The organism is Nocardioides agri (genome assembly GCF_013778305.1).
GTDB classification, from domain to species: domain Bacteria; phylum Actinomycetota; class Actinomycetes; order Propionibacteriales; family Nocardioidaceae; genus Nocardioides; species Nocardioides agri.
Map to the genome: position 1 here is coordinate 835954 of NZ_JACEIC010000001.1, position 57671 is coordinate 893624.

Annotated in this window: 41 protein-coding genes and 1 riboswitch (1 of these 42 running past the window's edge); of the genes, 15 read left to right on the forward strand and 26 right to left on the reverse strand. The window is 73.2% G+C overall.

The window, feature by feature from the left end; all coding sequences use genetic code 11:
* From HZF07_RS04200 to HZF07_RS04210, 3 genes are all read right to left on the reverse strand, one after another.
* Positions 1-283, reverse strand: the 5' portion of a protein-coding gene (locus HZF07_RS04200) for a DUF6069 family protein (protein ID WP_198346529.1). The gene continues 95 nt to the left of window position 1, outside the view; the window shows 283 of its 378 coding nt (coding positions 1-283); it begins with the start codon at positions 281-283; the stop codon falls past the left edge of the window.
* Between the two features lie 40 nt (positions 284-323).
* Complete coding sequence (locus HZF07_RS04205) at positions 324-1322, reverse strand: RNA polymerase subunit sigma-70 (RefSeq protein ID WP_157347174.1); 999 nt, start codon at positions 1320-1322, stop codon at positions 324-326.
* A gap of 65 nt (positions 1323-1387) precedes the next feature.
* On the reverse strand, positions 1388-2188 hold the full coding sequence (locus HZF07_RS04210; RefSeq protein WP_309504431.1) for a spermidine synthase: 801 nt from the start codon (positions 2186-2188) through the stop codon (positions 1388-1390).
* Between the two features lie 74 nt (positions 2189-2262).
* Between HZF07_RS04210 and HZF07_RS04215 the strand changes: the two genes are divergently transcribed.
* The 5 genes from HZF07_RS04215 to HZF07_RS04235 are packed head-to-tail and all read left to right on the forward strand — an operon-like array spanning position 2263 to position 8920.
* A complete protein-coding gene (locus HZF07_RS04215) occupies positions 2263-4296 on the forward strand; it encodes a phage holin family protein (protein WP_157347176.1) in 2034 nt (677 codons plus the stop codon).
* On the forward strand, positions 4289-6649 hold the full coding sequence (locus tag HZF07_RS04220; protein WP_157347177.1) for a lysylphosphatidylglycerol synthase domain-containing protein: 2361 nt from the start codon (positions 4289-4291) through the stop codon (positions 6647-6649). Before HZF07_RS04215 ends, HZF07_RS04220 begins: the two co-directional genes overlap by 8 nt.
* Before the next feature lie 24 nt (positions 6650-6673).
* Entirely contained in the window at positions 6674-7210 is a 537-nt protein-coding gene (locus tag HZF07_RS04225; protein ID WP_309504434.1) for a P-loop NTPase family protein, read from the forward strand.
* Positions 7207-8235, forward strand: a complete 1029-nt coding sequence (gene cobT, locus HZF07_RS04230; protein ID WP_309504436.1) for a nicotinate-nucleotide--dimethylbenzimidazole phosphoribosyltransferase — start codon at positions 7207-7209, stop codon at positions 8233-8235. Before HZF07_RS04225 ends, cobT begins: the two co-directional genes overlap by 4 nt.
* Positions 8228-8920, forward strand: coding sequence for an adenosylcobinamide-GDP ribazoletransferase (locus tag HZF07_RS04235; RefSeq protein ID WP_157347179.1), 693 nt, complete (start codon positions 8228-8230; stop codon positions 8918-8920). Before cobT ends, HZF07_RS04235 begins: the two co-directional genes overlap by 8 nt.
* 25 nt (positions 8921-8945) lie before the next feature.
* On the opposite strand, the gene HZF07_RS04240 is transcribed toward HZF07_RS04235, so the two are convergent.
* Positions 8946-9419: an SRPBCC family protein gene (locus HZF07_RS04240; RefSeq protein WP_157347181.1), complete on the reverse strand. Its 474-nt coding sequence runs from the start codon at positions 9417-9419 to the stop codon at positions 8946-8948.
* A 96-nt stretch (positions 9420-9515) separates the two neighbouring features.
* Positions 9516-9992, reverse strand: coding sequence for a CoA-binding protein (locus HZF07_RS04245; RefSeq protein ID WP_181644749.1), 477 nt, complete (start codon positions 9990-9992; stop codon positions 9516-9518).
* A 197-nt stretch (positions 9993-10189) separates the two neighbouring features.
* Here HZF07_RS04245 and HZF07_RS04250 point away from each other — a divergent pair, with 197 nt between their 5' ends.
* Entirely contained in the window at positions 10190-11194 is a 1005-nt protein-coding gene (locus HZF07_RS04250; RefSeq protein WP_181644750.1) for a hypothetical protein, read from the forward strand.
* Between the two features lie 62 nt (positions 11195-11256).
* Here the strand turns inward: HZF07_RS04250 and HZF07_RS04255 are convergent, their stop codons facing one another.
* The 4 genes from HZF07_RS04255 to HZF07_RS04270 all read right to left on the reverse strand — a co-directional run bounded on the left by HZF07_RS04255 (position 11257) and on the right by HZF07_RS04270 (position 16113).
* Positions 11257-11877: an NADPH-dependent FMN reductase gene (locus tag HZF07_RS04255; RefSeq protein WP_157347183.1), complete on the reverse strand. Its 621-nt coding sequence runs from the start codon at positions 11875-11877 to the stop codon at positions 11257-11259.
* Between the two features lie 44 nt (positions 11878-11921).
* Complete coding sequence (gene dnaK, locus HZF07_RS04260; protein WP_157347185.1) at positions 11922-13964, reverse strand: molecular chaperone DnaK; 2043 nt, start codon at positions 13962-13964, stop codon at positions 11922-11924.
* A gap of 108 nt (positions 13965-14072) precedes the next feature.
* Positions 14073-14948, reverse strand: coding sequence for an MEDS domain-containing protein (locus HZF07_RS04265; RefSeq protein WP_181644751.1), 876 nt, complete (start codon positions 14946-14948; stop codon positions 14073-14075).
* A 103-nt stretch (positions 14949-15051) separates the two neighbouring features.
* Positions 15052-16113, reverse strand: coding sequence for a sensor histidine kinase (locus HZF07_RS04270; RefSeq protein ID WP_181644752.1), 1062 nt, complete (start codon positions 16111-16113; stop codon positions 15052-15054).
* 148 nt (positions 16114-16261) lie between these two features.
* Here HZF07_RS04270 and HZF07_RS04275 point away from each other — a divergent pair, with 148 nt between their 5' ends.
* Together HZF07_RS04275 and uvrA are read left to right on the forward strand one after the other, a co-directional pair.
* The gene (locus tag HZF07_RS04275) at positions 16262-17452 is read left to right on the forward strand and encodes an AraC-like ligand-binding domain-containing protein (RefSeq protein WP_181644753.1); all 1191 of its coding nucleotides are present in this window, start codon (positions 16262-16264) and stop codon (positions 17450-17452) included.
* A gap of 92 nt (positions 17453-17544) precedes the next feature.
* Entirely contained in the window at positions 17545-19911 is a 2367-nt protein-coding gene (gene uvrA / locus HZF07_RS04280; RefSeq protein WP_181644754.1) for an excinuclease ABC subunit UvrA, read from the forward strand.
* 27 nt (positions 19912-19938) lie between these two features.
* Here uvrA and HZF07_RS04285 read toward each other — a convergent pair whose 3' ends face one another.
* The 4 genes from HZF07_RS04285 to HZF07_RS04300 all read right to left on the reverse strand — a co-directional run bounded on the left by HZF07_RS04285 (position 19939) and on the right by HZF07_RS04300 (position 23217).
* Complete coding sequence (locus HZF07_RS04285) at positions 19939-20697, reverse strand: methyltransferase family protein (protein ID WP_157347191.1); 759 nt, start codon at positions 20695-20697, stop codon at positions 19939-19941.
* 44 nt (positions 20698-20741) lie between these two features.
* Positions 20742-21776, reverse strand: coding sequence for an alpha/beta fold hydrolase (locus tag HZF07_RS04290; protein WP_157347193.1), 1035 nt, complete (start codon positions 21774-21776; stop codon positions 20742-20744).
* Positions 21777-21829: 53 nt separating this feature from the next.
* Positions 21830-22369 (reverse strand): hotdog fold thioesterase, encoded by a 540-nt coding sequence (locus tag HZF07_RS04295; protein ID WP_198346530.1) that lies wholly within the window; start codon positions 22367-22369, stop codon positions 21830-21832.
* A 335-nt stretch (positions 22370-22704) separates the two neighbouring features.
* Entirely contained in the window at positions 22705-23217 is a 513-nt protein-coding gene (locus tag HZF07_RS04300; protein ID WP_157347195.1) for a Gmad2 immunoglobulin-like domain-containing protein, read from the reverse strand.
* A 252-nt stretch (positions 23218-23469) separates the two neighbouring features.
* Between HZF07_RS04300 and HZF07_RS04305 the strand changes: the two genes are divergently transcribed.
* A complete protein-coding gene (locus tag HZF07_RS04305; protein ID WP_157347197.1) occupies positions 23470-24063 on the forward strand; it encodes a hypothetical protein in 594 nt (197 codons plus the stop codon).
* A 40-nt stretch (positions 24064-24103) separates the two neighbouring features.
* A complete protein-coding gene (locus HZF07_RS04310) occupies positions 24104-24262 on the forward strand; it encodes a hypothetical protein (RefSeq protein WP_157347199.1) in 159 nt (52 codons plus the stop codon).
* A gap of 82 nt (positions 24263-24344) precedes the next feature.
* On the opposite strand, the gene HZF07_RS04315 is transcribed toward HZF07_RS04310, so the two are convergent.
* On the reverse strand, positions 24345-25211 hold the full coding sequence (locus tag HZF07_RS04315; protein WP_157347201.1) for an aldo/keto reductase: 867 nt from the start codon (positions 25209-25211) through the stop codon (positions 24345-24347).
* A 124-nt stretch (positions 25212-25335) separates the two neighbouring features.
* A riboswitch (cobalamin riboswitch) is annotated at positions 25336-25531 on the forward strand.
* Between the two features lie 155 nt (positions 25532-25686).
* On the opposite strand from HZF07_RS04315, the gene HZF07_RS04320 reads away from it, so the two are divergent.
* Together HZF07_RS04320 and HZF07_RS04325 are read left to right on the forward strand one after the other, a co-directional pair.
* Positions 25687-28044 carry a ribonucleoside-diphosphate reductase subunit alpha gene (locus tag HZF07_RS04320; RefSeq protein ID WP_198346531.1) on the forward strand — a complete coding sequence of 786 codons (2358 nt, stop codon included), beginning with the start codon at positions 25687-25689 and terminating at the stop codon, positions 28042-28044.
* Positions 28041-29063 carry a ribonucleotide-diphosphate reductase subunit beta gene (locus tag HZF07_RS04325; RefSeq protein ID WP_220131822.1) on the forward strand — a complete coding sequence of 341 codons (1023 nt, stop codon included), beginning with the start codon at positions 28041-28043 and terminating at the stop codon, positions 29061-29063. The genes HZF07_RS04320 and HZF07_RS04325 overlap by 4 nt, the downstream gene beginning before the upstream one ends.
* A gap of 54 nt (positions 29064-29117) precedes the next feature.
* Here HZF07_RS04325 and HZF07_RS04330 read toward each other — a convergent pair whose 3' ends face one another.
* From HZF07_RS04330 to HZF07_RS04340, 3 genes are read right to left on the reverse strand one after another with little or no spacing between them, the layout of a single operon-like run.
* Positions 29118-29627 (reverse strand): bifunctional adenosylcobinamide kinase/adenosylcobinamide-phosphate guanylyltransferase, encoded by a 510-nt coding sequence (locus tag HZF07_RS04330; RefSeq protein WP_157347203.1) that lies wholly within the window; start codon positions 29625-29627, stop codon positions 29118-29120.
* A complete protein-coding gene (locus HZF07_RS04335; RefSeq protein WP_157347205.1) occupies positions 29624-30145 on the reverse strand; it encodes a 2'-5' RNA ligase family protein in 522 nt (173 codons plus the stop codon). Before HZF07_RS04335 ends, HZF07_RS04330 begins: the two co-directional genes overlap by 4 nt.
* The gene (locus HZF07_RS04340; RefSeq protein WP_181644755.1) at positions 30145-30840 is read right to left on the reverse strand and encodes an SAM-dependent methyltransferase; all 696 of its coding nucleotides are present in this window, start codon (positions 30838-30840) and stop codon (positions 30145-30147) included. The genes HZF07_RS04335 and HZF07_RS04340 overlap by 1 nt, the downstream gene beginning before the upstream one ends.
* A 149-nt stretch (positions 30841-30989) precedes the next feature.
* On the opposite strand from HZF07_RS04340, the gene HZF07_RS04345 reads away from it, so the two are divergent.
* Positions 30990-31799 carry a siderophore-interacting protein gene (locus HZF07_RS04345; RefSeq protein WP_157347207.1) on the forward strand — a complete coding sequence of 270 codons (810 nt, stop codon included), beginning with the start codon at positions 30990-30992 and terminating at the stop codon, positions 31797-31799.
* A 21-nt stretch (positions 31800-31820) separates the two neighbouring features.
* Here HZF07_RS04345 and HZF07_RS04350 read toward each other — a convergent pair whose 3' ends face one another.
* From HZF07_RS04350 to HZF07_RS04360, 3 genes are all read right to left on the reverse strand, one after another.
* Positions 31821-32969: an NDMA-dependent alcohol dehydrogenase gene (locus HZF07_RS04350; RefSeq protein ID WP_157347209.1), complete on the reverse strand. Its 1149-nt coding sequence runs from the start codon at positions 32967-32969 to the stop codon at positions 31821-31823.
* Between the two features lie 114 nt (positions 32970-33083).
* Positions 33084-33815 carry an SDR family NAD(P)-dependent oxidoreductase gene (locus HZF07_RS04355; RefSeq protein WP_157347211.1) on the reverse strand — a complete coding sequence of 244 codons (732 nt, stop codon included), beginning with the start codon at positions 33813-33815 and terminating at the stop codon, positions 33084-33086.
* Complete coding sequence (locus tag HZF07_RS04360) at positions 33812-34351, reverse strand: protein-tyrosine phosphatase family protein (protein WP_198346532.1); 540 nt, start codon at positions 34349-34351, stop codon at positions 33812-33814. Before HZF07_RS04360 ends, HZF07_RS04355 begins: the two co-directional genes overlap by 4 nt.
* Before the next feature lie 110 nt (positions 34352-34461).
* Between HZF07_RS04360 and HZF07_RS04365 the strand changes: the two genes are divergently transcribed.
* Both HZF07_RS04365 and HZF07_RS04370 read left to right on the forward strand, forming a co-directional pair.
* Positions 34462-35988 (forward strand): hypothetical protein, encoded by a 1527-nt coding sequence (locus HZF07_RS04365; protein WP_157347213.1) that lies wholly within the window; start codon positions 34462-34464, stop codon positions 35986-35988.
* Positions 35985-36230 carry a hypothetical protein gene (locus tag HZF07_RS04370; RefSeq protein ID WP_157347215.1) on the forward strand — a complete coding sequence of 82 codons (246 nt, stop codon included), beginning with the start codon at positions 35985-35987 and terminating at the stop codon, positions 36228-36230. Before HZF07_RS04365 ends, HZF07_RS04370 begins: the two co-directional genes overlap by 4 nt.
* A 7-nt stretch (positions 36231-36237) precedes the next feature.
* Here HZF07_RS04370 and HZF07_RS04375 read toward each other — a convergent pair whose 3' ends face one another.
* Genes HZF07_RS04375 through HZF07_RS04400 form a run of 6 tightly spaced genes read right to left on the reverse strand, consistent with a single transcriptional unit; the run spans position 36238 to position 57601 of the window.
* Complete coding sequence (locus tag HZF07_RS04375) at positions 36238-40053, reverse strand: hypothetical protein (RefSeq protein WP_157347217.1); 3816 nt, start codon at positions 40051-40053, stop codon at positions 36238-36240.
* Positions 40050-43856, reverse strand: coding sequence for a hypothetical protein (locus HZF07_RS04380; protein WP_157347219.1), 3807 nt, complete (start codon positions 43854-43856; stop codon positions 40050-40052). The genes HZF07_RS04375 and HZF07_RS04380 overlap by 4 nt, the downstream gene beginning before the upstream one ends.
* A complete protein-coding gene (locus HZF07_RS04385) occupies positions 43856-44863 on the reverse strand; it encodes a hypothetical protein (RefSeq protein WP_157347221.1) in 1008 nt (335 codons plus the stop codon). The genes HZF07_RS04380 and HZF07_RS04385 overlap by 1 nt, the downstream gene beginning before the upstream one ends.
* A complete protein-coding gene (locus HZF07_RS04390; RefSeq protein ID WP_157347223.1) occupies positions 44863-46980 on the reverse strand; it encodes a hypothetical protein in 2118 nt (705 codons plus the stop codon). The genes HZF07_RS04385 and HZF07_RS04390 overlap by 1 nt, the downstream gene beginning before the upstream one ends.
* Positions 46967-56992: a DUF6603 domain-containing protein gene (locus HZF07_RS04395; RefSeq protein ID WP_157347225.1), complete on the reverse strand. Its 10026-nt coding sequence runs from the start codon at positions 56990-56992 to the stop codon at positions 46967-46969. The genes HZF07_RS04390 and HZF07_RS04395 overlap by 14 nt, the downstream gene beginning before the upstream one ends.
* Before the next feature lie 3 nt (positions 56993-56995).
* Positions 56996-57601: a hypothetical protein gene (locus HZF07_RS04400; RefSeq protein ID WP_157347227.1), complete on the reverse strand. Its 606-nt coding sequence runs from the start codon at positions 57599-57601 to the stop codon at positions 56996-56998.
* Positions 57602-57671: the final 70 nt, after the last annotated feature.

Sequence of the window (57671 nt, forward strand, 5' to 3'; positions counted from 1 at the left end):
GCAGGTGCAGCGCGACCAGGGTGGCGGTGGTGGGGACGTCGGCCGGCGCCAGCAGGGGCGGGACCAGCGAGAGCGCGGTCAGCGCGACCGTGATCCGCACCAGCTGCTCGGCCGGACGAGCGCTCCAGCGCCGCAGGGCGGCGGCGAGGAGCACGCCGACGGCGGAGAAGACGCCGGTGACGACGGCGACCCCGGACAGCGGGATCGGCTCCTCCCCCGCGGCGACCACGAGGTCGACGCCGCAGGCGCGGGCGACGGCGGCGCCGAGCGTGGTGGCTGCCATCGCCGCGACCGTCGCGACGAGGCCGGTGACCCACACCGGACTACTCCGCGCCGTCGGCGGGCAGCCGGGCGGGGAGCCCGAGCCGGGGGAACTGGTCGGCGTCGAAGATCACGACCTCGGTGATCTCCCCGCGGCTGATGCGCAGGACGTCGAGCGTCAGCGGCAGGTGGGCGCGCTCGTCCTCCTGCCAGAGGTAGAAGGCGATGGCGGGCTGCCGGTTCACCGAGGTGGGCACCCCCCGCAGGCCGGTGATCTCGGCGAAGCCGTCCGAGACCCAGTCGGCCACCACCGCGTCCCGGCCGACGCGCACGCCCGGCGTGGGCGGCATCGAGCTGCGTACGTCGTCGCGCAGCATCGTGGCGAGCGCGTCGACGTCCGTGGCCTCGGTGGCGACGGTGAAGCGGCGCAGCAGCTCGCGGGTCGCGGCGTCGGGCTCGCTGCCGGTCCAGTCCTGCCGCTCGGCGGGGAGGTGCTCCCGCAGGCCGGCGCGGGCCCGCTGCAGCGCGCTGTTGACCGAGTTGACCGAGTCACCGAGGAGGTCGGCGACCTCCTTGGCCGGCCAGCCGAGCACGTCCCGCAGGACCAGCACCGCCCGCGGGCGGGGAGCGAGGTGCTGGAGGGCGACGAGGTAGGCCAGCTCGATCGTCTCCCGGGCGACGGCCACCGCCTCCGGCTCGTCCGCGTCACCCGCCGGCAGCTCGTCGAGCAGCCGGTCCGGGTAGGGCTGCAGCCACCGCACCTCGCCGCCGGTCGCGGGCTCGGGGCGGCGCTTGTCGAGCAGGTCGAGGCTGGCGTTGGTGGCGATCCGGTAGAGCCAGGCGCGGAACGTCGACCGGCCCTCGAAGGTCTCCCGCCGCCGCCAGGCCCGCAGGAACGTCTCCTGCACCGTGTCCTCGGCGTCCTCGAACGAGCCGAGCATCCGGTAACAGTGCACGTGCAGCTCCCGGCGGTGCGGCTCCGTCAGCCTCGCGAAGGCGGTCTCGTCGACCTCCCCCAGACCGTCCACGTCCGGCTCCTCCAGTCGGGTGTCCACGCTCATCGCCTCAACCTCTCCGTCGCATCATGTCCTGTCGCACGTGTGACGGCAGCGAGCGGCGGAAGTCATCACCCGGGTGCCGGCGACGGCTCCGTGTCGGCGTCGGTGAAGGGCGCGCCGCCGCCGAACGAGTCGGACACGGCGGCTGCGTCGAGCACGCGGTACGGCGAGCCGGCGGTCGTCGCCCGCCGCCGCAGCGCGTCGAGGGGCAGGGTGCCGGCGGTCGCCACGACCACCAGGTTGCCGGCCCGTCGGGCGCGCAGCGTGGCCGGCTCCGCGGTGAGGAGCAGGTGGGGGAACGAGGTGCGCACGGCGGCGACGGCCCGCCGGGTCCACGCGAACGGCGCCCGGTCGGTGAGGTTGAGCGCCACCACACCCGCACCGCCCGCGACGCGCGCGAGCTCGGCGTACGCCTCGGCGGTGACGAGCGAGCCCGGCACCCGCGCGTCGGCGAACGCGTCGACGACGACGAGGTCGGCGCTGCCGTCGCGCAGCGCCGCCAGGCCGGTGCGTCCGTCGGCGGCGCGCACCTTGATGCCGCTCTGGCGCGGCAGCGGCAGCTCGCGGCGCACGAGCTCGGTGACCCGAGCGTCCGGCTCGAGCACCACCTGGGCCGACCGCGGGCGGGTGGCGGCGACGTACCGGGGCAGGGTCAGCCCGGCGCCGCCGACGTGGACCACCCGCAGCGGCTCCCCTGCCGGGCCGACGGCGTCGACGACGTCGCCCAGGCGGCGTACGTACTCGAACACGAGCCGGGTGGGGTCGGTCAGGTCGACGTAGGACTGGTCCATCCCCGACATCCGCAGCACGAACGACCCGGCTCGGTCGGCCGGCACGACCTCGGCCGGACGGTTCTCGGCGGCGTCCACGGGTCGGAGCCTGCCAGACGACCGCCCGAATCGGGGGACCCCCTGAGGGGGTCACCCTCCGCTACGGTCGCGCCATGGGCGTGCTGCGGTGGGGCGACGTGGGCCGTGCCGCCGTGGCGCTGGTCGGCGCCGCGGTCGGCATCTGGATCTGCTCGTGGCTGATCCCCAGCTTCGACGTGGGCTCCTGGGAGGACGCCTTCCGCGTCGCCGTGCTGATCGCGATCTGCGGAGCCGTGCTCCGCTTCTTCCTCGTCCGGGGGGCCGTCCTCGTCGGCTGGGTCGCCGCACTGGTCGTCGGTCTCCTCGGCCAGGCGCTCGCCGTGTGGATCGTCGTCTACCTGCCGCGCGGGGGCGACGCGGCCGACATCGGCTGGGCCCTGGTCGCCTCCTGGATCATCGCCGCCGTCTCGACACTCTTCGTCTGGGTCGGGACCGCGGGCACCGACGACGCCGTGACCGCGACCCTCCTGCGCCGCGCCCGGCGCAGGAAGCAGGAGATCCCCGACCCCGAGGTCGCCGGCATCGTGTTCGTGCAGGCCGACGGCGTCCCCTTCCCGGTGCTCGACTGGTGCGTCCGGGCCGGCACGCTGCCCACGTTGTCCCGGTGGCTGCGCAGCGGCACCCACCGGTCGGCGGAGTGGCGGCCCAAGCTGCCCGCGACCACGCCGGCCAGCCAGATGGGCATCCTCCACGGCACCATCGAGGGCATCCCCGCCTTCCGGTGGGTGGACCGCCCGACCGGCAAGGTCTACGTCGCCAACCGGCCGGCGGACGCCGCCCTCATCGAGGCCGCGCACTCGGACGGTCGCGGGCTGCTCGCGGACGACGGTGTCTCCGTCAGCAACCTCTTCACGGGCGACGCGCCCACGGCGTACGCCACGATGAGCGCGATCGGCCGCGGCCGGGAGACCCGGGAGTCACGCCAGGCCCTCTCGGAGTTCCTCGCCCGGCCCGCCGGGTTCGCTCGCAGCATGTCGCGCGCGATCAGCGAGATCGCCCGGGAGCGCTTCCAGGCCACCCGCGCCAAGCGCCGCGACATCCGGCCGCGCGTCCACCGCGGCTGGGCCTTCGCCGGCGAGCGGGCCGCGCTCACCGGGGTGATCCGCGACCTCAACACCACCCTCGTCGCCGACTCGATGCTCAAGGGTCGCCGCAGCATCTACGTCGACTACGTCGACTACGACGCCGTCGCGCACCACGCCGGGATCCTGCAGCCGGAGTCGCTGGACGCCCTCGCGGGCATCGACGCCGTGCTCGCGCAGCTCGAGGCCATCGCCGCGGTCGCACCGCGGAAGTACCACATCGTCGTGCTGTCGGACCACGGCCAGTCGCAGGGCACGATCTTCGCGGACCGGTACGGCGAGGACCTCGCCGCGCTCGTCTCGCGGCTCACCGACTCGGCGGCGGTCTCCTCGCTGGAGAACGCCGAGGGCAGCGGCGCGGTGAACTCGATGGTCGCCGGCAACGCGAGCAGCGACACCGTGCTGGGCCGGGCGCTGCAGCGGGCCTCGGACCGGGCCGCGGAGCGGATCGCCGCCGACACCATCGAGACGACGAGCCCCGAGAAGGCCGAGGAGTTCCTGGTCTTCGGCTCCGGCAACCTCGGTCTCGTCTACGTCGCTGGCGAGAAGCACCGGCTGACCGTCGACGAGCTCACGGCGCGCTACCCGCAGCTGCTCCCCGGGCTGACCACGCACCCCGGTGTGGGGTTCGTCGTCGTCGACACCGCCGAGCACGGGCCGGTCGCGATCGGCGCCGCCGGCGAGCACCGCGTGCGCGAGGGTGTCGTGGTCGGCAGCGACCCGCTCACGCCGTACGGGCCGCACGCCCCCGAGTTCGTCCTCCGCGCCGCGACGATGCCCGAGGCACCGGACATCTACGTCAACAGCCTCGTGGACGAGCTCGACGAGGTCGCCGCGTTCGAGGGGCTGGTGGCCTGCCACGGCGGGCTCGGCGGCTGGCAGGACCGCGGCATGATCGTGCACCCCGCCGACTTCTCGCTGCCCGACGACATGGTCGTCGGCGCCGACGCGCTGCACCGGGTCCTGGTGGGGTGGCTCGAGGACCTCGGTCACCGCGCCGGCCTCCGGGAGGACGCGGATGCCTGACCGGACCGAGCACCAGCCCCGGCGCTTCTTCGTCAACGACAACGGCTCGTCCCGGCGTCCCGTCGACCTGGCGCTCGCCGTGCTCGGCACGCTCGTCGCGGTGCTCAGCATGCTGGCCGTCGCCAACCCGCCCGGCCAGCTCGACGCGACCGTCCGGGCGGTCGCGGAGGACCTCCCCGACTGGGTGGCGAACGTCTTCGACGCGGTGTACGCCCTCGGCGCGGTCTACGCGGTCGTCGCCATCGTCCTCGCCGTCGCCACCGCCGGCCGGCGGGGCCGGCTGATGCTGGCGCTGCCGGTCGCCGTGGTCATCTCCGTCGCCGGAGTCCTGCTCTGCTCGTTCCTCGTCGGGGCCGGCTGGCCCGACCTCGCCCCCGACCCGGTCAAGGCCTCCTCTCCGGACACCTTCCCGACGGTCCGGGTCGCCGCCACCACCGCCGTGCTGCTGACGCTGCGTCCCTGGCTGGTCCTCGCCTACCGACGGCTCAGCATCAGCATCGTCGTCGTGCTCTGCATCGCGGCGTGGATCATCGGCACCGGTGGCCCCACCGACGTGATCGGCGCGCTCGGCGTCGGCATGGCCGCCGCGGGTGTCGCCCTGGTCCTGGTCGGCTCGCCCGGCGGGCACCCCGACCTGGCGCAGGTCGCGCGCAGCCTCGCGTCCCTGGGGGTCGACGCGGCCGACCTGCGCTTCGCCGAGCACCAACCCTGGGGGACGCGGGTCCTGCACGCGGTCTCCACCACCGCAGGTCCGGTCGTCATCAAGGTCTACGGCCGCGACGCGACCGATGCCCACCGCTCCGCGCGCTGGTGGCGCACCCTGGTCTACCGCGACCAGTCCGCTCCCGACGCCACCCGGCTCCAGCTCGTGGAGCACGAGGCCCTGGTCACGATCCTCGCCGAGCGGGCCGGCGTCGCCGTCCCCGCCGTGGTCGCCGCTGCCAGCGCCCTCGGCGACGCGGTGCTGGTCCTCGGCCGGCCGCCGACACCCATCGGGAGCAGCACGGACATCGACGACGCCACGTTGCGCGCGACGTGGACGGCGGTGGCCCGCCTGCACGCCGCCGGCCTCACGCACGGGCGGCTGATCCTCGACCGGGTCGGGATGTCTCCCGACGGCACGGCGGTCCTCTCCGACTTCGCGGAGGGTCGGATCGCGGCGACGGAGGCCGAACGCAACCGCGAGGTCGCGATCCTGCTCATCGCCCTGGCGCTCCGGGTCGGTGCCGACCGGGCGACCGATGCCGCCCTCGCCGCGCTCGGCACCGAGCAGGTGGCCGCGGCCCAGCCCTACCTCCAGCGCGCGGCGCTTCCTCGCGAGGTGCGGCCCCAGCCGGGCGTGAAGGAGACGATCCCGGCCGTCTCCGCCGCGATCTCCGAGCGGACCGGTGTCGACGCGCCACCGCCGGCGCCCATCCAGCGGTTCGGCTGGCGCGACCTGGCGCAGACGGCGCTCATCCTGGTCGCGGCGTACGCGCTGCTGAGCACCCTGGTCGGACTGGACTGGCAGACCGTTCTCGACACCTGGCAGCACGCGAACTGGGCGTGGGTCGCTGCCGGTCTCGTCATCGCCCAGGGGACCGCCGTCGCGGACTCGATCTCGACGATGTCCGCGGTGCCGAGCCGGCTGCCGCTGTGGCCGCTGGTGCAGATCCAGTACGGCATCAAGACCCTCGGGCTCGCCGTGTCCGCCTCCGTGGGTCGACTGGCGCTGAACACCTCGTTCCTGCGCAGGTATGGCGAGGGTCCGTCCGTCGCTGTGAGCGCGGTGGCGCTGGACGCCGCCGCCGCCTCGCTGTGCAACGTCATCGTGGTCGCCCTCGGGCTGCTGCTCGCCGACCAGATGCCGGACCTCGACCTCGCGGGCCCGGGTGACCTCGAGAAGCTCATGGCCGCGCTGGCGCTGGCGATCGTCGTGTCGGTCGTGACGCTGGTGGCCGTCCCGAAGCTGCGGCGCAAGATCGCCGAGGCGGTCCGCAGCACCTGGGCCTCGCTCAAGGTCGTCACGGCCAACCCGGCGCGTGCCCTCCTCATGTTCGGCACCAACCTCGCGTCGCTGCTGATCACCGGCATCGCGCTCACCTGCATGTGCGCCGGGCTCAACCCCGGCGTCTCCTACGGAGAGGCCGTGTTCGTGGTGGGCGCCGCGGCACTCTTCTCCGCGCTCATCCCCGTGCCGGGCAACGTCGGCGTCGCCGAGGCCGCCCTGGCGGCCGGTCTGGTCGCCGTCGGGGTCCCGAGCGGACCGGCGTTCGCGATCGCGGTCACGCAGCGGATCGCCACGTCGTACCTGCCGGACGTCTACGGCGGCTGGGCCCTGCGGTGGCTCCGCAAGGAGGACTACATCGACTGAGGCGCCGCCCGTAGGATCCGGTGCGTGCCGGGTCGTCCACAGCGCGTCGTCGTCGCCGGCGCCAGCGGGTCGGGGAAGAGCACCCTGGCCGCGCGCATCGGCGCCCTCCTGGACCTTCCGTACACCGAGATGGACTCGCTCTACCACGGCCCGGGCTGGGTCCCGCGGCCGTCGTTCGAGGCCGACGTCGACGCGCTGGTGGCCGGTGAGCGCTGGGTGACGGAGTGGCAGTACTCCCATGCCCGGCCGCTGCTGGCCGAGCGCGCGGACCTCTTCGTCTGGCTGGACCTGCCCTACCCGCTCGTCCTCGCCCGCGTCGTCCGGCGCACGGTGCGGCGCCGGCTGCGCCGCGAGGAGCTGTGGAACGGCAACCAGGAGGGCCCGCTGCACACGTTCTTCACCGATCCCGAGCACATCGTGCGCTGGTCGTGGCAGACCCGGCACCAGTACCGCGAGCGCGTGCCCGCCGTCGCCGCCGACCGGCCGGACCTGCCGATCGTGCGGCTGCGCAGCCGCCGACAGCTGGAGCGGTGGCTGGGTGACCTAGGCTCTCCGCCGTGATCGCACCGCCGTCCCCGACCGTCGCCGCCGCTGCCGCCGAGAGGCTCGCCGGCCTGGCCACACCCCCGGGGGCGCTCGGCCGGCTGGGCGAGCTGGCCGTCTGGATCGCGGCCGCGCAGGGCCAGGTGCCGCCCCGGCCGCTCGACAACGTGCGGCTGGTGATCTTCGCCGGCGACCACGGCGTCGCGCGGCACGGCGTCTCGGCGTACCCGCCCGAGATCACCGGCGCCATGGTGCGCACGTTCGTCGCCGGCCGCGCCGGCGTCTCGGCCCTCGCCGCGGCGCACGGCGTCGCGGTGCGGGTGCTCGACATCGGCGTCGACGACGACCTGGATGGCGTGCCGGACGACGTACGCCGCCACAAGGTGCGCCGCTCCTCGGGCGCGATCCACGTCGAGGACGCCCTGAGCGCGGCCGAGACCGAGGCGGCGCTGGCCGCCGGCGCCGCGGTCGCCCGCGAGGAGGTCGCCGCCGGGGCGCAGGTCCTTATCTCCGGTGACATGGGGATCGGCAACACCACGCCCGCCGCGGCCCTGGTCGCGGCCGGGCTGGGCCTCCCCGCCTCGGAGGTCACCGGGCGGGGCACCGGCATCGACGCCGGCGCCTGGACCCACAAGGTCGAGGTGATCGACCGGGCCCTGGCCCGGGCCGGCGACAGTCTCACCGACCCCGTCGCGTGCCTCACCGCGCTCGGCAGCGCCGACCTCGCCGCGAGCACCGGCTACCTCCTCGAGGCGGCCCGCCTCGGCGTACCCGTGGTCCTCGACGGGCTGATGGCCGTGGCCTGCGCGCTCACCGCCGACCGGATCGAGCCCGGCGCGGCCGCGTGGTACGTCGCCGGTCACCGCTCCACCGAGCCCGCCCAGTCGCTGGCGCTCGCCAAGCTCGGCCTCGAGCCGCTGCTCGACCTCGGGCTCCGGCTCGGCGAGGGCAGCGGCGCCGTCGCCGCGGTGCCGCTGCTGCGCAGCGCGGTCGCCGTGCTGCGCGACGTGGCGCTGCTCTCCGAGCTCCTCCCCGATGCCTGACGCCTGGCGGCTCGCGGTCGGCACGCTGACTGCCGTCCCGGTCGCCGCTCCCCGGCAGGTCGACCGCACCACCGCTCGCAACGCGCTGCTGCTCGCCCCGCTGGCCGTGCTGCCGCTCGGCATCATCGTCGCCGCGGTGCTGATCCTCGGGCGGACGGCGGACCTGCCACCGCTGGCCACCGGGTTCCTCGCGGTCGGCGGGCTGGCCCTCGGCTCGCGGGGGCTGCACTGGGACGGTCTCTCCGACACCGTCGACGGCCTCACCGCGTCGTACGACCGCGAGCGCGCGCTCGCCGTGATGAAGACCGGCACGAGCGGCCCCGCCGGCGTCCTGGCGACCGTCGTCGTCGCCGGTGTGCAGGCCGCCGCCTTCGGCGCGCTGACCGACGAGGTGGTCATCGCCGGGACCCTCGTCTGTCTCTCGCGCTGCGCCCTCTGGATCGCCTGCTGCACCCGCGTCCCCGCCGCCCGCCCCGACGGCCTCGGCGTCGGCTTCACGGCCACCGTCCCGGTGCTCGTCGCCGCCCCCGCCGTGCTCCTCCTCGGCGTCACCGGCGGTCTGGTCGTGCTGGCCCTCGTCGCCCATGCCGTCCGTCGCCTCGGCGGCGTGACCGGCGACGTGATGGGCGCTGCCGTCGAGCTGGCGCTCGCGACGATGCTGGTCTCGGCAGTCGCCGTGCTGTGACCCGCTCAGCGCGCGGGCCTGCTGGTCACGGGCGAGTCAGGATGGTCTCGAGCTGCTCGAGGGAGCGTTCGGCGTATCCGCTCCACATGCGACCGATCACGGTCAGGGTCAGCCGCGCCGGCGATCCCGTCGGATACATCGTCCAGGTCCACGTGACCCGTGAGCTCGTGCCCTCCGCCGCGACGGACCAAGCGCCGTCGATGGTGCGCAGGAAGGGTCGGAGCCGGCCATGCAGGTCATCGAGCCGGTAGGCGAACCCGCGCGGTCGGTCGACGGAGGTGAGCGTCTCTCGCAGGCTGCCGCCGTCGGCGAGCCGGATGACGCGGTCCTGGCCGACGCTTCCCCAGTCGGCCGGCTCGTCCACCACCTCCTGCACTGGCGGGAAGGCGGCATACCGACGACTGAAGAGGTCCGGCAGCGGCGCACCCATCAGCCGGTCGAAGGCCACTGTCTGCTCGACGGGGAGCAGCCGCGATGCCTCAACGCGATAGCCCGACATGATCGAACAGTACGCCCCGCGGACTCGATGCGCTCGACGGCGGAGTTCCGCGGGGCTCGAACCGGAGCCGGCGGGATCGGCCGCTCACAGGCGGGGTCACACGTGTCTGGGCACGTTGCCGTTCAGCCCGAACACCCAGCGCATCATCCTGTGCCCGCCGTCCGCGGTCGGGCCGAACATGCACGGGCAGCCACCGTCGATCACGGTGACCCCGTGCTCGCGCCCGTACGCCGTCGCAGCCTCGGACACGCTTCCCGCGCCCGGACCCCGGTGCATCCACACCTGCCCGATACCGAGGTCGACGCACTCCCGCATGGTGGTCTCCGCGATGTCGGGGCGGGTGCCGATGACCACGGCCTCGACGCGGCCGGGAACCGACGCCAGGTCCGGGTAGCAGCTGTCACCCTCGACACGATCCGCATGCGGGTTGATCGCGACGACCTCGTACCCGCGATCCTTCAGCCGCTTGTAGACCACGTTCGCCCCGTGGCTCTTCGGGTCCCGAGAGACCCCGGTGACCGCGATCCGCTTGTTCGCCAGGAACTCCGATGCTGCCTGCTTGATCGCGACCACGACACACCTCCGAACGTCACCGGAGGCCCTCAGCAGGCCCCCTCGGCCGTGACTTCCATGCTGGCCAACAGCCCGACGATCGAACAGGGGCGAACGTCCCGGCCGCAACGGGCGTGCCCCCGGTCCTCGGGCCGAGATGCCGATGGTCGGAACCGAGAGTGCGCGTCAGGTCGGTGGCTGTGGGTATACCTCCGGACATGAAGCCGTTCAACGTCGGCCTGGTGGCCGACCCGGCCGCGCCCACCCAGATGGCGCATCGCATCAAGGACCTCCAACCGCCGGCGGGCGAGCATCACCACGCCTGGCACATCGAGGTCGTCAGCGAGCCGTTCACCACCGGATCCGAGGATGTCGGCACCGCGATGGCGCGCCTGCGAGTCCAGGCCCACCGGCACGAGTGGGACATCGTCGTGGGTCTGACCGAGCTTCCCCTGCGCGACGACGACGGCCGCTACCTCCTCGTCGAGGCTGACCCGCAACGACGCGCCGCGGTGCTGTCGCTGCCTGCTCTCGGCGGACTGCGCATGCACGCACGTACGCGCCGCGCAGTGCGCACCCTCGTCGGCGACATGGCCGACCCCAACTCCGAGGAGGAGCACCGCGTCCCGCTCCCCCGCCTCGGGGGACGCTGGCGACTTCTTGCGGGAATGGTCCTCGCCAACCGTCCGTGGCTCCTGGTCCCTGGCCTGAAGTCCGCGCTCGTGGCAGCGCTGGCGACCGGCGCCGTCGCCACCGTCAACTCGACGGTCTGGCTGTTGGCAGACTCCCTGTCGTGGTGGCGTCTCGTGGTTGCGACGATCGCCTCGATCGCCCTCGTCGTCGCCTGGCTCGTGATCGACGGCGAGCTGTGGGACCGCCCCGACGACGACTCCCCACAGGCGCGGGATCGGTCACGTCTCTACAACGCCGCGACCCTGTTGACCCTGACGGCCGGGGTGCTCATCTGCTACGTCGCTCTCTACGTCGTGAACCTCGCCTGGGCGTTCTTCGTCCTCGACCCCGATCTCATGGGCGACTACCTCAATGCAGGGCTCGGTTTCCCCGATCTGTTCGTACTGGCCTGGTTCGTGGCGTCAGCGGCCACCGTCGGCGGTGGTCTTGGCTCCGGTCTGGAGACCGACGAGGCCATCCGGGCCGCCGCCTACTCCAAGCGCGAGGAGGACCGCCGCGACCGTCTCGCGCGCGAGCGAGACTCGAAGTAGCGCTGAGCCGATCCTCGCGACGGCCTGCACGCCGACCTCGCTCGATCCGCCCGTCGCCGTCCCTACCTGCCGTCAGCCTCGCCAGACGGCTCGCCTGACGCGCCGCTCGGCCCTTGCGGGCGTGGCAGGACGGTCAGGACCATGCCGATGTAGGTGCGGAACTCGGCCATGTAGGCGCGGAGGAACTCCCTGGTGGAGTCGTTGGTGACCTCGCCGTCGTCCTGGAAGACATCCGCGGAGTACTGGATGTAGGCCTCGGGCGAGGTCATCTGGCGGGCGTTGCAGAAGCTGAGCACACCGCGCAGGCCCTGTTGGCCCATGGCGGTGCCGATCTGGCCGATCGAGGCGCCGATCACCGCGGCTGGGATGTGGTCGAAGGAGTTCTGTCCCCATGGTCGGGACGCCCAGTCGATCGCGTTCTTCAACGCGCCTGGGATCGACCGCTTGTACTCGGGGGTGACGAAGAGCACCGCGTCGACGGCGGCGATCGAGGCCTTGAGCGCTCGCGCTTCGGGCGGGTAGTCGTCGTCGAAGTCCGGGCTGTACAGCGGCAGGTCGCCGATGGGGATCTCGCTGAACTCCAGGTCGTCCGGCGCCAACCGGATGAGCGACTTGGACAGGATGCGGTTGATCGACGTCGACGACAGGCTTCCGACGAAGTAGCCGACCTTGTAGGTGGTCATGTTCGTTCCTCCTGGTTTCGTGCCTTCGTGGCGGGCAATGCCCCTCAGCGGCGTCCCTCGGCCTCCAGGAACTCGTGGACGTGGCGGATCGCGACCGAGCCCTCCCCAACGGCGGAGGCGACGCGCTTGACCGAACCACTGCGCACGTCGCCCACGGCGAAGACACCGGGGCGGCTGGTCTGGAACAGCCCGTCGCTGCAGTCGGCGGCGGGGCGGGTGAGGACGTACCCCTTCGCGTCCAGCGGGATCTCCCCTTGGAGCCAGCTGGTGTGCGGGGCCGCACCGATCAGCACGAACAGGGCTGTCGTCGTGACGCGCTCTTCCGCACCGGTGTGGAGATCGCGCAGCAGCACGGCGTCGAGTGCCTCGTCCCCGACGAGCTCGCACACCTCGCTGTTGCGCCAGATCTTGATGCGTGCCGACTGCTCGACGCGGTCGGCCAGGTAGCGGGACATGTCTCTTCCCAGGTCGTCGTGCCGGATGACCAGGTTGACCACCGGCGAACGGCGGGCCAGGAAGCAGGCCGCCTGGCCCGCGGAATTGCCACCGCCCACGACGGTGACGGGCTCCCGTCGGCACAGCCGGGCCTCGAACTCCGTCGCGGCGTAGTAGACGCTGCTGCCCTCGGTGTCCTTGTCGCGCGCCGAGACGTGCAGGATGCCGTTGGCGTCGATGTCGAAGGTCACCTCGATCTGGGGCACCCCGCGGGGCGCGGGACGGATGTTCTCCAGCCGGAACCGGGCCAGCACGCGGTTGTCGCCCGCTCTCTCCCGCTCACCCTGGAGGACGACGACGTCGACCGCGGACTGGTTGTCCTCGGCGGTGCTGAAGATCTCGGTTCGCCGAGCCGGGATGGTGGTGTTGCGCTCGATGACCTTGGTCATCACCCCACCCATCGTCTCCAACCCCAGCGACAGGGGCGTGACGTCGAGGAGCAGCACGTCCTTGACGTCGCCCTTGATGATCGCCGCCTGGACGGCCGCGCCGATGGCGACGACCTCGTCGGGGTTGACGGTCATGTTGGGGTCCTTGCCCCCGGTCAGGCGGCGGACCAAGGCCTGCACCGCCGGGATCCGCGTCGAGCCGCCCACGAGGATCACCTCGTCGATGTCGTCGGCGGTGACCTTCGCGTCCTCCATCGCCTGCTTGACCGGCCCGCGGCAACGCTCGACGAGGTCGGCCGTGAGCTGCTCGAACGTCGACCTCATCAGGTTGACGTTGAGATGCTTGGGCCCGGAGGCGTCAGCGGTGACGAAGGGAAGGTTGACGGAGGTCTGGGTCACCGCCGAAAGCTCCACCTTGGCCTTCTCCGCGGCCTCGAAGAGACGCTGCAGTGCCTGGGAGTCGTCGCGGAGGTCGATGCCGTTCGACTTCTTGAAGTCGTCGGCCAGGTAGTCGACGACGCGTCGGTCGAAGTCGTCGCCGCCGAGATGCCTGTCCCCGGCAGTCGACCGGACCTCGACCACGCCTTCGCCGACCGTCAGGATGCTCACGTCGAACGTACCGCCGCCGAGGTCGAAGACCAGCACGGTCTCGTTCTCCAGCTTGTCCATCCCGTAGGCGAGCGCGGCAGCCGTCGGCTCGTTGATGATCCGGAGGACGTCCAGCCCGGCAATCTTCCCGGCGTCCTTCGTGGCCTGTCGCTGTGCGTCGCTGAAGTGCGCCGGGACGGTGATGACCGCTTCGGTCACGCGCTCGCCGAGGAACTTCCCGGCGTCCTCGACCAGCTTCCGAAGCACCTGCGCCGAGATCTCCTCGGGTGCGTAGAGCTTGCCGTTGACCTCGAACCGCGCCGCGCCATCGGGACCCGCGACCACGTCGAACGAGACGGCCGACAGCTCGCTGCTGACCTCGTCGTACTTGCGACCGATGAAGCGCTTCGCGGAGTAGATGGTCCCTTTGGGGTTCAGGATCGCCTGGCGTCGGGCCATCTGGCCGACCAGTCGCTCTCCGTTCTCCAGGAATCCGACCACGGACGGGGTGGTCCGGTTGCCCTCCGCGTTGGGGATGACCTGCGGCTGGCCACCTTCCATGGCCGCGATCACCGAGTTCGTCGTTCCGAGGTCGATGCCGACTGCCCTGCCCATGACCACTCCATTCGCCGGATGCACTTGACGATGGCCATGCTCCGCGGTCGCGCAGGTCGCGGCATCCCGTGAACGGGTGCTTCGTGACCGGGCCGTGCTGGCTGCGGGCTAGTCGATCGGGAAGCGGTGCTGCACGGCCAGCAGGGTCAGCTCGACGCGGGAGTGGATGTCGAGCTTGAGATAGACGTGCTTGAGGTGGGCGTCCACGGTGTGGCGAGAGAGGTGGAGCTCGTCGGCGATGGTTCGATTGGCCATCCCCCGAGCCAGGCAGGAGACGACCCGCAGCTCGGCGTCGGTGAGCAACGCCCACCTGTGGTCAGTTCCCTCCTCGGCGTCCGTACGTACCTTGACCAAGGGATACCGCGTCGTCGCGGGGTCACCTGGAGCGGTGGGGAGCTCCGTCGGGTGCACGTACTGGGGGTTGTCGATCACGGTGCGGTCCAGCAGCACCTTCGGGTGGGTGCGGAGCACCTCGACGAGCATGTCCGGCCCGAACTTCTGCAGGTCGTAGAGGCACATGAGGATGGCGGGCATCTCCTCGATGCCGTCGTTGAGGGCCGACTCGTACTGGCACAGGTCTGCCCAGCCGTGCGGCTTGGGCAGCACCCACGACATCTCACCGGCGGCCCGCAGGAGGTCGAAGTCGTCCTCGATCGCCGCGTCCACGCTCTGGGTGATGTAGCTCAGCATGTCCTCGACGTTGAACTGCCCTGAGCGGAGGTAGACATCGGATGCCCGTTCGACGTCGAGCTGGGCCGATCGTCGGGAGTACTCCGGGCCGGGCTGGCCCACGGCGAGGTCCCGGACCAGCGCCGGCTCCATTGCGTCGATCATGCACAGGCACTTGTCGCCGTGCCGCAGCCCCTCCTCGAGGAAGGAGAACAGCAGCCGGTCGCGCTCGGCCGGGCCGGAGTACAGGGCGCAGAAGTGCGTTCCTGGGCTGACTACGCCGACCCCGGGGATCCCGAGGCTCAGACCGTTCATGGGGACACCGTTCACCGCATCCGAGACTTCACGATCCCCACTACGCGCTTTGGATGTAGGTAACCGTGTTGCTGCCGGCTCATGCGCCGGGCCGGCCATCGCTTTACCGGATGGGGAACCGCAGCGACGCACACAGGCCCCGGGGACGGTTGGCCGACAGCTGAAGGGCTCCGCCGTGGGCCGAGGCGATCGTGTGCGCGATCGCCAGCCCGAGCCCTCGGCCAGTGACGTCCTGCCGGGGATCGGTGCCGCGCTCGAAGGGTTGGATGAGGCGGTCCAGCTCGGCGTCGTCGATGCCTGGCCCGTTGTCGGAGACGGTGAGGTCGACGGCCACCCCATCCTCGCAACGCGTGCGGAGGCGGACCACGGAACCGGCCGGGGCGTAGCAAGCGGCGTTCTTCAACAGCTCGGAGACCGCGCGCCGGATCTCGGCGAAGTCCAGCACCACGGGCAGCGTGACGGGCTGATCGAGACGCAGCTCGACATGGTGCTCGTCGAACAGCGGAGTGACGGCGCGGGCCACTTGCTCCACGACGAGCGGGAGGTCGCCGTAGGTCTTGGTGAGCTGGGCGTGGCGATCGAGGTCCACGAGTGCCGAGATGGTCTCGAGGAGGGTTCGGAGCGTTCCCGCGGCGCGGAGCACGGCGTCGAGGGCCCGCTGCGCCTCCGGCGCGATGCCGGCCCGCTGGTCGTCGAGCATCTCCGCGTAGCCGAGCAGGTTCGTCACCGGCGTGCGCAGCTGGTGGTTGATGGTCTCCAGGAGCCGCTCGCGGAGCTCGGACTGTCGCAGGTGTGCGGCCCGCTCACCGCTGACGTCCTGGACGAGCACGACGGCCCCGGACAGAAGTCCGTCGGGACCGATCAGTGGCGACGCGTTGCAGCGCAGGTGCCGCAGGCTTCCAGTCGCCGACCGCGCCGCGATGAGGGCGTCGCGGACGACCTCACCCCGGCGTGCCCGCACCAGCGGGACGTCCTCGGTCGGCAAGGGGGTGGAGCCGTCCGGGGTGAACAGCCGGAAGCGAGTGCTGATCTCGTCCTCGGGCATCGGCTCGAAGGGCAGCTCGAACAGCTCCTGCATGCCCGGGCTGAGGAGGGCGATCCGCCCGACAGCGTCGCTCGCGGCGACGAGCAGCCCGGCCTGCGCCAACAGGGTCGACGTCTTCAACTGTTCGAGTTCCGAGACAGCCATCTGCTCCTCCGAGGACTGGGACCTGCTTCGCGTCGCCGCTGCGGCGCCGTGCGACCTGTCGGGGGGCAGGCACACGGCGCCGCGCCTCAATACTGACCCCTCGACACGCGGCCAGAGACCCCTCGTGGGCGTCCTGCGCATTCCGGCTACAGGACGGCGCTCAGTGGCTACGGACGGGCCCGCGTCCGGGGGCCATGGCCGGGTATCTAACCTGCAACTGGAACGCGCCACGTCCGCAACGACGCACGACCCGCTCGATGCGGTGCTTCGGGAGATCGCAGGGAGAACGACCATGAGCACGATCGGCCCGATGAACCGCGGCACCTGCGGGGTCGACGACCAGGCAGGCCTGCCGCCGTACACCCGGCGTACGACCGGCGACCGCGACGAGGCCGAGCGGGTCATCGCCGACCTCTACCTGCCGAACCGGCTCGACCTCTCCGAGGATTCGACCCCGCTGGGCATGGAGGTGACCGGCCTCCGCCTGGGCGCGCTCACCGCGGGCCGGCTGACCTACGGGCGCTCGGTGCTCCTGTGCACGGAGGACGCCGAGAACTTCCACGTGAACGTCCCGCTGCGCGGCCGCGCGGCGTCGAGCAACGGGTCCGGCGAACCGGTGAGCACGTCGCCCGGCGAAGGTCTGGTGTTCTCTCCCGGAGCGCCGGCCGAGATCTCCTGGTCGGAGGACTGTGAGCAGCTGTGTCTGATGGTTCCGCCGGCGCGTCTGGAGGCAGAGCTGGAGAGGATGCTCGGCAGGTCTCTCAGGGGTCGACTCGTCTTCGACTTCGCTGCCGACCTGCCCAGTCCGGTGGGGCAGCGCCTGCGGACAGTGCTGAACCTGCTCGTCGAGGAGCTCGAGCAGCCGACCGATGTGAGCCGCAACCCTCTCGTGGCCCGACACGTCGAAGGACTCGTGCTCGACAGCCTCCTGCTGTCTCAGCCGCACAATCACAGCGACGCCGCGACCCGGCCCGGCCCGCCGGCGCACCGCTCCGCGATCAGGCGTGCGGTCGCGCTCATGGAGGAGAACCCCGCCGAGCCGTGGACGACAGTTCGGCTGGCAGCCGAGGTGCACCTGAGTCCACGGGCGCTGCAGGCGGGGTTCAGCCGGGATCTCGCCACCCCGCCGATGGCCTACCTGCGCGAGGTTCGGCTGCGCCGGGCGCACGAGGCGTTGAGCGCCGCCGACCGCGACGCCACCACGGTGCGCGCCGTCGCCACCGGCCTCGGCATGTGGCATCCGAGTCGCTTCGCCGCTGCCTACCGCGCGGCCTTCGGCGAAACACCGTCGGACACCCTCAACCGCCCCCGCTGAGCGGGACCTCGGCCGCCCGGCGCGTGGGTGAGGTCCGACGTCGCCCGCGACCCAACCAGGTACGTCGCGGTCGGGCTGGGTACAAGGGGCGGGTGACCACCGACGTGATCGACGGCTTCGTGCGCGTCCGTGGCGCCAACGAGCACAACCTCCGCAACGTCGACGTCGACATCCCCCGCAACGCCATGGTGGCGTTCACCGGGATCTCCGGCTCGGGGAAGTCGTCGCTGGCCTTCGGCACGCTGTACGCCGAAGCGCAGCGGCGCTACTTCGAGTCGGTGGCGCCGTACGCGCGCCGGCTGCTGCAGCAGGTCGGTGCTCCGCATGTCCAGGAGGTCACCGGGCTGCCGCCGGCCGTGGCGCTGCAGCAGCGTCGCGGCGTGGCCACGTCCCGCTCGTCCGTCGGCACGCTCACCACGCTGTCCAACCTGCTGCGGATCCTCTACTCGCGAGCGGGCGACTATCCCGCCGGGGCCGACCACCTCCCGGCGGAGGCGTTCTCGCCCAACACGGTGGCCGGCGCGTGCCCGCGCTGCCACGGTCTGGGTGTCGTGCACGACGTCACCGAGGAGCTGCTCGTCCCCGACCCGTCCCTGAGCATCCGCGATGGCGCGATCGCCGCCTGGCCCGGTGCCTGGCAGGGTGCCAACCTGCGCAGCGTCGTCTCCGGTCTCGGCATCGACATCGACAAGCCGTGGCGCAGGCTCAGGAAGTCGGACCGCGACTGGCTGCTCTTCACCGACGAGCAGCCCTCGGTGCTCGTCGAGCCCGAGCGCGATCGCGTCGACTACGGCTACTACGGGAAGTTCTGGAGCGCGCGCAAGCACGTCATGCACGTCCTGGCCGACTCCAAGAGCGAGCGGATGCGCGAGCGGGCCCTGCGGTTCGTGGAGGACGCGCCCTGCCCGGACTGCCGGGGCAGCGGACTGCGGCCGGAGGCACTCGCGGTGACCTTCCTCGGGCGTTCGATCGCCGAGGTCAACGACCTGCCGTTCACCCAGCTGGTCGCGCTGCTGCGGCCGGTTGCCGAGCTGCCCGAGGAGGCCAACGAGGTCGCGGTGCGGATCTGCGCTGATCTGGTCGCCCGCATCGAGGTGCTCCTCGACCTGGGCCTCGGCTACCTGAGTCTGGGACGGAGCTCGACGACGCTGTCGCCCGGTGAGGCGCAGCGCCTGCGGATCGCCACCCAGCTGCGTTCCGGGCTGTTCGGGGTCGTCTACGTCCTGGACGAGCCATCAGCCGGCCTGCACCCGGCCGACGCGGAGCCGTTGCTGGATGTCTTGGATCGCCTGAAGGCGTCCGGCAACTCGCTGTTCGTCGTGGAGCACGACCTCGACGTCGTACGGCGGGCGGACTGGGTGGTCGACATCGGCCCCGGGGCGGGCGAGGCCGGAGGCCGAGTGCTCCACAGCGGTCCGGTGGCGGATCTCGAGGGCGTCACCGAGTCGGTCACCAGCGCCTACCTGTTCGGCCGCGCCGAGCGGCTGGTGCACGACGTCCGTGCCCCGCAGGGCTGGTTGCGGTTGGCGGGTGTGCGTCGGCACAACCTGCGCGACCTGTCCGTCGACATCCCGCTCTGCGTGCTGACCGCGGTCACCGGCGTGTCCGGCTCCGGCAAGTCGACCCTGGTCAGCCAGGTGCTCGCCGAGGACCCGACCGCCCTCGAGTCGTTCGACCGACTGGTGCTCGTCGACCAGCGGCCGATCGGCCGGACGCCGCGGTCGAACCTCGCGACGTACACGGGCCTGTTCGACGCCGTGCGGAAGGTGTACGCCGCCACGGACGCGGCCCAGGCCCGCGGCTACGGCGCGGGCCGGTTCTCCTTCAACGTCCCCGAGGGCCGCTGCGAGACCTGTCAGGGCGAGGGATTCGTCTCCGTCGAGCTGCTCTTCCTGCCCGGCACGTACGCACCCTGCCCGACGTGCCACGGCGATCGCTACAACGCCGAGACGCTCGAGATCACCTACCGCGACAAGAACATCGCGGAGGTCCTCGCCCTGTCCGTCGACGACGCCGCCACGTTCCTCGCCGACGTGCCCGCGGCCGCCCGCAGCCTCCAGACGCTGCGCGAGGTGGGCCTCGGCTACCTCCGGCTGGGACAGCCGGCGACCGAGCTCAGCGGCGGTGAGGCACAGCGCATCAAGCTCGCCACGGAGCTCCAGCGGGCGCACCGTGGCCACGCGCTCTACCTGCTCGACGAGCCGACCGCGGGACTGCACCCCGCGGACACAGCGCTCCTGCTGCGGCAGCTGCACCGGCTCGTGGACGCCGGCAACACGGTGGTTCTCGTCGAGCACGACCTCGACGCGATCGCCACGGCCGACTGGGTCGTCGACCTCGGGCCGGGCGGCGGAGACGCCGGTGGTCGGGTCGTCGCGACCGGCACGCCGGCCGACATCGCGCAGGCCGACGGCAGCGCGACCGCGCCGTACCTCGCGCGGCGGCTCGCGCGGACCTAGCCGGTCCCGGCGGGCCGACGCCCGCCGCTAGTCGCGCACCGTTCGCCGCGGTGCCGCCTGGACCCGGAGCCTCGGCACCAGGCTGGGGACGCGGGCAGCGTAGGCGTCGTAGGTGGCGCCGAACGTACGTCGCAGATCGTGCTCCTCGAACCTGACCCCGACGGCGATGTACGCCGTCGCCGCCAGGGCGAACAGCGCATGCGAGGCACCCATCTGCGGGGTCGCCCAGAAGGCGAGGAGGAGGCCGGTCATCAGTGGGTGACGGACGACGGCGTACAGGCCCCCGACCTCCAGCTCAGGAACGCCGGAGGACTCCCGAGGTGCCGCCCAGCCGGCCTGGCGCAGGCCGGTCAGCTCGAGGTGGTCGACCGCGAACGTCGCCGTGATGGCCAGGAGCCAGCCGGCCGCGCAGAGCGACCAGAGGACGTAGGCGGCCGGCCCGTCGACCTCCCACACCCGGCCGCCCCAGGGCTGCCACAGCACCAGCAGGAGGACGAGGCAGACGTCGGTGGCCAGGACGTACGACGTGCGCTCCAGCGCAGCGGGGATCCGGCGACGCAGCACCGCCTTGACCTGAGGACGCGCCATCACCGAGTGCTGCACCGCGAACAGGAGCAGGAGCGCGAGGTCGACCGCCACCGCGACCGCCGCGTTCGTGCGCGCCGGCCCGTCCACGGTCGACGAGATGACGCCGTCGGCGAGGAAGGCCATCGTCCACAGCGTGACTGCGACGAAGCCGACCCAGGCGAGGGCTGACAGGACCAGGTACCACGGTTGTCGGGACATGACCTCATGCTCCGGCGAGCGATGGGCCGGACGCAGCCGTGGAACTACCTCACTTGCGGCTCGCGGGCGACGTACCAGGCCGCGATCTGTGACCGTGACCTGAACCCGAGACGCAGGCGGATGCGCTCGACGTGCGACTCTGCCGACCGCTCGGTGATCCCCAGGCGTGCGGCGAGCTCGCGGTTCGTCAGCCCCTCGGCCACCAACGCCGCGACCTCGGTCTGGCGCGGGGTGAGACCGGTCGGCACGGCCCGCCGGAGCCGAGGCAGGCCCAGGAAGCGCCGCACCTGGCTGATGACCGCGTCCGCGTCGCCGAGGGCCGGGAGATGCGAACGACCTTCGAGGTCCACCAGCTCGGCGCCGGGGATCGCGTCGGCGAGCACCTTGCTCTGCGCCGCCGGCGCCGCCCGGTCGCCCCGGCGGTGCAGCACCAGCGTCGGCGCGGAGATCCGCGCCAGGGCAGGGCGCACGTCCAGGTCGTAGGCGAGCCCGAGGAGCGCGACCGCCGTCTCGGCCGAGGACGCGGCCCGCTGGTACTGGGCGAGTGTGCGACGGGTCCCCGCATCCGCGTCGGGGGCGAACACCTCGGTGAGCAGGTCGGAGCCCAGTCCCCAGTGGGTTGCGAGCAGCCCGAGCATGTGCCGCCGGCTGTCGGCGTCCCCGATGGCGGCGCCCGTGGCCCAGCCGCCGTAGAGGACGAGCCGGGAGACGGTCTCGGGTCGCTCCGACGCCCACTGCGCCGCTACCGCGGCTCCCAGCGACCAGCCGAACACGTCGAAGCGCGTCGCGTCGAGCGCTCCGACCACGGCACGGATCGTGGCCAGCTCCAGCGCCATCGTCCGAGGCCCGTCGTACGGATCGGAGAGGCCGCACCCCGGACGGTCGTAACGCACCAGCGTCCGACCCGAGGACAGCGCCTCGTGGAACATGCGCTCGGCCGGGATCGCCCAGCCCAGCTCGAGGTGGCTCAGCCAGCCCGGCACCACCACCAACAGCGGTCCGGTGCCGGTCAGCGCAAAGGTCACCTTCCCGACGTCCTCCAGGTGCGCGGTTCCCCAGCGCTGCTCGCGGGCAGCCATGAGACCAGTCAACAGCAGGCCGGCGCCCGCTGGGCCGATCTCGCTCCGCCGCATCACGACGCTTCGATCACCGCCATCGTGCACCTCGAGATGCACACGAGCTTGTCGTTGTCGTCGACGATCCGGACCTCCCAGACCTGGCTGCGGCGGCCCAACGAGACCGGTCGAGCAGTGCCGGTCACCCAGCCGGCGGTGACGGGCCGCAGGTGGTTGGCGTTGATCTCCATCCCCACGCACGCCTTGCCGGGCGCCACGACGAACGTGGCCGCACAGCTGACGAGGGTCTCGGCGAGGAGGACCGACGCACCGCCGTGCAGGATCCCGAACGGCTGGCGGGTACGGCGGTCGACCGGCATGCGACCGACGAGATGGCTCGCGCCGAGCTCGGTGAGCTCGATGCCGAGGTTGCCGATCGCGCAGTCCGCGCTCATCTCGTTGGCACGGTCCAGGTCAGGACGGCCGTGCCAGATCGCAGCCCCCGACGGCCGTGCACCCGCCCCCAGCCCGTGCCCGTTGGGTCTCGCGTCGACGACCCGCTCGTCGGCAGTGCTCTCCGCCGGGGCGTCCAGGTCAGGTCCAAGGGTTCGGCTCATGTCCTCCATGGTTCCGACTCGGCGGCACCGAAGCAGCCGTGGAACTACCTCACTTGGTCGGGGCCGGCGAGCCATGGCCCGTCGAGCGGCAGCTCGAGCAGGAGGCAGTGACCGGCTCGGCGATGGGCTACCGGACGCGCTCCCAAGCCACAACGACCCGTCGTACCAGGGCGCTGGCGACCCGGTCGGCGTCGCGCGGCCGACAGGTCGCACCACCGCACACGCTCGGCGAGCGGCACGGCGCCTGGTACAGCCGGCCGTGAGCAGTGAGCAGGTGCAGGCAGCGAGACCGCTGCCGCCGCCCGCGGAGTCGTGGCGTCCGCAGGCCCCGGCCGTCAGCCCTTGACCGGGATCCGCAGCCGCTGGCCAGCGCGGATGACGTCCGGATCGGTGATCCTCGGGTTGGCGGCCACGACCTGCGCCACCGTCGTCCGCGTGAGGTCGCGCACCTTCCGCACGATCGAGGTGAGCGTGTCTCCTCGCTCCACGCGATAGAGGAGCCAGCCCTGCAGGTCGGGGAACATGATGACCTCGACCTCGCGCAGGTTGAAGCCCGGACTCGGGCCCTCGTCCGGCAGGCCGGGATTGTCACCGAAGACCTGCACGGTGAGCCGGGTGCCGTCGCGCGGCGGGCTGCTCACCGTGACGCGGGTCGAGAACTCCCCCACCGCGGCCATCCCCCCGGTGGACTGCGCGGAGTCCTGCGCGAGGACGCGGCCGCGACCGTCGAGGACGCGAACGCCGATCGTCCCCTCGAACCCGTTGCCGACCCCGGCAACGAGGAACCGCCGCCCGACGAGCTCGTCCTTGACGGGCTGGCGCACCCGCACGTCCGTGATCACTCCCATGTGTTCCTCCCGAGGTCGGCCCCCGGTCACACACGCTAGGCACAAGCGCGGGTCCTGTCACCACGCTCGCCACCGTCACTGTCGCGAGGATCGGGGGCCATGAGGAGGGCGAATCGGGCCGGATCCGCGAGTTGTGCGTCGAGCGGGCAGTGGCCGCGAGTACCGTTTCAGCAGGAGGGCCGGGGGTCGCGGGTGACTGCAGGTGCTCCTGTCGGGTCGGGAGGTGCGGACGCTGATGGAACGGCCAGCGACATGACCGAGGAGCCGGCCGCGTCCGCGGACGGCGCGGCCGACCAGTGGGCGACCCAGCCGACGTTGGCGGTCTGGTCGTACGACTCGCCGATGGGTGCGTCGGCCGGGTACGTGCGCCTGCGCGAGCTGCAGCGGCGTGGTGGGGTCTCGGTTGCCGACGTCGTCACGGTGACGTGGGTTCCGGGCACCCACCGTCCCCGCATCGGTCATCTGCGCGCTCCGCGGGTCGCGCAGCGGCGGTTCACGTACTCCGTGCTGGGCGCCCTGGCTGACGTTCTCACGCTCGCACCTGGCGCGGTCTCGTCGAATCAGGACCCGCTCGAGGTGCTGTCCGACTTCCTCGTCGGGACCGGCCTCGACGAAGGCATGCTCCGCGCCATCCGGTCCTCGATCGCGCCGGGGTCGTCCGTGATGCTCGTGCTCGCGGTAGGAGCGGACCCGGGTGCCACCCGGCGCGTCATCCAGCGTGGCTTGGACCGCGGCGATGTGACGCTGGCGTACGCGGTGCTCGCCGTCGACGTCGAGGAGCGGCTGCGCACGGCCATCGAGACCCTGTTGCTGGACCTGCGGCCCCACGCCAGCCCGGCAGGCTGACCGGGCAACCTTCTCGCGCACGTGGCGCGTCCTGGTAGTGATGTTCTGGCTCTACATCCTCATCGCCGTCGTCCTGTTCCTCGCTGCCATCGGGTGGGTGACCCGCCGCCGCGGCACGCCGCCGGCCGACCTGGACGCCAACGTGCGGCGGGCCAAGAGGCTCACCCCGGGAAAGAACGACTACTACGGAGCCGCATGATGACCACCACGACCGGCGAGACGCGCAAGCCGTGGCGGTGCCGGTTCGGGTGGCACCGGCGCACGGAGGTCGGCACGCCGTCTCAGGACGGCGTGGCGACGAACGGGGACGCGTACACGTCGTCCCCGCCGAGTCGCCGCTCGGCCTCGGCCGCGGAGATCCGCTCCCGCTCGGCCTCGAGCAGCATGCCGAGGAGCCGCACGTCTCCGGGGGTCGGGATGCCCGTGACCTCCTCGTGCGACAGGACCCAGGACACCGCTGCGGTGATGCGGTCCTGGACGTCGTAGGGCTGGTACCACGTCGAGTAGGGACGGTCCGCACCCTCGGGCCAGCCCCGACGGGAGACCGTCTTGATCGTCATGAGGCCGACGTCCTGCCGGCGGACCTCGTCGACGAGCGCCTCGTAGTCGGCGCGGTAGGCGTCGTCTCGCCACAGCACCGGGTTCAGGGGGGTCAGGACGGTCGCGAACGGGTGCCGCCGCAACGCCTCCAGATGGGTCGCCGGTGCCTCGTGGCCGTGCCCGGTGATGCCGACGGCGCCCACGAGACCGGCCTCCTGCGCGCGGACCGCCGCTTCCAGGGCGCCGCCGGGACCGGTGGCGAGGTCGAGCTCGTCGAGGTCGCCGATCGCATGCAGCTGCAGCAGGTCGACGCGGTCGGTCTGCAGGCGCTCCAGTGAGCGGTTGATCTCCCGCCAGGCGGACTCGTGGTCCCGGCGCCCGGTCTTCGTCGCCAGGAAGATCCGGCCGCGGATCTCGGACATCCGTGGCCCCAGCCGCAGCTCGGCCTCGCCGTAGTCGGCGGCCACGTCGACGTGGTTGATGCCCGCGTCGAGCGCCTGCTCGATCGAGCGATCCGCCTCGTCCTGCGAGACCTCGGCCAGCGCCGCGGCGCCGTAGATGAGCACTGAGGACCGGTGCCCGAGCCGTCCGAGCCTGCGCTTCTCCATCGCTCCACTCTCTGGCACAGGTGCGCTCTGGACAAGCCCGACCACGCGCTCCGCCGGCGGGACGCGCCGACACAACATGTGGTCCCCCACCTCGCGATGGATCCCACATATGGTGGCGACTGCAGCTGGTTCGGCGTCCCAGCCAGGGGCGTCGAGGCAAGAGGGAACCCGGTGAGAGACCGGGACTGCCCCGCAGCGGTGAGTGGGAACGACCGCCGTCATCAGCACTGAGCACCCTCGGGGGCTTGGGAAGCGACGGCCAGTAGGGGTCGACCGGACGTGTCCGGGAGGCGTGCCCGCGAGTCCGAAGACCTGCCAGCGCGCCCCGCCCGTCGGGCGGGGTGGTCCGAGGCCTCGTGGGAAGGCCGACGGCTCGTACGACGCTGGTCGATCGCGGTTCGCCGCTCCTCGCCGGCCGTGCCTCCGTCTCCCCCGCGACCCGGACCTTCGGGACCGATCTCGCGAGGAGAGAGAAGTGACGGTCACAGAATCCCCCGGCAGGACCTCGATGCAGGTCCGCAAGCGCAACGGTGACAGCGAGCCCGTCGACGTCAACAAGATCGTCCGGGCGGTCGACCGGGTCGCCGGCGACCTGGCCGACGTCGACCCGATGCGGGTCGCCACCCGCACGATCAGCGGGCTGTACGACGGCGCGACCACCGCGGAGCTCGACCGGCTGTCGATCCAGACGGCCGCCGAGATGATCGGCGAGGAGCCGCAGTACTCCCGGCTCGCCGCGCGGCTGCTGTCCGGCTACGTCGAGAAGGAGGTGCGCAACCAGGGCGTCGCCTCGTTCAGCCAGTCGGTGTCCATCGGCCACGCGGAGGGGCTGATCGGCGACGAGACCGCGTCGTTCGTGAAGGACAACGCCCGCAAGCTCGACTTCGCGATCGACACCGACGCCGACCGGCGGTTCGAGTACTTCGGGCTCCGCACGGTCTACGACCGCTACCTGCTGCGCCACCCCACGACCCGGCTGGTGATCGAGACCCCGCAGTACTTCCTGCTCCGGGTGGCCTGCGGGCTCGCGCAGAGCCCGGGCGAGGCGATCCGCTTCTACCGGCTGATGTCGTCGCTCGCCTACCTGCCGAGCAGTCCCACGCTCTTCAACTCCGGCACCCGGCACACGCAGATGTCCTCGTGCTACCTCGTCGACAGCCCGCGCGACGACCTCGACTCGATCTACTCGCGCTACGGGCAGGTCGCGAAGCTGTCGAAGTTCGCCGGCGGCATCGGCATCGCGTTCTCCCGGGTCCGCTCCCGGGGCGCGCTGATCCGGGGCACCAACGGGCAGTCCAACGGCATCGTGCCGTTCCTGCGGACGCTCGACTCGTCGGTCGCCGCGGTCAACCAGGGCGGCCGCCGCAAGGGTGCCGCCTGCGTCTACCTCGAGCCGTGGCACCCGGACGTCGAGGAGTTCCTCGAGCTCCGCGACAACACCGGCGAGGACGCCCGGCGCACGCACAACCTCAACCTGGCCAACTGGATCCCCGACGAGTTCATGCGCCGGGTCGAGGCCGATGCGACCTGGTCGCTCATCGACCCCGACCAGGCGCCCGAGCTCCCAGACCTGTGGGGCGAGGCGTTCGACGCGGCCTACCGCCGGGCCGAGGAGGAGGGCCGCTACGTCCGGCAGGTCCCGGCGCGCGAGCTCTACGGGAAGATGATGCGCACGCTCGCGCAGACCGGCAACGGCTGGATGACCTTCAAGGACGCGGCCAACCGCACCTGCAACCAGACCAGCGACGGCAGCGGTGGACCGGTCGTGCACCTCTCCAACCTCTGCACCGAGATCGTCGAGGTCTCCTCCGACGGCGAGACCGCGGTCTGCAACCTCGGGTCGGTCAACCTGGCGCAGCACGTCGGCCCTGACGGGATCGACTGGGAGAGGCTGCGCGAGACCGTGCGCACGGCGGTGCCGCTGCTCGACCGGGTCATCGACATCAACTTCTACCCGAGCGGCGAGGCTGCGGCCTCCAACCCGCGCTGGCGACCGATCGGGCTCGGGCTGATGGGCCTGCAGGACGTGTTCTTCGCGCTCCGGCTGCCCTTCGACTCCGTCGACGCGCGGGAGCTGTCGACCCGGATCCAGGAGGAGATCTACCTGACCGCGCTCGAGGTCTCCTGCGACCTGGCCGAGCGCCACGGCCCGCACCCGGCGTACGACGCGACGCGCGCCGCCCGCGGTGACCTCCAGCCGGACCTGTGGGGCGTGACGCCCACGCAGACCGAGCGCTGGGCGGCGCTGCGCGAGCGGGTCACCGAGCACGGGCTGCGCAACTCGCTGCTCGTCGCGATCGCCCCGACGGCCACGATCGCCTCAATCGCCGGCTGCTACGAGTGCATCGAGCCGCAGGTGTCCAACCTCTTCAAGCGCGAGACGCTGTCGGGCGAGTTCCTCCAGGTCAACAGCGCCCTGGTCCGCGAGCTCAAGAGCCGCGGGCTGTGGACCCCGGAGGTCCGCGAGGACATCAAGCGCGCGGAGGGGTCGGTGCAGGGCGTGCACCAGCTGCCCGCCGAGGTCCGGTCGCTCTTCCGGACCGCCTGGGAGCTCCCGCAGCGGGCGCTCATCGACATGGCGGCCGCGCGCTCGCCGTACATCGACCAGAGCCAGTCGCTCAACCTCTTCATCGCCGGGCCGTCGATCGGGAAGCTCTCGTCGATGTACCTGCACGCCTGGAAGTCCGGGCTGAAGACGACCTACTACCTGCGCTCGCGCCCCGCGACGCGCATCCAGCAGACGACCGTCTCCGCGGTCCCCATCACCGTCATCGACCAGGAGGCGCTCGCGTGCTCCCTGGAGAACCCCGAGAACTGCGAGGCCTGCCAGTGACCATCACGCACCAGAACACGACGATGCTGCTCGACCCGGGCATGAACCTGACCCTGCGGCCGATGCGCTACCCGCACTTCTACGACCGCTACCGCGACGCGATCAAGAACACCTGGACCGTCGAGGAGGTCGACCTGCACTCCGACCTCAAGGACCTGCACCGGCTCAGCGACGCCGAGCGGCACCTGGTCTCGCGGCTGGTCGCGTTCTTCGCCACCGGCGACACGATCGTGGCCAACAACCTGGTGCTCAACCTCTACCAGCACATCAACTCACCGGAGGGACGCCTCTACCTCTCCCGCCAGCTGTTCGAAGAGGCGGTGCACGTGCAGTTCTACCTGACCTTGCTCGACACCTACGTCCCCGACGAGGCGGAGCGGCACGAGGCGTTCGCCGCGGTCGACAACATCCCGTCGATCAAGGCCAAGGCGGACTTCTGCTTCCGCTGGATCGACTCCGTCTTCGACCTCGACGCCCTGGAGACCCAGGAGCACCGGCGGAAGTTCCTGCTCAACCTGATCTGCTTCGCGGCGGTCATCGAGGGCCTCTTCTTCTACGGCGCCTTCGCCTACGTCTACTTCCTGCGGTCCCGGGGCCTGCTCAACGGCCTGGCCTCGGGCACCAACTGGGTCTTCCGCGACGAGTCCATGCACATGGCCTTCGCCTTCGACGTCGTCGACACGGTCCGGGCCGAGGAGCCGGAGCTCTTCGACGACGAGCTGGCCGCCCAGGTGCGGCAGATGCTGATCGACGGCGTCGACGCGGAGGCGCAGTTCGCCGAGGACCTCCTCGGCGGCGGCGTCGCCGGCCTCTCGACCGCGGATATGCGCGCCTACCTCGAGTACGTCGCCGACCGGCGGATGGAGCGGCTCGACCTCGAGCCGATCTACGGCTCCAGGAACCCGCTCGCGTTCATGGAGCTCCAGGACGTCCAGGAGCTCTCGAACTTCTTCGAGCGCAAGGTCTCCGCCTACCAGGTCGGCGTGTCCGGGGCCGTCGGCTTCGACGAGGAGTTCTGATCCGACCGGTGTCGGCGGGACCGCCAGCGGGCGGTCCGCCGGCGCCGGTGGAGGTCAGAGGCGCAGCACCCGCCCGGACACGACCAGGTGCACCTCGTCGCAGGCCTCCGCGAAGCGCACGTTGGCCTCCCCCAGGAGGTCCCGGAACAGCCGGCCCGAGCGGTGCTCGGGGACGACGCCCCAACCGACCTCGTTGGTCACCAGCACCACGCCGTCGTGCAGCTCGCCGATCGCGGAGTCCACCTGCTCCTCGACGTACGCCGAGACGTCCTCGGTGCGCGCGTCCCACAGGCCGGCGTCGTCGATCAGCCGGGTCAACCAGGTGCCGAGGCAGTCGACGAGCACCGGGCCGGGCGTGCCCAGTGCCGCGGTGAGGTCGCCGGTCTCCAGCGTCGTCCAGTGCGCGGGGCGGCGCGCGCGGTGCCGGGCGACCCGCGCGGCCCAGTCGGCGTCGTCGCGGACCGGGCCGGGCGCCACGTAGGTGACCGCCTGCCGATCTGCGAGCAGCGACTCGGCGTGCCGCGACTTGCCCGACCGCACCCCGCCGGTGACCAGGACCCTCATGACGCACCCAGCTTCCACTCGGAGAGCACCCGGCAGTCGTGGTTGGCGTAGCGGTGCAGCGCGATCCGGTCGGCCCGGCAGCGGGCCGGCAGCGTCCCGGCCAGGGCCGCCTCGACGGTGGCGGCGTCGATGCCGTCGCCGCGCTGGTCGAGGGTGAGGTGCGGCACCGGGTCCGGGTAGGCGCCGGCGTACGGCGGGCACTGCGGGAAGGCCGCCACGAGCCGCGCGGTGAGCGCGCGGAACGCCGCATCGGGCGCCGGCCGCAGGTGCAGCAGGCCGTCGGGGAACTCCTCGACCCGGGTCAGCTCGAAGTCGAACGGCGCGGCCGCGGCGGCGACGGCGCCGACCCGACGCAGGTCGGCGTCGCCGGGGTCGTCGAGGAACGGGCCGAGCACCGTGATGTGGGCGTGCACGAAGTCGGGGTCGGTGGAGAGGAAGGACGCGTCGTAGTGGCGGGTGCGGCCGCGCACGAACTCCTCGAACTCGGGCACCGGCACGAGCAGCACGGTGTGCGCCATCACGCCTCCCGGCGGAGCAGGAAGATGTCCATGATCCAGCCGGCCCGCTCGGCCACGCGGTTGCGCGCGGTGTGGATGTCGGGCAGCACCGTCGCGACCCGGCCGGCGACGAGCTCCTCGTGGGCTGTGCCGAGGTTGGCGCCCCACCAGATCGACCAGTCGTCGAGCCCGGGCAGGTCGATCACGCGGTTGAGCATCACGACGACATTCTCCTGCCCCTGGGCCACGGCGGCGGCGAGCGCGCGGCCGCTGGTCAGGTGCAGCGGCTCCCCCACCTCGTGCAGCACGAGCCGGTGGCGGGCGGCGAGCAGCTGGACCGCCGAGATCCCGGGGACGACGTCCATCTCGACGTCGAGGCCGGGCAGCGAGCGCAGGATCGGGATGGTGGAGTCGTAGAACGCCGGGTCGCCCCACACCAGCAGCCCGGCCACCCCGGAGCGCGACCGCAGGGCGGTCGCCATGGCCTCGGGCACCGCGTCGGGGTCCTCGATGCGCACGATGGTCGGCGGGCGGGTGAGGTGCCGGTCGAGCAGCCGGTCGCGGGCGGTCACGAGCGGGTCGGGCATCCCTCCGCAGGAGGAGCGGTCGGTCACGATGAAGTAGTCGACCGAGCGCATCGCCTCGACCGCCGCCAGCGTGACCTGCTCGGGGTCGCCGGGACCGACGCCGATCACCCGGACCCGTCTGCTCTCCACAGCCGGAGCCTGCCACAGCTGGCGTCCCGGCCAGGCTCTCCTGAGCTCGGCGTGGGCGCCGCAGGCGGAGACCGGTGCGACACAGCGATGCGGCGGTCCTGGCAGGTAAGGGTAGCCTTACCGGACGACGCCGACAGAAGGGGGCCCGGATGCCCGCGTGGCACGGACAGGTCGAGAGCACGGAGTGGCTGACGCCCACGCTGGTGCGCGTGGTGCTGGGTGGTCCCGGCCTGCAGGGCTTCGCGGTCCCCGACGACACCGACACCTACGTCAACGTCGCGATCCCGCCGGCCGGCGCGGCGTACGGCGGTGCCTTCTCGCCCGCCGAGGTGAAGGACGCCCACCCGAAGGAGCTGTGGCCGGTGCGCCGCCGCTACACCGTCCGCGGCTGGGACGCCGCCGCCGGCCTGCTGACGCTCGACTTCGTCGTGCACGGCGACCAGGGCGTGGCCGGCCCCTGGGCGGCGCGGGCCGCGGCCGGCGACGTGCTGGTGTTCGAGGGCCCGGGCAGCGGCTACTGCCCCGACCCGGAGGCCGACTGGCACCTGCTGGTCGGCGACGAGTCGGCGCTGCCCGCCATCGCGGCCTCGCTCGAGGCGATGCCCGCGGGCACGCGCGCCGTGGTGCGCCTGGTCTGCGACGGGCCCGAGCACGAGGTGCCGCTGGCCTGCGCCGGCGACCTCGACCTCGGGTGGCTGCACCGCACCGGTGCCGTGGACGACGTCGACCTGCTGGCCGACGCGGTCGCCGACCTGGACTGGCCGGCCGGCCGGGTGCAGGCGTTCGTCCACGGTGAGGCCGGCGAGATCCGCGCGATCCGCCGGCACCTGCTCGCCGACCGGCGGCTGGACCGCAGCAGCATGTCCTGCTCGCCGTACTGGCGGCGCGAGACGACCGACGAGGCGTGGCGCGCGGTCAAGCGGGACTTCGTGGCCGAGATGGAGGCCGACGTCGCCTGACGCCGGCCTCCCCTGCGGCGATCAGTCGTAGACGATGACGCCGCGGATGTTCTTGCCGTCGCGCATGTCCTGGTAGCCCTGGTTGATCTCGTCGAGCGTGTACGTCGTGGTGACCATCTCGTCGAGCTTGAGCCGACCGTCCATGTAGAGGTCGAGCAGGCGCGGGATGTCGTAGCGCGGGTTGGCGTTGCCGAAGATGCAGCCGACGAGCTCCTTGCGCATCATCGACATCTCGAAGAGGTTGAGCTTCACGTCGTCGGCCATCATGTTCGCCACGGCCGTGACGACGCCGCGGCCGGCCTTCTTGACCAGGCTCATCATCGGGGCGATGAGGTCGCCGGTGGCCAGGCCCACGGCGAGGATCGCCTTGTCGGCCATCGCGCCCTGGGTGATCTCGCTGATCAGCGGCTGGGCGTCGACCATCGAGGCGGCCGCGTGGGTCGCGCCGAGGGTGAGCGCCTTCTCGCGCTTCCAGTCGACCGGGTCGATCGCGATCACGTGCCGGGCGCCGGCCATGGCCGCGCCCTGCACCGCGCTCATGCCGATGCCGCCGAGGCCCACCACGGCCACGGACTCGCCGGACTGCACGTCGGCGGCGTACACCGACGAGCCCCAGCCGGTCGTGACGCCACAGCCCACGAGCGCGGCGCGCTCGAGCGGGACGTCCTTGCGGATCTTCACCGCGGAGTCCACGTTGACGACCGTGTAGGGCGAGAACGTGCCCAGGCCCACCATGATCCCCAGGTCCTTGCCGTCCTTGGAGTGGTGGCGGTAGGAGAAGTCGCTCAGCTGCATGCCGGAGAGCAGGAACGCGCCGAGGTCGCAGAGGTGCTGGTGGCCGGTCGAGCAGGACGGGCACCTGCCGCACGACGGGATGAAGCTGAAGACGACGTGGTCGCCGACCTCGAAGCCGACCGTGTCCGGCCCGACCTCCTCGACGACGCCGGCGCCCTCGTGGCCGCCGATCACCGGGAACTGCTTGAGCCCGAAGGCCTCGGCGAGCTCCGGGTCGAGGACCATGTCACCGGTGACCATGTGCTCGTCGGAGTGGCAGAGGCCGGAGGCGGCCAGCTTGACGAGGATCTCGCCTCGCTTCGGCGGATCGAGCTCGATGTCCTCCACACTCCAGTCGGTGTGCGGCTCCCACAAGATGGCGGCGCGGGTCTTCATGCTGGCTGGCTCCTCGGGACGATGGCGCGCGAGTCTGGACGGAACTAGAACGCGTTCTTGCCCTGCAAGGTAGCCCGCGGGTGGCGCTCCTGTCAGCGCCCTGGGTGAAACTCGTCACAGGAGATTGAGGCCGCCGTCGAGCACCACGACCTCGCCGGTCAGGTAGTCGCTCGCCGCGAGGTCGGCCACCAGGCCCGCCACGTCCGCGGGGGTCGCGGCACGGCGCATCGGCGAGCGCTCGCGCCACAGCTCCTGCGCGGCGGTCCAGTCGGCGGTCAGCGGCGTGTCCACGAGGCCGGGGGCGACCGCGTTGACGCGGACCTCCGGACCCAGCGCCGCGGCGAGCAGCCGGGTCACGTGGTTGAGGCCGGCCTTGCTGGCGGCGTACGGGATCGAGGAGCCCTTGGGCCGCACGCCCGCGTGGCTGGTCACGTTGACGACGCAGCCCCGGCTCTCGCGGAGGTACGGCGCCGCCGCGGTCGCCAGCGCGAACGGGCTGATCAGGTTGACCTCGAGCACGTCGCGCCACTCCTGAGGGGTCGCCGCGGCGAGGTCGGCGTGCGGGATCGGCCGGCTGACGCCCGCGTTGTTGACCAGCACGTCGAGCCGGCCGAGGTCGGCCAGCGCGGCGCCGACGGTCGCGAGCGCCGCGTCGGCGTCGGAGAGGTCGGCCTGCAGGTAGCGACCGCCGAGCTCCGCCGCGAGCCGCTCCCCCGTCTCCACGCTGCTGCCGGAGTGGACGACCACCAGGAACCCGTCACCGGCGAGCCGGCGCGCGATCGCCTCACCGATGCCGGAGGTGCTGCCGGTGACGAGCGCGACGGGCTGATCCAGAGGCTGGGTCATGCGTCGGAGCCTAGGGTGCGCAGGTGCGTGACGAAGCCGGGATTCGTCAGCGCCCACGGGCCGCGCGCCGCGCGCACGAGGGCCATCGCCTCGTCGGGCGTGCGGCCGGAGCGCACCAGCGCCGCGGCGACCACCAGCCCGGAGCGGTTGAGCCCGCCCGAGCAGCGCACCAGCACCCTGCGCCCGTCGTCGACCGCCGCCGCGACCTGGTCGGCGAGGACGATCACCCGCTCCGCCGCACCCGCGTCGAGCGCGGCGTCCGCCAGCCGCAGGACGACGTGCTCGACGCCCTCGGCCGGGCCGTAGCCCTCCCTGGTCGCCAGGCTCACGACCAGGTCGAACTCGTCGCCGACCACGCACGCCGCCGAGGACTGGGACCGGACGTCGTGCCCGCCCTGCCACAGGCCGGGCACCACCTCGTTCCAGGGTTCCGCGCACAGCGGCATCGACGTGGCCCGGCCGGTGCCGTGGCACGCGGCGCAGTCGGGCTGCAGGTCCGGCTCGGCGTAGCAGGCGTGGCACAGCACGCGCGGCATCCTCGCACCATGGACCGGTTGCGACCCCCGCGGTGGCCCGCATGGTGCCTTGTGGAGGCCGCGACCGGGCATGGAGAGTGGGACCAAAAGCTTCCTGACCGAGGAGCGCCATGTCCACCACCTACGACAAGCTGCTGGTCACCCATCTCGGCGCACTGCGGCGCAAGTACGGCGCCGACGGCGCGGCGCGGGTCCGTGACGCCCTGGACGCGCTGGTCGAGGCGGACGACGCCCGCGGGCTCGACACCCGGGTGCTGCTCCTCGACAACACCTCGTCGATGAAGGCGATCGGGGCGACCAAGGTCGCCGACGGCGACTGGGTCGGCGCGCTCCGGGCCGTCGACCTCGCCGCCACCCGCTACCGCCCGTCCTACGTCGCGCTCGTCGGCGCGACCGACGTGGTGCCCCAGGCGAGGGTCCGCAACCCGATCGTCAACCGGGGCCGCGACGCCGACCCCTACGTCCCGAGCGACCTGCCCTTCGCCTGCGACCTCCCCGACACCTGGACCGGACCCGCCGGCGGCATGCTCGACGCCGCCGACCTGGTCTCGGTGACGCGGGTGGTCGGCCGGATCCCCGACGTGGTCGGCGCCAACGAGCCGTCGATGGTGCTCGCCGCGCTGGGCACGGCGGCGTCCTACACCCAGCGCAAGCCGACGGCGTACCAGAAGGTCCTCGCCGTCAGCGCCTCCGTGTGGGCGGGGTCGACCAGGATGAGCGTCGACCTGCTGCCCGGTCCGGCGCCCACGACGCACCTGTCCCCGCCGGCGGGCTCGCCCTGGACCAAGTCCCAGCTCGCGCCGCTCACCCACTTCGTCAACTGCCACGGCGGCGACACCCTGCCCGACTGGCTCGGCCAGGCCCGGGGCGGTCCCGTCGACACGGTGGCGCTGCGACCGGAGGACCTGGCAGGCCGCGTCGCTCCGGGCACCGTCGTGGCGGCGGAGTGCTGCTACGGGGCGATGCACCAGGCGCCGGCGGCGATGGGCGGCCGGATGCCGATGCTGTGGGCCTACCTCGCGGGCGGCGGGTACGCCGGGGTCGGGGCGTCGACGACGGCCTACGGGCCGGCGGACTCCATGGGCCTCGCCGACCTGGTCTGCCGCTACACCGTCGAGGGGATCCTGGCGGGTGCGTCGACGGGTCGTGCCCTGCTCGACGCACGCCAGCGCTTCATCCGGGAGGCCGGCTCCCTGACGCCGCTGGACCTCAAGACGCTGGCGCAGTTCGACCTGCTCGGGGACCCGAGCCTGGTGCCGGTGGGGCTCCCGGGCGCCGGCGTCCCGAAGGCGGTCGGCGGCCAGGCGGCCGCGGAGCCGAAGGCCGCGTCGACGCAGCTGACCCTGGTCCAGCGACGCCGGGTCTCCGCGGCGACCGGCCGCGCGCTCGGCGCCTCGGTGCCGCGGGCCGGACGCCCTCGCCGTCACGCGACCGTGTCGACCGACGACCTCGTCCGCGAGGCAGGCGTGCGGGCGCGGGTCACGGGAGACGCAGCCAGCTTCGGGGAGCACGCCGGCGCGCCGCGTGCCGGCATCACCTACCACCTGGTGCCGGTCGAGCAGGGCGGCCGCGACGGCTTCGTCGTGGCCCGCGAGGTGGAGGGCTCCCGCCAGTCCCGCGTGGTCTGGCGCAAGTGAGCGCGGAGCTGACCGGCACGGTCGCCCTCCGTCTCACCGGGGTCGGGTCCAAGTCGGAGATGACGTCGGTGGTCCTGGTCCCGGACGAAGCCGGACCCGACGACGCCGTCGTGCTGCGCCGCCGCGACGCCGAGGCGCTGGACGCCGAGGCCGAGCTCGCGGCGTACGCCGGCAAGCACGTGCGGGTGCGCGGCACGCAGGGGTGGTCGACGTTCGTCGTGGACGAGATCGAGGAGGCCTGAGCTCCGCTCACGGGCCTGGTCGCGGCGTGACCTGCACGAGCCGGAGCGCGGCGTAGGGCCAGCGTCGCGAGACCTGGCGCACGGTGGGCGAGGCCGGGAGCGCGTGCGGCGCCTCGGCGCACCGGTCTCCCGTCGAGGCCACGATGGCGAGGAACAGCACGAAGTGGTTGCGCGGCACCCCGGTGAGGTCGACGTCGACGGAGACCGCACGCGGCATCCGCGCGTCGAGCGTGGTGGGCAGCCGGTGCAGGGGCGTCCCGTCCGGCGCGTTCACCAGGGTCCACCCCGCCGGCGTGGCGTGCGGGTTGCCGGCCGCGAGGTCCTGGCCGAAGGCGGCCAGGTCGCCCCCCGGGCTGTTGAGCAGCGTGTCGCTGCTCGCCCCCGACCGGTGCAGCAGGATCGCGAAGGCACCGTTCTCGGCCACCGCGCGCATGTCGCGGTGGTGGAGGAGGATGTCGACGGTCGACGGCTCCGAGTGCACCTGCCAGATGCCGCCGACGACCGAGCGCGGCTGGACGGTCTCGACAAGGTCGACCTCGGTCGCCGGCACGATCGGGCGCAGCACGCCGGTCAGCGTGCGTGCGGGCGTGTGCCAGGCCGGGCGGTAGACCGCGAGCGGGTGTGCGGCGTTCCCGGAGACCAGGCCGGTCGCGGGGTCGACCCGGGTGCCGCCGACGACCGCGGTCCACAGCGCCTGGTCGATGAAGCGCTGGCCCGGCGGGTTCGTCGGCGCTGCCGGGAGCCCGCGGGTCGCTCGCTCGAGCTCGACCAGGTCCCCGAAGGTGTCGGTCCACTGCCCGTCGGCCACGACCGAGGGGTGGATCCAGCGGAACGCGGTCTGGAAGGTCCACAGCTGGTAGAGCTGCGTGGTGCCCTGGGCGATCCGGCCGGCCGCCCCGAACCGCCACGTCGGCGCGATCCCGGCCGACGCCCGGGGGCGGACCACGACGTCCGGGCTCTCGAAGGTGTTCTCCTCGGCCGCGCCCGCGCCGCGCCGGGGGTTCGCCATCGGCGTGGGGAAGATCCGCCGGTCGTCGCGGGCGTGCACGCGCACGTAGGTGCGGGACGGCTCGGCGGCCGCGAGGTTCACCTCCCAGACGCCGCGCGCCTGCACGGCGGCGCGCATCAGCCGTGGGGAGCCGGCGGCGCCGGCGGGGTCGGTCCAGATCGACAGGTCCTGGACCGCGGCCTGCGGCAGGCCGTTGTCGAACCGGTTCCAGGGCGTGGCGGGTGGGGTCGGATGGGCGCGCGTCCAGACGCCGGTCACCGTGCCGACGTAGACCGTTCCGGGCGCCGTCGTGTCCACGGCGACCGAGTACGCCGGCTCGATCGGTCGCGCCGCGCCCACGGGCGAGCCGGGCGGCACCGGCAGCACGTTGCGCAGCCCGGTCGGGACGAACGCGCCGCCGGTGAAGAGGTAGCAGGTGTCGACCGCCGGGTTGCCGGCGTCCCCCGTCGTCGTCAGGTAGAAGTCCATCCCGCCGCCCTCCGGCACGGGGAGGATGTCGGTGAGGATCGTGGTGCCCGCCGCAGCCGAGGTCGCCGGCTGGGTGCCGGTCTGCAGGACGACGGTGGCGGTCCAGCGGCCGGCGTTCTCGACGTACCGGACGACGCCGTTGGCATAGAGCACCAGGAGGTGCTGGTTCGTCACCCAGCGCATCGTGACGACCCCACCGAGTGGTCCGATGCCGCCGGCGACGTCGCCGGCGACCAGCGACGGCACGCCGAAGTTCGGCTGGAGGTCGTTGCCGGCGTTGTCGCGCGGGTCGGCCGCGGCCAGGCCGGGGGCGACGGTGGCGAACGGGATCACCCGCCAGGTGTTGGTCGCCGCGCCGCCGACGTCGGCGGTCAGCCAGACCCGGCTGGTGCCCACGGCGATGCGCGCCGTGGTCGCGCCGGTGGCGACGGCCGCGGCGCCGGAGTAGAAGAGCGCGATCCCGTTCTCGGTGTCGAGGGGCGCGTTGGTGCGGGTCGGCATCGTGAAGTTCGCGTCGGGGACCTTGCGCCAGCCGTGGCCGAAGGCCTGGCTCACTATGTGCTGCGGCCGGGTCGGGTGGAAGACCGTGCCGCCCCCGTCGCCGAGGGCGACCTTCTCCCAGACGGTGTCCCCCGACCGCACCTGCATGCCGGCGTCCTGGAAGCCGCAGGCCACGAAGTGGCTCGACGTCGGGTGCTGGGAGAGGAACGTCGGCTGCACGGCGGCCAGCCCGTTGCAGCGGGAGGCGAACGTGTGCGCCCGGCCGTTCTGCCGGGACACGAACACGCCGCCGTCGCAGCCCACCCAGACGTGCCGGGCGCCGGCCGCGCCCGCGAGCCGGATCGTGTGGATGTCGGGGTGGATGTTGTTGCCGACCAGCCCGGCGGCGTCGGCGCCCGCGCCGGCGATCGGCAGGGGCGGCGCCGGGGCGGCGGTGGTGGAGATGCCGTTGACGGCCGCGAGCGCGGGGCCGGCGGCGACGTCGAAGCACCACACCCCGCCGAGGAAGTCGCCGGCGGCGTCCTGGAAGAAGTTGCCGCCCAGGTAGAGCCGGTCCACCCCGGCGACCCGGTCCGCGACGATCGCCTGGTCGTACCAGGCCTGCCCGCCCCACAGGGCCGCCGGCACGTTGCCGACCGCGGTCGCCGCGGGGGTGCCGGCCGTGACGTTCGGGATCTGGAAGACCGCCGGCGTGTCGGTGGGCGGGTTCGCCACGGCGGGCGGCGGCAGCGGCGTGAGCACGTACACGGTGTTGGTGCCCGGCACGTCCGCGAGGCTGCTGCGTCCCTGCACCTGGGACCCCGGCGCGGGCAGCGGGCTGCAGCCGTTCAGCCAGGTCCAGGTCGCCCCGTTGTCCGCGCTGAACGCGACGCCACCGGGAAGCACCGGACCGGGAGGCACGGAGCCGTGCACCGCGATGAGGATCCGGCCGCTCGAGTGCCAGAGCACGTCGCTCACGGCCTGCCCGGCCACGACTCCCGCCAGCGCGTCGACGCTCGTCACCCGCGTCCAGGTGTACGTCGGCCCGGCGACGCGGGTGCCCCGGAAGAGCCCTCCGCTGGTCGCGGCGAGGAGGTCGTCCACCGTGCCGGCGGCCAGGCTGCCGGCGACCCGCCCGGGGCGGCGCGCCATCCGGTAGAAGCCGATCCCCTCGAAGCGACGGACCTCCGCGTCGGGCCGCGCCTCCCAGGGGTTCTGGTCGATCGGGACGGTCGCGGGACCTCGGTTCGCGAGCACGCCGAGGCCTCCGAAGAAGCCCTGGCCGGCGGAGGTCGGGAATGGCGGCGGCTCCCCCGTGCCGACCACGACGAAGTCGTTGGCCGGGTTGCCGCCGGGGTCGAAGTCCACGAGGAGGCAGCCGACCGACCGCGGGTTGAAGTTGCCGCCGGCGAACGGGCTCAGCGGCGTCCATCCGCCGATCGGCGCCCAGCTGTGGCCGGCGTCGCCGGTGTACCAGACCCCGCCCATGCCGCTGGCGGCGTACGCCCGGAGGCCGTCGCTGCTGACGGCCAGGTCGCGGATCCGACCGATCACGCGGGGCCGGCCGCTCGCCTGCCCACGCCGTACGACGGACGGGCCGATGGGCACCCAGCGCTGGTTGTCGTTCGTCGCCCAGACCTTGGCCTCGACGCCGTCGAGCTCGTCGAGCTCGTCGGGGTCGACCGCGCGCGCCTTCCGGCCCGCCTTCTTGGTCGCCTTCTTGGTCGTCTTCCTGCCCGCCTTCTTGGGAGCCAGGTCGGGCAGCTCCTCGACGCGGTGGGCCGCGACCGCCTCGGCGACGTCGACCTCGTCGAAGGTGCCGGCCCGGGAGGCGTTGAACATCTCGCGGCGCAGGGCGGGACTCATGTCGGATCCTCCTCGGGCGTCACCCGGATCCAGCCCTCCTGCACCTCGTGCGGCTGGCGCGGGAGGTAGGCGGTCTGCGTCGCCGCGAGGATCGGGTCGTCCTTCCAGGCGAGCGTTCCGGTGCGCCGCGTGAAGGTCTGGTTCTCGCCGAGGATGCTCACGAGCGGCAGCCGGACCTCGCCGGGGTCGACCAGGAGCGGACCGACCCGGAGCGAAGGCATCAGCTTCTTCAGGCCCGGCCCGAACCACGCGTCGGCGAGCGCCAGGTCCTTGCGCGGCAGGATGCCCGACGTCAGGTGCACCCGCCCGCCGGGGATCATCAGCAGGGTGAGGCTGCGGGTCTCCCCCCGGCGCAACACGAGCCGGCCGGCCTCGCTCAGGTACGGGTGGTCGAGGTCGACCGGGTCCTCGGCGACGGGCGCGCCCAGCACCCCGAGGTGGCCGACGTGGCGACCGGTCGGCCGCAGCCGCGCGAGCTCGGCGACCACCTTGTCGACCACGTAGAACGTCTCGAAGTCGTCGTCGAGGTAGTAGCCCAGGAGGGTGTCGTCGGCCCGGCCGAGCGTGCCGAGCTGCACCTCGAAGTCCTCGGCGGCCAGCGCGTCGAAGGCGGCCCGCCGCGCCTCCGCGGTGTGGCCCTCGAGGGTGAGCTCGTCGGCGTCGTCAGGGGCGTCGAGCGCCAGGATGGTGCGCACGACTGCGATCGGCCGGCCGACCAGGCCGGCCAGCGTGCTGTCGCCGAGGCTGGCGAAGGTGTCGACCGACCAGAGCGTGCTGTCCACGGCGCGCAGGAACGCCGTGAGCGCCGTGTCGTGAGGCGGCTCCGGCAGCGCGCGGGCAGCCGCGTCGGCGCGGATCATCCCCACCGCGATCTGCGCGACGACGCTCTCCTGGGCGGCGATGTCCACCAGGGGCCCGGCGTCCGGCGGCACCGGCCGACCGGGGGCGCACTCCCAGGTCACCGCGTTGGTCACCGGGTCGTGCAGCACCTCGCCGATGGGTCGGCCCGCGACCGTGAACGCCTCCAGGGCCTCGTCGATGTGGTCGGGCAGCAGGAAGCCCGACACCGGGTTCACCGCCGAGGCAGGTGCGGCCTGGTTGACGAAGGCCTCCCTGACCAGCTCCGGCGCCGTCCCTGCCGGCTGCGCCGGATCGACCATCCGCCACAGCCACCGGGCCGCGTGCAGGAGCCGGGGCCGCAGCCGCAGGGTCCGGTCCGCGTCGGTCTCGAGCTCGAGGGTGGTGCGCAGCGCGTCCAACGCCGCGTCGGGCAGCTCGAGGAAGCGGCCGAAGGCGTCGACGAGCCGCACCTCCTCGACGCGCACCGTGCCGCCCAGCAGCGGCACCGGCAGCGCGCCCGCGACGGGCTTGCCGTCCTTGCGCTTCACGACCCCGACGAAGTCGATGCCGAGCAGCTGCTCGCGCAGCCCGTCGAGCGAGGCGCTGACCAGGTCCAGCGGGTGGTCGAGGTCGGCGAGCTGCTGGATCGCGCTGCCCTGTCCGTACGCCGTGCGTCCCGGCGTGACCTGGCGCTGGGCCTCGCTGGCCAACCACGCCTGCACCGCGGCCCGGAGCGTCTCTCCGACGCCCCGGCCGACGAGCGCACGGCCGGTCAGCTCCCGCACCAGCACCGTGCCGGGCGCGGCGTCGGGCTCCGGCTCGAGGTCGTGGCCGGCCAGCTCCCAACCGCGCATCGTCGCGGTCCCGGTCACCGTGACCCGCCACTCCAGCCAGACGGGCACCCAGGGCTGGCGCCAGGTCGTGATCGCCACCGGGCTCGGCGGCTGCCCGTCGGCGATCGCGGCGCCGGCGATGACGGCGGAGATCTGCTCCTCGAGCGCGACCCGCTGGGCGCCGACCTCCCGCCACGTGGAGGCGGCCTTCGGCTCGACGAACGCGACGTGGCTCGTGCCGTCGTACCTGCCCTCGCTGCCGAAGAGGCGCACCATCTCGGCGTCGAGCCGGGTCTTGACCGCGGCCCGTACCCCTGGGTCGCCGCTCGGCGCGGCGGCCGCCGCCAGCCACTCCCGTCCGTAGGGGTTGAGCAGCACCGCCTCGCGCACCACCGTCAGCACCTCGGCGGGGACCGCGCCCGACCCGAGCGTCGGCAGCACCCGCGAACCCTCGACGACGCCCCGGTAGCGCGGCACCGCCGCCCGCGGGTAGCGGCACACGAGCGTGCCCTCGCTGTTGAACAGGCCGTCGCCGTGGTGCCGGTGGCTCGGTTTCGCGCCACGCACCGCGAGCACGAGCGGCGCGGGCCGGAAGTAGCGGGGCGGCGCCTTGACCACCTCGCGCAGCGCTGGGGGCGCTGGTGCCTCGCCGACGTCGGAGACGCGCGGGTTGCCGGTCGTCCGCCCGGCCTTCGGGTGCGTGGTGCGGCTGATCAGGTCCGCCTTCTGCCGCCACTCGAGGACCGGCACGGTCAGACCCTTGTCGGCAGCGCGGGACCGGCCCGCCCGACCGTGGCGGCCCACGGTCATCGGGTCCGCGCCCTGGGCGACCTGGTCCTGGAGCACGTCGGGCCGCATCCCGGGGACCGGGCCACCGGGCAGCGACCAGAACCCGCTCTCGTGCTCGCGGTTGCCGAGCTGGTCGAGGCCGTCCGGCGTGCCGAGCTCGGCGACCAGGCCGTGGCTGAAGGCTGCCAGGAGGTCCTCCGCCGCGCGGCGCTGGTCGGCCCCCAGTCCCACGCCGTCGGCGCCCATCGCCGCGATGACGTCGTCGATGTCCGACCCGACGGCGAGGGTGAGGTCGGCGGGGTCCGGGCGGTCGTCGGCAGCCGGGAGCGCGCCGACCGGCACCCCCATCACGCTGCCGTGCAGCAGGGAGTCGAAGCGCGGCAGGGAGTCGCCGTGCGACGTGCGCAGGGCGTTGACGAACGGCGTGCCCGAGGAGAGGTCCGTGCCGAGCACCCCCTCGATCCGTCGTCCGTCACTGCCGAAGATCTCGGTCACCGGGTGCACGCGCGGGCGCGCCAGGCCCGCCTCGACCTCGGTGCGCACCTCGCGGGTGTCCGGCTCCTCGAGGTAGCTGTCGCCGAGCTCGTGGTCGATGCCCCACCGCAGGCCGGCCAGCACGGCGTCGAGGCCGGCGATGCCCCGCGCGCCGGACACCGGGTCGGCCGCGGCGTCGCTCCACCAGCCCGCGACCGTGTAGACGGCCTGGTCGCCGGCGAAGCCGTCGGTGGCGACCGCGCGGAGCTTGTCGAGGTCGGTCAGCGGGTCGTGGAACGCGAAGCGGCCGGCGCTCGCCGAGTAGCACGAGGTCCAGTGCGCGCCCAGGGAGAAGCCGTTGAGGGGGTCCACCGCGCCGGCGGGCGGCGGCACGGCGCCGGTGAACGACGGCAGCGGCGTCACGGTCTTCGCGCGCGCGTCGATCACCCAGCCGGTGGCCAGCACCTGGGTCTGGCCGTTCGGCTGGAGGGTCCGCACCACCACCCACTGGTCCGGCAGGACCGGCAGCACCGGCGTCCGCACGGCCGGGTCCGCGCGCTCCGCCACCAGCAGCGCGTCGGGCAGCGCCCAGTGCAGGTGCACGCCCTCGGGCCGCACGGCACCGGCCGCGAACGGCGCCGGATCGGTGTCGGGGTCGCCGACGACGTCGACCGTCGGCTCGCTCCCGCCGGCGGGTACGACGTAGGCCTGCACGTCGATGGGGACCAGGATGCGCGTGCGCCGTGACAGGGTCCGGTCCCACGTCGCGATCGTCGCCACGTCGACGTTGAGCTTGCTGAGCACCTCGAAGCGGCGCGAGGCGACGGCCACCTCGGCGAGGGACGAGCCGATCCGGAACTCGGGCATCAGTCCCCCTTCAGGAACGCGTCGCGGACGATGGCGCGGTAGCTGATGACCGGCTTGAAGACCAGCTCCTCGTTGGCTGCCGGCTCGTCCGCGTTGGCCATGTCGCCCCACACCTGGCGCCACGGGAACTGGACGAGCTGGAGTGCGTACTCGCCGCTGTTCATCTCGTCGTCGGGACCGAGGGTGTCGTCGATGTCGGCGAGCTCGTCCTCGAGGCGCTTGATGTCGACGACGCCGCTGGCTCCGCGGTGGCGGAACTTCACGTCGAGCATCCGTCGGGGACGGACGTACTCGAACGTCTCCGCGTTGCGGACCTCGAGCTGCGCCTTCGTCGTACCGCCCGGCTGGTTCGTCATGTCGAACCCGAACTGCACGCCCTGGCGCGGCTCCTCGATGTGCACGGTGCGCGGGATGCCGTCGAAGAGGCAGAGGAGGACGGCCGGCGCGAGGCGCTCCAGCCGCAGCAGCCGCACCTCCATGTCGTTCGGGGGGTTGTCGGTGTCCTTCGCCGCACCGGCGGCGGGGTCGCCGCTGAACGCGCGGACGTGGACCGCGGGCCAGCCGGAGACGGCCTTCGAGCGGAGCACGAAGCCGCTGACCGGTCCGCCGCCTCCGTCGAGCCGGGGGTCGGTCCGGGCGCGGCGGCGGTTGCGCTCCTCGCGGTCGAGCTCGTCACGGATGGCCGGGTACTGCGCCGCCAGGTGGGTGCGGTCGTCGCTGTTGGCGGTGCCGACCGACAGCACGCCCTGCACGAGCGCATCGGTCCAGCGGCGGTCGAGGTAGAACCAGCGGATCGACTCGAGCGGCAGCAGGTCGGAGTCGGCGACGAGGTAGGCGAAGGGCACCGGCTCGAGCAGCCGCAGCTGCACCAGCCACCGCCGCAGCTCGGCCGGGATGACGCCGTCATCGTCGTCGTCCTCGGGGGTCGTGGCGACCACGTCCGGAGCCAGCGACAGCATCGCCTGGGTCAGCTCGATCGCGTCCTGGTGGTTGTACTTGAAGAGCATCAGGCACCGCCCTCGTCGTCCGCCTCGTCGGCCAGCCGGTCCTGCTCCTCGATGAGGCCGTCGAGGGCGTCGACGCCCTTGCCGTGCGGCTGGAAGGCGCCGCTCTCGATCGGGCCCGGCGCGAGGCCGCCCAGCACGGCCGGCCCGAGGTCGAGCCCGCCGAGCGCCAGGCCGAGGTCGAGGGGGACGCCGCTCACGTCGGTGAGCACGTCCTCGGTCAGCGTGGGCGCGAGCGCGGCGATGCTGGCGCGCGAGAAGCGGGCGTCGAGCGTGGCGGCGAGCGCGTCCTTGAGCAGGCCGGGCTGCACCTGCAGGTCGAGCCCGGGCAGCTTCACCTCGGCTCCCCGCAGCTTCTCCAGCACCAGGCCCGGCTCTCCCTCGAACGCCGCCGCCGGGAGGCCGAGTCCGCGCGCGAGGACCTTGTTGGGCGCCTCGTCGAGCACCGGTACGCCGGCGGTGACGAGCGGCGCTGGGTTGCCGAGGATGTCCTCCGGCGACGCGACGATGTGCTCGGCGACGGCGGCACCCAGTCGCCCACCGAGGAACCGGTCGACGTCCCCGATGACGTCCGCGAGGCCGTCGAGGATGCCGCTGCCGACGACGCCCGCGAGCCGGGCCTGCTGGAACCCCAGCTGGCGCCAGCGCATGAGCGCCGCGACCATCGACGGCCGCGACAGCCCGAGCAGCCGACCGATCTCGAACGCCGCGGCCAGCGAGACGTCCTCCCGGCCGTCGGGCACGACCACCCGGATCTGGTCGGCGGCGTGGGCGAGGGGCAGCCGGTCCGCCGCCTCGTCGGCGGGGTGCGGCAGGAGCGGCCCGCGGTACCAGGAGCGCACCTCGTCGCCCCGGCGCAACCGGTGCGGCAGGCCGACGTGACCCGTCTCGACGACCTCCAGCGGCAGCCGGCCGGGCGAGCTCTCGGGGTTCTCCTTCGGCTTGTCCGGGTTCGGTGCTCCCCGGGTCCCCAGCAGGCCGGAGTCCAGGCCCTTCATCAGGGACTCGAACGTCTCGTCGCCGAAGGACGTGAAGCTCCAGTGGATGAGCACGGGGAAGCGCAGCACCGGGTCGAGGGCGGCGATGATCCGGTCGGGGTCGAGGCTGACCGCTCCCCCACGGCCGAAGTCCCGCGCCATCTCGACGTACAGGTCCTTGGTGCCGCGCGACGCGCTGGTCGCGCCCCAGCCGGGTTGCGCCTCGTACGCCGCCTTCGCCTGCGGGTTGACCACGTTGGTGCGGATCACGGTGCCGCTCACGTCGGCCTTGGGGAGCACGTCGAGCGCCTGCGGCGGCAACGTCCCCATGACGAGCTTGTCCTGGGTCGCGACCGTGACCTCGGTGGCGAGCTGCACGAGCGGGAACGTGGTGACCAGGACGTCGGCCGGGGGTGTCGGCGCCTTCGGCGGCAGCGAGTGGAACTGCCCGCACAGGTTCACCAGGCACGCGAGGTACTTCACCGGCACGTCCTCGCCGTCGTCACCGCGGCCCGGGAGCGGCAACCGGTTGGCGATCACCACCGAGAGGAACCCGTCGTCGTCGCCCATCATCAGCTCGGTGTCGTCGAGGTCGACCTGACGGGCGTGGGCGAGCAGGTGCACCTCCTGCTGGGTCGGGAAGATCCGGTCGACCATCGACTTGCGGATGTGCAGCGCGTTGCCGACCTCGGCGTCGGCCAGCCCCGGGATGGTCACCCCCGGCGTGACGCACTGGTCGATCGGCTGGTTGGGCTTGAGCTCCGCCTCGCCCTGGGCGACGACCACCAGGGCGAGCCAGGGCGCGTCGTCGAGCTCCGCCTCCGGATCGACCTGGGCCATGTCGATCGGGTCGAGGTCGCGCTCCCACGGGAGCGTCCTCCGCTTGATCACGATCTGCGGCAGCCGGGCCCCGAACGCTCCCTCCCGCCCGGCCGGCGGGAAGGTCGACAGCACCTGGTCGGGCGGCAGCACGTAGAGCGGCGACCGGACCCGGACGTGCGTCTCGAGCTGCTCGACCCGGAGGTCGTCCTCGTCCATCCCCTCGGCGCCGAGGACCTGCTTCGCCGTGAACCGGTAGGTGCCGGCGGTCAGCGGCGGGTCGATCTTGGAGTACAGGAGGAACTTGCCCTTACCGACGCCCACGGCGACCTCCGCCCGACCCGGCGGTCGCCTTCGACGCCGCCTTCTTCGACACGGCCTTCTTCGACACGGCCTTCTTGGACACGGCCTTCTTCGACACGGCCTTCGTCGCTGCCGCCTTCGTCGCCGCCGCCTTCATGTCCGCCCGCGCGGCGCGCTTGACCTCGACCGCGGACACCCAGACCGGGCGGCAGCCGGCGCCGTCGGCCGACAGCAGTCGCCCGGCCGAGCCGGCGACGCCGCGCCGGCGCAGCGCCGCGACCGTGTCGGTCACCCCGGCGGTGCCGCCCAGGATCCCGGTCACCCGCCAGCCGCCGCCGGCCACGACCCGCACGGTCACGCCGGCGTCCCGCTGGTCCGCGACCACGGGGTAGACCGCGACCGACTGGGTGCCGTTCACCAGCAGGGTCGCCTCGACCTGGACGCCGCCCGAGGTCGCCCTCGTCGCGCCGATGAGCTCGAGGCCGAGGTCGCCGACCCGCTCGGGGTCGTCCACCTCGACCACGACGACCACCAGGCTCACCGGCTCGGAGAAGCGGGTCGTCACCGAGACCGCTCCCCTGGTCAGCTCGCCGGCGGTGGTCCACGTGACGCCCCGCTGCGTCTCGGGCTGCTCGACGTCGAGGACGCAGCCGGCCGCGATGCCGGTGCCGGACCCGACCGCGGCGACCCGGGACCGGGTGTGCCAGCCGGCGAGCCCGTCGAGGGCGCCGACCACGCCGTCGGCCTGGATCACGACCAGCTCGCTCCCGGCCGGGACCTCCTGGGTGCCGGACACGACCGCGTCCCGGAGCACGGTGCCGTCGCCGCGCAGGCACACGAGGCGCGCGGTGCCGCCGAGGTCCAGGGCCGGACGGTCCGCGGAGACGTCGGCGCCGTGGTCGGGGAGCTGCAGCGCGACGATGTCGCCGGAGCCGAGGGTCGGCGCGTCGCCGTCGGCCTTCGCGACACCGGCGGCGGCAGCGGCACGCGCGCCCTTGGGTGCGATGCCCGACAGGCCGGACAGCCCGCCGACGCGGTCGCTCGCGGGGCCGACGCCGATGCCGTAGGAGCGGGGCGTGCCGACGGCGGCGGTGAACGGCAGGACCGACGGGGTGAACGTCTTGCCCACCACGGCGCCGGGCGGCGGCACGACGTCGAGGTTGACCGCGAACCGCCGGCCGAGACGCGCGCCCACCGACGCGGTCGTGGGCGCCGTACGGCGCTTCACCGTCGAGCCGCTGACCGTCGTCCGCGCCTCGCGCGCCGCGACCTTGCTGCCCCCGGTGAGGTAGCCGACGACCCGCGGGTCGCGCTGGGCCGGTGGCGTCGCCGGCGCCTTCGGGTCCTGCACCATCACGTCGGCGTCCGGGGTGTTGTCGACGGCGAGGCCGTCGGTCAGCCGGCCGACGAGGGGCGGTGCCGAGACGTCGTTGCGGTAGCCGGCGTGCGCGAGGTTGCTCCGGGTGCCGCGCGCCAGCAGGCCCGGCACCGCGACGGCGGACGGGGTGGCGAAGAGCCGGGCCTCCGCGAACCTCAGGGCGTCGTCCGGGACGGCGACGTCGGGCAGGTCGACGTCGACGCCGAGGTCGACCATCGACTGGCGGTCGATGCCCGTGGTCTGCTGCAGCGGCAGCGGCCGGCGCCCGGCGTCGACCGTGTAGTAGTCGATCTCCGGGCCGACGACGAGCGACTCCGCCTGGGCCTCGAGCCGCACCTGGGTGCCGGCGTTGATCACGTCACCCGTCGGCAGCGCCGGTGACGTGTTGAGGTCGCGGTCGGGAGCGGCCCAGACGCCCATCGGGAAGGAGCCGCTGGTCACCTCGCGGTGCTGCTCCATCGACGCGAGTCCGCCGTGCGGCTGCCAGCCGGAGCCGGCCTGCTTGTCGAGCGTGAGCCGGAGCGTGGAGGTCAGCGCGCCCTTGCCCATCGGCTTGAGCCCGAGCGTCGCGGCCGCGCCGTCGGAGCGCGTCACGGTCACGGTCGCGTCGGCCCCCGGGCCGGTGTCGAAGACCCGGGTCGGCACCGTGGTCGTGAACGTGATCTCGAACTCCGCGTGGACGTCGTACGGACGCGCGAAGGTGCCGTCGGGGGTGGGCACCGACTGGGCGCCCCCGGTGGCGGACGGCAGCGTCCCCCTGCCGGTGATGCCGGTGAGCGCCCGGGCCACTCCCCCGGAGGCCTCCTCGAGGTACTTCGGGACGAACTGGTTCCAGTCGAGCTTGGGCGTCCGCTTGTCGCTGCGCTCGCCGAACGGCACCGTCACGGTGCAGGGACCGACCTCGACCTCGACCTCGCCCCGGAACTTGGGTCCCTCGACCTTCACCCGCGCGCCGAGGGTCACGCTGATGCTGATGTCGCCCAGGAAGGTCTCGATCTCGATGCCGGCCGACACCCGGGCCCACGCCTCGGCGACGAAGTAGAACGGGTCGAAGTAGACGAGCGCTTTTGCGCCGAAGTCGGCGCGTGCCCAGGCCCAGCCGAAGTCGGCGACGGCGATGACCCGCACGCCGGCCATCAGCGCCTCGGACGTCAGGGCGAAGAAGCTCTCGCCCTTGATGTAGATGTCGTCGGTGACCCGCCAGACGAGACCCAGCCGCGGGACCACCGGGTAGCCGTCGCGGTGGAAGTCGGGGTGGTAGCCGCCGAGCGTGAGCACGAACTGGCCCGCCAGCGGCCCCTTCCACCACAGCGCGAACGCGAAGCCGCCGGTGAGCCGGATCTCCGGGTAGAGCAGCCAGGAGTTGTCGGTCAGCGCGGCGCGGATCATGAACACGCCCTCGGCGGTGGAGAACCGCACGAGCAGGCCCAGCTCGATCGAGACCAGCGCCGCCTGCGGGCGCGGCAGCGCCATCCGCGCCAGGCCCATCAGGTTGATCTCGAGGCCGACCTTGCCGAACGCCACGGCCACGACCGCCACGCCGTCGACGAGCGAGAAGCAGGTGAAGCTGATGCCGCCGGCGAACCAGAACGTGCCCAGCTCCGGCGGGAAGAAGACGTTCAGCTCCCGCAGCCGCTCCATCGGGTCGCCGATCTCGGCGGCGGGGTCGAGCGCGATGATGAAGGGGTACGTCGGGAACTGCGCCGGGTCGTCCGGGATGACCAGGCCGCGGTTGATGCCGAGACCGCCGGCGATGCCGGTGAGGAAGAAGGCCGGCGGGCCACCGATCGGCCCGTTGAAGCCACCGAACACGAAGAACGACGGGTCGCCGTTCAGGCTGGTGTAGCCACCGAAGACGCTGAGGCCGTAGACGCCGAACCGGCCGAGCAGCATGCCGACGTAGCCGGGCGTCTGGCCGGGCGGCTCGCCGACCAGCGTCTTGAGCAGCCCGCCGGCCAGCACCACGCCACCCATGTCGGCGGAGATCGCCAGGCCCATGAGGTCGACCGACCACGACTCGACCGAGGTGACCTCGCCGCCGTCCCACGAGATGGAGAGCTGGTCGACCGCGGCGGTGAGCCCGAAGATCTCGACGCGGCCGTCGAACAGCAGGCTGATCGAGGTCACCTGCCCACCGGCCTCGGTGCTGTTGAAGCCGATGCGCTCGACGTAGAGCGGGCCGAGCTGGCGCTGGACCATGACCCACCAGGGACCCGGTGGCTTGCCTGCGCGGACCGAGAACCGGACCCCCGTGTCCTCGGGGTGCTTCTGGATCGCGATGGCGGGCGAGAAGCTCGGGCGGGTCGCCGGCGACGCCTGTGCACCGGCGTCGCTCATGATGCCGCTGGCGACCGGGTTGTCGCCGTTGCCGCCGGGGGCGAACGAGAAGCCGGCCAGCTCGATCTGCGCACCTCCGCCGAGGCCGGCGCTCACCGCTTCGGCGTACACGTGCACGGCGACGCCGTCGATGGACAGCACGTTGAGGTCGAGCAACGGGCCGCTGAGGTTCGTGAACCGCAGCCCGACGCCCGCCACGGTCACCCCGGGCTCGAACTCGAAGGTGAACTCGTCGCCGCTCCGGACCGCGTGCACGGCGTAGACGCTGAGGCCGGCGTCCTTCTCCGGGACCAGCCACGACGCGTCCACCTCGAGCTCGACCTTGACGCCCGAAGTCGGGAAGGCGAACGTCTTGCCCTCCTTCAGGGACACGTTGATCCCGAGCATCCTGTCGTCGCCGTCGCTGCTGGAGGCGATGCCGATGGTCACGGTCTCGTCGATGGTGAGCTCGAGGCCGGCGTCGGTGGCGTTCCAGAGCAGCCGTTGGAGACGGCGCAGCAGCGCGTCGGGGTCGATGAGGTCGGCGCCGAACGTCGGGTCGATGGTCCGGCCGCTCTCGAACAGCACCCCCTCGAGCACGTCCTCGACCTGCGGGTGGTCGTCGAACAGCTCGTCGAGGGCGTCCACGACGATCCCGCCGACGAGCGCGATCGCCTGGGACAGCAGTCGCAGGCCGGCCTCGGGGTCGTTGGGCGCCGAGACGTCGATGCCGGGGCCGGTCCGCGTGACGGCGTACAGCGCCGGCGGGGTGGCGTCGAGGTTCCACCGCATCTCGACCGACATCTCGTCGAAGGGCGAGTCGGGGGCGGCGGGGTCGGGCCCGTTGAGGGCGATCCCGACGCCGATCATGCGGGCCGAGCCGGCGGCCGAGCCCGCGCGGATCGTGGCGGCCGGCCGGAGGACGCACGGCCCGGCGTCGACGGGGAACGGGCCGAGGCGGGCGGTGACGTCGACGCCCGCGCTGGAGAGGACCAGGGCGTCCAGCGCGACGTCGCCGACGTCGGGGATGGTCCACGAGCACGCGAGGGTCACCGTGGGCATCGGGGAGTCGTCGGCGATCGTGACGGACACAGAGTCCTGGCTGCCGAAGGTGAAGGTGACCGCCGAGGAGCCGGGTGGTGCGGGCAGCACCCCGACCAGCGGGCTGTTCAGTGCCGCGACGATGACCTCGGCCGCCTGGGTGATGAGGGCGGTCAGGTGCTGCTCCAGCGCCGCCGCCGGGTTCGCGGCGAACGCGGCGACCCGCTCGGTGGTGAAGTCCGAACCCTCGCGCAGCTCGAGCGCATCCCCGAGGGCGACGACCAGGTCGGCGACCCGGCCCTCGAGGCCGCCGGTCCGGCTCTTGAGCTCGTTGAGCAGCATGGTCACCAGGGACTCGGCGGCCGCACCGAGCGCCTCGTTGAGGCCAGGCCCCTCCGGGTAGATCGGCAGCGGCGGCGCCGGGGCGGCGCGCAGCAGGCTGATCCGGAGGCCGGGGTCGAGCGTGAGGGCGACCCCCACGCCGTCGATCGCGACGCTCAGCTCGACGACCGGCTGCGGCGGTGCGCCGGTGCCGACCAGCACCCCGGCCTCGAGGCCGGTGAGCACGCCGGTGCCGCCGAGGTCGAGGTCGAGGGCCACGGACAGGGTGAGCCGCAGCTGCTCGCCGACCGCCGCGTAGCCCAGGCTGACGCCGTCGACGAACGGCCAGCCCGGATCGTCGCCGCGATCGGGTACGACGAGCGCCGCGAGCGCGTCCAGCAGCGCGACCGCGGCCGCGGCCGGATTGGTGGACCCCGACCGCGCCAGCGCGGCGAGCCACGCCGCCGGGTCGGCGACCGCGGCGATCGGCAGCCGCACCCGCTGCAGGTCGGTGCCGGCGTCCTCGAGCATGCCGAGCAGGTCGAGGACCTCGACGACGACCGGCCGGGCGGCCTCCGAGACCGACCCGAGGACCCCGATGGCCAATCCCTGAAGCCCGAGGGCGGGCACGACGAGGGAGACCAGGTCCTGCACCGCCGGTGCGTCCGGGGCGGGCCAGATCGCGACCGTCTGCAGGGGCTGGCCGGGCCGGCCCACCTCGACCACCACGGTCAGGCCCTGGCCGGGTGCCGCGGGGGTGGCCGCGACCAGCCGCACCCCGCCGAGGTCGGGGTCGATCGAGCCGACCACCAGGCTCGCGTGGGCCCAGGTCGAGGTCGCCGCGAGCGTCACCGACACCGGGTCGGCCGCCACCGTGGCGGAGACACCGCCGGTGGCGAGGTCGAGCCCGAGCTGTGCGGGTCCGACGGTCCAGCTCACGGCCGTTCCGGACCCGGCGGCGCCGGTGATCAGCGCCCGCAGCTCGGCGGCCAGCGCGGCCGGGGCAGCGGCCACGCGCTCGCGCACGGTCGCCGCCGTGTCGTGGAGCAGCCGGTCGAGGCCGGCCGGGTCCAGGCCATGATCCCGGCGCAGGCCCAGGAGCTCGAAGACGATGCCGAGGTGCGGCTCCGCCGTGGTCAGCCGGGACATGGCGCTGGACAGCAGCCCACGGATCTCCGGGACGACGGCATCGCGTGCCGGGTCGTCGGGGTCGATGCGCACCACCCAGCGCTCGCGGTCGATCCCGAGGCCGGTCGCCTCGTGCAGTACGAGCTCGGCGGTGCCGGGCGACCCGTCGAGCGGGACGTCCACGGTGGCGGACATCCAGCGCAGGTCGCCCGCGCCCGTCGTCGATCCGGGTCCGCCGACCAGCCAGCCGTCGACCAGGCCGAAGTGCAGGTCGATCCGGACGCCGCGGACGAACGAGACCGCGATGCCGTCGCCGTCGCGCTCCGCCCGGCACAGCTCGACGACGCCGCCGACGCCGACCAGGACCCCGCCGAGGTTCAGGTCGAGGACCGGCAGGTCCAGGCCGGAGTGCACGGCCGTGACCGTCGACGGCGCCGGGACGACCCGCGCCTCGAGGCGGGTGGAGAGGCCGTCCGCGACGTACGCGCCCAGGCCGCGGGCGATCTCGGCCTCGTCGAGGGATCCGAAGACGGGGTGCACCTCGAAGTCTCCGGTGCGTGGCTGCTGCGAGGCGTCCGGCAGCGAGCCGGGCCGGCGGGCCTCGGCGGCCCGGCCGACGATGCTCCGCATCCGCTCCAGCGGGCTCGACTCGTGCGCCACGAGCGCCTCCGGCGTGGTGTCCACACCGGACCGGCGCAGCCGCAGCAGCAGCCGGAGCGCGTCACCGGACAGGCCGCTCGTCAGCGCGTCGGTCGCGAGCTCGCCCCACGGCGCGCCCACCGTGACCACGTGCTTGACGGCCGCCCGGGTGTTGGCCGCGCGGATCGCCGCCGCGCCGGCTGCGCCGTACCCGACCAGGACGACGTCGGTGGACCGCACGCCGAGCGCCGCCTCGACGTACGCCGCCTGGGCCGCGACCGGGTCGAGGTCGGGGTGCGCCGCAGCGACGTCGGCCGGGGTGGGGATCCGCAGGAACCACTGGCCCGCGCCCGTGGACGGCACCTGCTGACCCGACCCGGTGGTCAGGTCGAAGGCGCTGCCGGCGGCCCGGTCCTCGAGCCACTCCGAGGACTCGCACGAGACGTGGACGACCGACGACAGCAGGGCCGCGGCCGCCTCCGGGAGCACGGTCCCGAGCAGGGCCCCGTCGCCGCCCAGCGCCAGGAGGGTGTCGTAGCCGACTCCCTCGAAGACGGTCGGGGTCAGCCCGCCGGGCAGCACCGTCGCCCCGACGACGCCGTCGGTGTGCAGCCAGCGCGTCGCGAGCTGGTCGAGGCCGTCGCGCAGCGAGACGCGACCGACCAGCAGGTCGGCCACCTCGGGCAGCAGCCGGCCGGCCGCCTGGAGCGCACCGACCACGGTGTCGGTCTCCGGCGGCTCGCTGCCGGTCAGCGAGCCGAGGTCGAGCTGGACGTCGGTGCGCCGGACCGCGCAACCAGGATCCATCCAGACCCGCAGCCCCGGGGCGCGCGCCTCGCCCGCGACCGGGCACCGGAAGGGGTCGGCGGCGTTCCCCGAGCCGAGGGGGCGGTGGAGCCGGAACCCGCTCAGCAGCGCGGCCACGGGGCCGAGCGCCCAGGCCACGTGGTCGCAGTCGAGCACCAGGTCGGTCACCCACGCCTCGACCGCCGCCTCCGCGTCCCCCTCGAACACCGCGGCGAGGCTCAGGCGAGCGCCCTGACCCGACCAGCCCAGCAGGTCGGCGACCGCGGTCAGCACGGGTACGCCGAGCCGGCGTACGAGCGTGGCGATCGCGCCCTCGACCGCGGCCCAGTCGGGACCGTCCAGCGTCAGGCGTCCGTCCTCGTCCAGGTGCGGGAGCGGGATCGGCAGGTCGCCGGTGAGGAGGCTGAACGCGTCGTTGGACGGCGGCAGCGCCAGGGCGAGGCCCGGCGCGGTGAGCTGCGGCCGGAGGCCGATCGTCGGACGCCACTCGAGCTCGACAGCCAGGCTGTCGAAGACCAGGGCCACGTCGGCGAAGCCGAGCCGGGCGGTCGCGGCGTCGGTCCGGCGCAGCGTGCCCCCGAGGTGTGCCCCGCCGGCGAAGGACACGCGACCGGCGCCGGGCTCCAGCACCAGGGCCGCGAAGCCGAGCTCGCTGGTGATCGTGTAGTCGGTGAGCACCTCGACGTCGGTCGACAGGGCGACGTCGACGTGCAGGGCGCCGTCCTTGAGCCACACCTCGAGGAAGAGCGGCTCCTGCACCGCGAGCCGCCACGGGTCCGTCTCGATGCCCGAGCCCAGGGTGGTCGCGTCGTCGACGCCCGCGACCAGCCGGCCCAGCGCCACGACGACCTGACGCGTCCCGGCGCTGTTCGCCACGAGGCGCGTCCAGTAGGCCCGCAGCGCGCCGATCGGGTCGGAGAGCAGTGCGCCGGCGTCCAGTCCGTCGACTCCCGCCGGCGCGTCGATGCCGAGCGCCAGACGTACGGCCTCGGTCGCCTGGCCGAGGCCCGCGAGCACGTCGTCGAGAGCCTGCTCCAGCACGGTGCCGGCCGACTCGAGCGCGGCCTGGGGGCTGGAGAGGTCGAGGTCGACCACCGGGTCGTCCTGGTCGCCGGTGAGCCGCACACCGGTGGCGGTCAGGGCGAACACGGGTCGGTGATCCGCGTCCAGCGCGAGCCCGACGCGCACGCTGTCCACGCGCGGCGTCGCGTTCGCCGGGCCGATGAGCTTGTTGCTGGTGGAGCCGAAGACGGCCTCGACCCTGGCGTCCGGGACGGCCGAGACCTGGCCGCTGCCCGTGTCCGCCCGCAGCAGGTCCACGGAGGCACGGGCGACGACGCTCGCCTGGGTGCGCAGGGCAGCCTCGACCCAGGGCACGAGGACGGGGTGTCCGCCGGTCCCGGGAGAGACGCGGACGCCGATCGTCAGCGCGAGGTCGCCGATCGTGAGGGTCACGGCGCGTCGCGCGGTGTCGACCGCGCCGCCGATCAGGTCGGCGAGCTGGCCGAGCCAGGCGTTGCGGATGGACTCGGTCTCGACGATGTCCTCGGCCCAGCCGACCAGGGCGCCGACGCCCTGGGTGGGCAGCTCGGCCAGCGGGAGCGGCGGGATCCCGGCGACGTCGCGGAGCCCGAGCATGCCGGCCAGGGCGGCGAACGGTGCGAAGTCCGGGTCGCCGGCCAGGGCCTCGGCCTGCGCGCGGAGCAGGCCGCCCAGCAGGTCGAGCAGGTCGGTGCCGAGCTCCTCGGGCGACGCGGCGTCCAGGGTGAACGTCCGCGGGGTCGACGTGCCCGGCAGCTGGAGGTCGCGCAGCTCGAGCTGGAACCCCATGCCGGGCTCACCTGTCGCCACCGTGACCGTGGCGGCGACGCCTCCGAGCGACGCCTGGTCCGGCAGCGGCGGGTCGTCGCGGAGCGTCGCGTCGACGGACAGCTCGATGTCACCGCCCTCGCGCCCGAGCAGCAGCCAGGGCGTCTCCCCCGTGCCCAGGCCGGTGCCGCGGTCGGCGAACCGGAACAGCGGGACGTGCAGCCGCGTGCTCACCGTCGGCGCGGCGCCCTGCGTGGTGTGCTCGACCGCGAGGCCGAGGCGGGCCTCCGTGCCGACCGACTGGACGACGGCGTAGATCGTCACGCTCGGGTCGGCGTTGGCGAACAGCGGCACCCAGGTGGCGCCCTCACGGGTGCGGGCGTCCGGCTGGCCGAGCACCTCGTCGACGAACCGCACCAGTGCCGCCCGCTGTGCGGGGTCGGCCATGATCGTCTTCAGGCCGTAGCCGGTGGAGCTGCCGCCCGTCATCGGGTCCTCGAACCACGAGGCGTTGGCGGAACCGCCCGGCTCCAGGATCCCCAGGGCGACCGCGAGGTCGCCGAACGAGCCGAGGGATCCGGTGTCCAGGGCCATCACTCACGCCCCGTTCCGGGCCATCGACTTGACCAGGAGCAGTCCCCGCTCGGCCGCGACGGCGGCCGGCACGAGGGTCCGTCCGCTCGGGTCCGTGCCGGACTGCGCCGCGACGTGCTGGGCCAGCGTGACCAGGCACTCGTAGGCGAAGGCCGCGAGGGCGTCGGACCAGATCCCGGTGACGACCGGGGGCCCGATCGGGCTGTCCGACGTCGACGCGAAGAGCCCGCGCACCTGCTTGGTCGTACCCACCGCGAGCGGGACCTCGATCGTCGTCGGGTCCACCTGGTCGCACTCGACGGGGATGCCCACCGTCACGAGCCCGGCGCTGACGGCGAGGGTGAGCCGGCCGGTGTGCAGCAGGAGCTCGCTGTTCCCGAGCGTCCAGACGACGTCGCGGCTGCTGTCGCGAGGCAGGTCGGCCACCAGCCTGGCGACCTCACGGAGCAGTCGTTGCGCGTCCGACGTCGGCACGCGCACCCAGTCGCTGGCGACCCGCCCCGGCTCGACCCGCTCGGGCTCGGGGAACGTCACCCTCCGGCTGAGCACGACGCCCAGCAGCTCGGGGCGGCGCGCGTCGGCGACGCGCCTCGTCCTGCTCGTGGTCACTCCTGGCACCCCCGATGGTGTTCCCCGGGTTCTGCACGTGGTGTTCAGCCAACGCTCGCGAGGAGCCGGC

Excerpts from the sequence above, each read along its gene's own strand:
- HZF07_RS04250 (WP_181644750.1), top strand. The coding sequence starts at position 10,190 with ATGAAGCCGTTCAACGTCGGCCTGGTGGCCGACCCGGCCGCGCCCACC.
- HZF07_RS04360 (WP_198346532.1), bottom strand. The coding sequence starts at position 34,351 with ATGCCGCGCGTGCTGTGCCACGCCTGCTACGCCGAGCCGGACCTGCAG.
- HZF07_RS04215 (WP_157347176.1), top strand. The coding sequence starts at position 2,263 with ATGGGCGTGCTGCGGTGGGGCGACGTGGGCCGTGCCGCCGTGGCGCTG.
- HZF07_RS04395 (WP_157347225.1), bottom strand. The coding sequence starts at position 56,992 with ATGGCCCTGGACACCGGATCCCTCGGCTCGTTCGGCGACCTCGCGGTC.
- HZF07_RS04300 (WP_157347195.1), bottom strand. The coding sequence starts at position 23,217 with ATGGGAGTGATCACGGACGTGCGGGTGCGCCAGCCCGTCAAGGACGAG.
- HZF07_RS04375 (WP_157347217.1), bottom strand. The coding sequence starts at position 40,053 with ATGAGTCCCGCCCTGCGCCGCGAGATGTTCAACGCCTCCCGGGCCGGC.
- HZF07_RS04220 (WP_157347177.1), top strand. The coding sequence starts at position 4,289 with ATGCCTGACCGGACCGAGCACCAGCCCCGGCGCTTCTTCGTCAACGAC.
- HZF07_RS04290 (WP_157347193.1), bottom strand. The coding sequence starts at position 21,776 with ATGGCTGCCCGCGAGCAGCGCTGGGGAACCGCGCACCTGGAGGACGTC.
- HZF07_RS04335 (WP_157347205.1), bottom strand. The coding sequence starts at position 30,145 with ATGGCGCACACCGTGCTGCTCGTGCCGGTGCCCGAGTTCGAGGAGTTC.
- dnaK (WP_157347185.1), bottom strand. The coding sequence starts at position 13,964 with ATGGGCAGGGCAGTCGGCATCGACCTCGGAACGACGAACTCGGTGATC.
- HZF07_RS04265 (WP_181644751.1), bottom strand. The coding sequence starts at position 14,948 with ATGAACGGTCTGAGCCTCGGGATCCCCGGGGTCGGCGTAGTCAGCCCA.
- HZF07_RS04205 (WP_157347174.1), bottom strand. The coding sequence starts at position 1,322 with ATGAGCGTGGACACCCGACTGGAGGAGCCGGACGTGGACGGTCTGGGG.
- HZF07_RS04330 (WP_157347203.1), bottom strand. The coding sequence starts at position 29,627 with ATGAGGGTCCTGGTCACCGGCGGGGTGCGGTCGGGCAAGTCGCGGCAC.
- HZF07_RS04240 (WP_157347181.1), bottom strand. The coding sequence starts at position 9,419 with ATGTCGGGCTATCGCGTTGAGGCATCGCGGCTGCTCCCCGTCGAGCAG.
- HZF07_RS04285 (WP_157347191.1), bottom strand. The coding sequence starts at position 20,697 with ATGTCCCGACAACCGTGGTACCTGGTCCTGTCAGCCCTCGCCTGGGTC.
- HZF07_RS04255 (WP_157347183.1), bottom strand. The coding sequence starts at position 11,877 with ATGACCACCTACAAGGTCGGCTACTTCGTCGGAAGCCTGTCGTCGACG.
- HZF07_RS04235 (WP_157347179.1), top strand. The coding sequence starts at position 8,228 with ATGCCTGACGCCTGGCGGCTCGCGGTCGGCACGCTGACTGCCGTCCCG.
- HZF07_RS04355 (WP_157347211.1), bottom strand. The coding sequence starts at position 33,815 with ATGACCCAGCCTCTGGATCAGCCCGTCGCGCTCGTCACCGGCAGCACC.
- HZF07_RS04365 (WP_157347213.1), top strand. The coding sequence starts at position 34,462 with ATGTCCACCACCTACGACAAGCTGCTGGTCACCCATCTCGGCGCACTG.
- HZF07_RS04380 (WP_157347219.1), bottom strand. The coding sequence starts at position 43,856 with ATGCCCGAGTTCCGGATCGGCTCGTCCCTCGCCGAGGTGGCCGTCGCC.
- HZF07_RS04295 (WP_198346530.1), bottom strand. The coding sequence starts at position 22,369 with ATGAGCCGAACCCTTGGACCTGACCTGGACGCCCCGGCGGAGAGCACT.
- HZF07_RS04345 (WP_157347207.1), top strand. The coding sequence starts at position 30,990 with ATGCCCGCGTGGCACGGACAGGTCGAGAGCACGGAGTGGCTGACGCCC.
- HZF07_RS04350 (WP_157347209.1), bottom strand. The coding sequence starts at position 32,969 with ATGAAGACCCGCGCCGCCATCTTGTGGGAGCCGCACACCGACTGGAGT.
- HZF07_RS04315 (WP_157347201.1), bottom strand. The coding sequence starts at position 25,211 with ATGGAGAAGCGCAGGCTCGGACGGCTCGGGCACCGGTCCTCAGTGCTC.
- HZF07_RS04305 (WP_157347197.1), top strand. The coding sequence starts at position 23,470 with ATGACCGAGGAGCCGGCCGCGTCCGCGGACGGCGCGGCCGACCAGTGG.
- HZF07_RS04310 (WP_157347199.1), top strand. The coding sequence starts at position 24,104 with ATGTTCTGGCTCTACATCCTCATCGCCGTCGTCCTGTTCCTCGCTGCC.
- HZF07_RS04385 (WP_157347221.1), bottom strand. The coding sequence starts at position 44,863 with ATGCTCTTCAAGTACAACCACCAGGACGCGATCGAGCTGACCCAGGCG.